Below are 57671 nucleotides of genomic sequence, written 5' to 3'. Positions count from 1 at the left end.
CGCCGTCGCCGCCAGACGCCCGCGGGTGGAGGTCCGGCGAGGGGAGGGAGGAGATATGTGAGACAACGTTGTCCTGGTGCGGAAGATGTTCGTCACTCCTGCGGCTTCCTTCTGTCCGGCCTTGGATGACGGCCGGTGGTGACGGGGGAACCGGAGGCTGGGGATCCCCGGCGAGAAGACCTGCGATACGACGTCCGTGCGGTATGCAGATAGTTTCAGCGGGACATCGGATTGTCATCACTGCGGAGATCATTGTCCGAGAGTCGGTCAGCTGTCCGACGCGGGTCGCTGTCATATGCCGGTGATCACATGGGGCTTTACCGGACGGCAACACCACGCTTACCGGTCACTTTGGCTTGTTCCTGTCATGACGTCATGACGGGTGTCCGGGACGGGGCATAGCGGACGATCCATCAGGAACTGTGTGGTGAAGGCGGGAACGGTGTGGCGAAGGCCGTCACCCCGTACCCTGCCGGTGGCCGCCTCGGACTCCCCCGGCCCGTCTTCAGAGGAGCGATCCACGTGAGTGCAGCACCCGTACGCTTCGGCCTGGTCGGCACCGGCTGGCGGTCGGAGTTCTTCGTCCGGCTGGCGCGGAAGCTGCCCGGCCGGCTCGCGGTCTCCGGTGTGGTGACCCGGTCCGCGGAACGTGCCGCCGAGGTCGAGGCCTCATGGGGAGTGCCCGCCTTCCGCGGCATCGATGAACTGCTCGCGGGCTCCGGGGCGCCGGGGTCCGCGGGGTCGCCGGAGTCCCCTGGAGTGCCGGAGTTCGTCATCCCGTCCGTGCCGTGGTCCGTCACTCCTGAGGTGACGAAGGACCTCGTACGCCGCGAGGTGCCCGTACTGGCCGAGACACCGCCCGCGGCCGACCTCGAAGGACTGCGGGACCTCTGGCGCGAGACCGGCGGCAGCGGACTGGTCCAGGTGGCGGAGCAGTATCCGCTGATGCCGGGGCACGCGGCGCGGCTGGCCCTGCTGCGGGAGGGAGTGATCGGCGAGGTGACATCGGTGCAGATGTCCTCCACCCACCTCTACCACGCGGTTTCCCTGATCCGGCACACCCTGGGGGCGGGCTTCGAGCCCGCCACGGTGACCGCGAGGTCCTTCACCGCCCCGCTCGCCGATCCGCTGTCCAGGGAGGGCTGGGCGGACGATCCGACACCCAAGGACGCCTCGACGACCATCGCGCTGCTGGACTTCGGCGGGCGGATGGGACTGTACGACTTCACGGACAACCAGTGGTGGAACCCGCTGCGCGGCCGGCGCATGGTCGTCCGCGGTTCGCTGGGTGAGATCGTCGACGACCAGGTGGTGAGGATGGCGGACCCGCGGACCCCCGTGGAGTCGCCGCTGGTCCGCCGCCGTACCGGAACGGACCTCAATCTGGAGGGCGTCGAACTGCACCACATCACCTTCGACGGGCGGGTGGTGTACCGGAACGAGTACGTCGGGGCGAACCTCTCCGAGGACGACCTGGCCGTCGTCGACCTGCTGTGCCGTACGGGTGCCTGGGTGCGCGGCGAGGCCCCGGAGCCCTATCCGCTCGCCGAGGGCTGCCAGGACCACCAGATCAGCCTGGCGATCGAGGAGGCCGCGCGCACCGGGGCCGCGGTGACCACGACGCGGGAGGCCTGGGCCGGCTGAGGGCCCACGGGCGGCCGGTCAGTGGTCGATGACGTCCCGCCAGGAGTGCCGCGGTACGAAGCCCAGCACCTCGCGGGCGCGGTCGATGCTCAGCAGGGTCTCGTACGTTCCGATCTCGCGGGTCAGCTCGACGCCGGGGAACACCTCGGCGAGCAGTTCGGCGGAGGGCCGCCGCATGATGGTGTCCGCGGCTGCGATGACGAAGCTCCGCGCGCCGGTCACCTCCGCCGTGAGCGAGAGACGGCAGGCCTCCGCCACATCCCGTGCGTCGACATACCCCCAGAGGTTCCACTTCCGCAGATGCGGATCCGGCCAGTAGCCGGGGACATGGCGGTAGTCCTCCTCGAGGTGGACATTGGAGAGCCGCAGCGCGACGAAGGGGATCCCGGACCACTCGGCGACATGCCGGGCCGTCGTCTCGGCCGTCACCTTGGAGAGCGCGTAGGTCGAGGTGGGGTACGGGTAGTGGTCCTCGTCCACCGGCGCGTAGCGGGGCGGGACGTCGAACGGAAGGCCGAGGGTGGTCTCGCTCGACGCCCACACCACCCGGGACACCTTGTTCTGCGCGGCGGCGAGGAAGACGTTGTTGTTCATCACCGTGTTGGTGTTCAGCGTGTGGGCGGCGGGGAAGAGGCCGGGCGCCGGGATATTGGCCAGATGGACCACCGCGTCGACATCCCGGAGGGCGTCGACCGCCTGTCCGTAATCCGTCAGGTCCGCCCCGAGGAGGGATGTCCCGATCCCGGCCATCCTCTCCCGGTCGGCGGGACCGGCGACGATGTCCACGGCGACGACGTCGTACCCGTGCTCCAGCAGATCCGCGACAACGACACGGCCCGTCTTCCCGTTGGCACCGGTTACAGCGACTGTGGTCATGGGAGTGCTCCCCACTCGGCGTTCTTCTTACGGCTCACGGCTGACCGCTCGTGCCTCATCCTCTCCCGCCGGTGCCGGGACGACATCACCGGCCCGTGCGAGACCCGTGTCACGGCCGAGCGGGGACGGCTACGGACGGGCGCGGACGGCTACGGGCTCCGTGGGGCGCGTACTCCTGGGTCCCGGACTCCACGGGCCGCGTACTCCATGGGCCGCGTACTCCATGGGCCGCGTACGTCATGAGCCGCGTCCGTCATGAGCCGCGGACTTCAGGTCTGGGTCCGGCGGACGCATTCGGCGACCATGGCGTGCAGACTTCCGGTGCGCCGCAGCACATCTCGCTGTACGCGTGCGCCGTTGCCCGTCCTCAGCAGCCGGCCGAGGCCGTCCTCGGCGAGCGGCAGGTCCCCGTGGTCCCGCAGAGCGTCCCGGACATGGGCCAGTAAGGAGCGTACGACCGCTTCGGCGGGGGCGGGCCTCATCGTGAGGGGGTCGACCAGCCGGTCCTCCAGCCCCGAGCGGCCCGCTCGCCAGGAGGCGAGCCGAAGCGACCCGACGCGGTGCGGCAGGGGCCGTTCCCGATCCCGCCACTCGCGCGCGGCCGTCTCGACCAGACCCCGCACCAGCGCGGCCAGCAGAACCGTGGTCGAGGCGTCGAGGCACACGTCGGCCACCCGCACCTCGACGGTGGGGTAGCGCTCCGCGAGCCGCGCGTCGAAATAGGCCATCGCCGGATCCCGCAGCACACCGGTGGCGACCATGGAGGCCACATAGTCGTGGTACGCGGCGGCGGACCCGAATATCTCCACCGGTCCTGCCGAGGGCCAACGCCCCCACACCCGGCTGCGATAACTGCTGTAGCCGCTGTCCTGCCCCCGCCAGAACGGTGAGTTGCCGGTGAGCGCGAGCAGCACCGACAGCCATGGTCTGATCCGGTCGAGGACGGCGACTCCCTCCTCGTCCGACTCCACGGACACATGGACGTGACAGCCGCAGGTCAACTGCGCGCGGGTGATCGGCCCGAACTCGCGCTCCATCCAGAGATAGCGGTCGTCCGGATTGATGGCGGACTCGAAGGGCAGGGGAGAAGTCGCCAGCGCGGCCACGGCGGCCCCCGCCTTCCCCGCGTACTCGGCCGCTTCCGCACGCCGTTCGCGTATCTCCGCCGCCAGCTCCGTCATCTCCGTCCGCGGGCAGGTCGCGAACTCCAGTTGCTGCCCGTGGAGTTCCTTCTGGAAGCCGCCATCGCCGCCCCCGGCCCGGCCGGCCGCCTCCAGCACGGCCGCCGACACGGCATAGGGCTCCCAGGTGGCCGCGTCCACCAGCAGTAACTCCTCCTCGACGCCGACGCTGCGCAACAGGGCCACCTCTCCACGCAACCGACATGTCTCGCGGCCCCCTCGGTCTCCGATCACCACCCGCGAACCCGTGATCCCGGTGTCGGGACCTCGGTGCCGGCCGCGTCGGGGGCTGCCCCGCTTCACCTACGGGGACCGGAACCGTACGGCACGGCCACCGGGCAAGGGAAGGGCGCCTTCCTGAACCCGACGGTATGCCGCGGCGCCGCCGGCTCCACGTATCGGCCGGAACCGTCCGTTCACCCGATTGCGAAGTCCGGGAGGACATAACGCCATGGGCTGAGAACACTGGACCCACCGGCGGAGAGCCCAGTCCTTCCCCTGTCTTCCCCCGCGTGGATCACACACGTCTCCGGCCGCCGGACGGGGGCTGTTCCATGACGGGCGGCCGCTTGAGGCGCCCGCCTCGGTCCGCGACGTCAGCGCTTGTCGGTCCCGGTCGTGCTGGACGGAAGAGGAGAGGTCGGATGGCTGGGTACGCGTTTCGCCGGCTGGGCATGTCCGCGGCAGCCGGATTCATCGCACTGAGCCTGGTCTCGTGCGACTCCCCAGGGCGCGGGGCGGCCTTCCCGCCGCACGCCCACCCGTCCCACGCGGGCGCCCGGAGCGGGCCGTTCACGCGGAAGATGGACGAGAGCATGCGGCTCATGGCCGAGGCCATGGCGGATTCGCGGATGACCGGCGATCCCGACCATGACTTCGCGGCGGCGATGGTGGCGCATCACCAGGGCGCCGTCGACATGGCCAAGGCGGTCCTGGAACACGGCACGGACCCTGTTCTGCGGCGGCTGGCCCAGGAGATCATCGTCACGCAGCAGCAGGAGATCGGCGTCATGAAGGGCCGGATGACGGCCATGTCCCCGGGCCGCCGGGACGCGGAGCGCGGTGCGCCCGGCCGGAATCCGGGGCCCGCCGAGCCGATACGGCGGCCCGCGGAGCCGGTACGTCCGGGTGAGCCGGTACGTCCGGGCGGGGAGGTGCCCGGCGGGGGGAGCGGAACGGATACGGGAACGGTCATCCCGATATCCGGGCAGGACCGCGTCTACACCGCCGACCAGACGTCGAACACCGTCTCCGTGATCGATCCCGCCGCCAACCGGCTCCTGGGCGTGATCCGCCTCGGCGACCCCGTGCCGGGTGCGCTCAGTCCCCTGTACCGGGGTCAACTGCTCGTCCACGGGATGGGTTTCTCACCGGATCACCGAACCATCGCCGTCGTCTCCATCGGCTCCAACTCGGTCACCCTGATCGAGACCGCGACGAACAAGGTCAAGGGCGTGGTCTACATCGGGCGTTCGCCGCACGAGACGTTCTTCACGCCCGACGGCCGCGAACTGTGGGCGACCGTACGGGGCGAGGACTACGTATCGGTGATCGACCCCGTCCGGATGAGGGAGAAGCGCCGTGTCAGGACGGCGAACGGACCGGGGATGGTGCTGTTCCGGCCGGACGGGCGGTACGCCTTCGTACCCTCCAGCTTCACCCCCGAGGTGGATGTGGTGGACACCCGGACCTACCGGGTCGTGGCCCGCGTCCCGCAGGCCAGCCCCTTCTCGCCCAACCTCGCGGTGAGCCGTGACGGAACCGAGGTGTGGTTCACACTGAAGGACTCCGGCAAGACGCAGGTGATGAGCGCCCGGCCGCCCTTCCGTATCCTCGCCACGCTCGACACCGGACCGATCACCAATCACGTCACCCTGGTCGACAACGCCAAGGGCCACTTCGGTTATGTGACCGTCGGCGGCGAGAACATGGTGAAGGTGTACCGGCGCGGCAGGACACCCGCCCTGGTGGCGACCATTCCCACCGGCGATCTGCCGCACGGCATCTGGGTCTCGGGAGACGGCACCCGGGTCTACGTCGGGCTGGAGAACCAGGACGCCGTCGCGGCCGTCGACACCCTGCGGAACCGGGTGATCGCCACGATCCCCATCGGCCAGCAGCCGCAGCAGTTGCTGTACGTTCCCCGGGCCGTCCCCTCCGGCAAGGGCACGGACCATCTGATGCCCCTCGGAGTCGCGGGCCTCGCCGGTCACCTCACGCTCACCGCGCCGGAGGGCAGCGGCGGACGCGGCCACGCCACCGTCTCCGTGAACGCGCTCGGCGCTCTGGACCTCCTCCAGGTCGCCGCGACCGGTCTGGAACCCGGGAAGGACTACACGCTCTGGCTCACGGAGAACCGGACGGCGCCGTTCGGCCGCAAGGAAGCGCTCACGATGTTCACCACGAACGCGGCGGGCGCCCAGGTCAGCCAGGCGATCGGCCTGCTGCGGGAGGTACTGACCCCCACCGCGGCGGAGCGGGCGACGGTCCATGAGCGCTTCCTGATCATCACGCGCGCGGACGGCGGCGCTCCCGTGGCCATCCAGGAATCCCGCGAACCCATGCCGCCGACACCAGGTCTGGTACCGGACCCGGCACCCGCGGCGGGATAACGGAACGCGATCAGCCCCGGCCACCGCCGTTCCCGCGCCTGGATCGTCCCCCATCGCGATCATCCGGTCAGTGGCGGCCCCGGCGGTTCTACCGGTGGGCGGTCTTCGCGATCCGCCCGCCCCGGCTCTCCAGGGCCTGACAAGGGCGCTCATACGCCGGACGGCCGTACGCACACACACCGGCGGTGTCGACAGTCCCGTTCGCCGGCGGGACAGCCGTTCGCCGGCCCGACCGGCCGTTCACCGGCTGGACGGCCGCGGACCGCGGATATCGCGCGGCCCGCCCCCAAAACTGGAAGAATTAACCCGAAAGGGGTAATCGCGATAGAGAGGACATCGGGTCATGGCAACCGTTTCCACACCGGGCGGCACGGCGACCGCCGACGTCCTGCCCCTCACCGACGGGTTCCACCTGGTCGTCGACGCGCTCAAGCTCAACGACGTCGAGGTCATCTACGGAGTGGTCGGCATCCCGGTCACCGACCTGGCCCGGGTCGCGCAGGCGTCGGGTATCCGCTACATCGGCTTCCGGCACGAGAGCGACGCGGGCCACGCGGCCGCGGCGGCCGGTTTCCTGACCAAGCGGCCGGGCATCTGCCTGACGGTGTCCGCCCCGGGCTTCCTCAACGGACTGGTCGCGCTCGCGGACGCCACCACGAACTGCTTCCCGATGGTCCAGATCTCCGGGTCCAGCGAGCGGCACATCGTCGACCTCAAGCAGGGCGACTACGAGGAGCTGGACCAGCTGGCGGCGGCCACCCCGTTCGCCAAGGCCGCCTACCGGGTGGACCGGGTCGAGGACATCGGCCGCGGCGTCGCCCGTGCGATCCGCAGCGCGGTCTCCGGCCGCCCCGGCGGCGTCTACCTCGACATCCCCGCCGCTGTGCTCGGCCAGGTCGTGGACGCCGCGGCGGGCGCCGCCTCGCTGTGGCGCGTCGTCGACCCCGCACCGCGCCAGCTCCCCTCGCCCGGGGCGGTGGACCGCGCGATCGAGCTGCTGGCCGCCGCGGAACGACCGCTGGTCGTGCTCGGCAAGGGCGCCGCCTACGCACGGGCGGACGAACAGATCCGGGAGTTCATCGACACCACCGGCCTGCCGTTCCTGCCCATGTCGATGGCCAAGGGCCTGCTGCCCGACGACCACCCCCAGTCGGCCGCCGCCGCCCGCTCGCTGGCGCTGCGCCGGGCCGATGTGGTCATGCTGGTCGGCGCGCGGCTCAACTGGCTGCTCGGCCACGGCGAGGCACCGCAGTGGAACCCCGACGCGCGGTTCATCCAGGTCGACATCGAGCCCACCGAGATGGACAGCAACCGGCCCGTCGCCGCCCCGCTCGTCGGAGACGTCGGATCGGTGATGAAGGCACTCGTCGAGCGGACCAAGCCCGGTCAGATCGCGGTCGCGGCACCGTGGCACCAGGAGCTCGCGGCGCGCTCGGCGCAGAACATCGCCAAGATGTCGCAGCGTCTCCAGGCCGACCCGCATCCGATGGCGTTCTACGGAGCGTTGCGGGCGGTACGCGATGTCCTGCACCAGCACCCCCACGCCTATGTCGTCAACGAAGGCGCCAACGCGCTCGACTTCGCACGCAATGTGATCGACATGCAGCTGCCGCGCCACCGGCTCGACAGCGGCACCTGGGGCGTCATGGGGATCGGCATGGGCTACACGATCGCCGCCGCCGTCGAAAGCGGCGCCCCGGTCGTGGCCGTCGAAGGCGACAGCGCCTTCGGCTTCAGCGCCATGGAGCTGGAGACGATCTGCCGCTACCGGCTGCCCGTCGTCGTCATCGTCCTCAACAACGGCGGCGTGTACCGCGGCGACGGGATCAACACCGCCTCCGCCGACCCGTCGCCGACGACCTTGATGCTCCACGCCCACCACGACCGCCTGATCGAGGCTTTCGGCGGCAAGGGCTATCACGCGGCCACGCCCGCCGAGCTCACCACCGCCCTCACCGACGCGCTGGCCTCCGGCGGCCCGGCGCTCATCGACTGCGTGATCGACCCCACCGCCGGCACCGAGAGCGGCCACCTCACCAACCTCAACCCGCAGGGCGTCACGGCCACGGACACGGCCGCGGCTGCCCCGCCGAAGCGGTGAGCGTGCCCGGCGGGGGCCCGGCGCGGGCCCGCGTGTGCCGCCCGGTGGTGGGCAACCCGCGCGTGCGGCGCCACCACCGGAACCCGTACCGCCCACCACCGGAAAGGGACCATCATGACTGACCTGCCGCTCACCGGGATCAAGGTGATCGACTTCTCCGGCGTCCAGGCCGGCCCGGCGTGCTCCCAGATGCTCGCCTGGTTCGGGGCCGACCTGCTGAAGGTCGAACGTGTCAACGGCGGTGACGTCACCCGTCACCAGCTGCGCGACATCCCCGACGCCGACGCGCTGTACTTCACCATGCTCAACAGCAACAAGCGCTCCCTCGCGATCAACACCAGGACGCCTGAGGGCAAGGAGGTCATGGAGAAGCTGATCCGCGAGGCCGACGTACTGGTCGAGAACTTCGCGCCCGGCGCCATGGACCGCATGGGTCTGCCGTGGGAGCACATCCACGAGCTGAACCCGCGCCTGGTCTACGGTTCCGTCAAGGGCTTCAACGACGACTCGCCGTGGTCCGACATCAAGGTCTACGAGAACGTGGCGCAGAGCGCCGGCGGCGCCGCCTCCACCACCGGGTTCTGGGACGGCCCGCCGACGGTCAGCGCCGCGGCCCTCGGCGACAGCAACAGCGGGATGCACCTGCTGATCGGCATCCTCACCGCGCTCCTCGCCCGGGAGAGGACCGGAGTGGGCCAGAAGGTGTCGGTGTCGATGCAGGACGCCGTCCTCAACCTGTGCCGGGTCAAGCTGCGCGATCAGCAGCGCCTGGAGAAGGTCGGCTATCTCGAGGAGTACCCCCAGTACCCGAACGGCACGTTCACCGACGTGGTGCCGCGCGGCGGCAACGCGGGCGGCGGCGGCCAGCCCGGCTGGGTGCTCAAGTGCAAGGGCTGGCAGACCGACCCCAACGCCTATATCTACTTCACCATCCAGGAACAGGACTGGGAGCAGACATGCCGGGCGCTCGGCCGGCCCGAGTGGATCGACGACCCGGCCTACAAGACCGCCGAGGCCCGTCAGCCGCACATCTTCGACATCTTCACCGAGATCGAGAAATGGCTCGCCGACAAAACCAAGTACGAGGCGGTCGACGTCCTGCGCACGTTCGGCGTGCCCTGCGCACCGGTGCTCAGCATGAAGGAGATCGCCTACGACCCGGCCCTGCGCCGCAGTGGCACCATCGTCGAGGTCGACCAGCCGCAGCGCGGCACGTATCTGACGGTCGGCAGCCCGATCAAGTTCTCCGACTTCACCCCCACGATCACCGCTGCCCCACTGCTCGGCGAACACACCGACGAGGTCCTCACCGAGCTCGGCTACGACCCCGACGCCATCGCCAAGATGCACGCCAACCAGGTCGTCGTCCAATATTCCGACGCGGCTTAGCGATCGTGACCCATACGCGGGACGCGCCGCACACGGGACGCGCGGCGCGGTCACGCGGGTATGAAACCCGGCCACCAGGGCGGGACGTTCCCCGGGCACAGCGGGTCCGGATAGGAGTCCACGACACCGAGCCAGGTCACCAGGAACCAGATGAACCACACGGTGAAGACGAGACCCGCCACCAGTACCGCGCCTCGGTGACGTCTTCCGAAGGCGCCGTAGAGGACGACCCACGGAACCGCCGCGGCGATCCACACGAGGGGGGCGAGAAAGAGCAAAGTCATGCTGTCGGCTGCCGCGTTGACGCCGATGTCACATGAGGCCCACACCCTCCCGATGGCGGCGATGGAGACCAGCGAGGCCAGACCCCCGAAGAGGAAGCCGAACAGGATCCCTCTGGCCCAGGGGCGCGAAGTGCCCCCCGCTCCCGCTCCCGCCATCGCTCATCTCCCGTCGCCGTAGAGGCGGGAGACTACCAACGCCCCGGCGGGACTCGGCCACGCCCGGCGGTCCGGAGTCCGGACGACCGGGCCGCGGGAGGGTTGGCCGTGGGTTTCGGGGGCAGGTGCCGCATGGCAGTCAATCGAGCATTGGTGGCGACGTGACGATATCCACGCAGGCACAGGGCACGTCCGCGGCACCGGCGCTCACGGCTTCGTCCGCGCGCACCGAGCCGGTGGGTGAACTGCCGTGGATCGAGGACGCGGGCAAGGTGGCGCCCAGGGACGCGCGGTCCTTGTCGAAGGTGTTCTTCGACCGGCTCCAGGTCCTGGAAGAGGGCACGCGCGAGTACCAGTACGCCCGTAACACCCTGATCGAGATGAACCAGAGCCTGGTCCGTTTCGCCGCGAGCAGGTTCCGCAACCGCGGCGCCGGCGACATGGAGGACATCGTCCAGGTCGGCACCATCGGCCTGATCAAAGCCATCGACCGCTTCGATCTGTCACGCGAGGTCGAGTTCACCTCCTTCGCCGTCCCCTATATCGTCGGCGAGATCAAGCGGTTCTTCCGCGACACCAGCTGGGCCGTCCACGTCCCCCGCCGTCTGCAGGAACTCCGTGTCGAACTGGCCAGGACCAAAGAGGAGTTGTCGCTCGTCCTGGACCGCCGGCCCACCGTCCGTGAACTCGCCGAGCACCTCGGCCTGAGCGACGAAGAGATCATCGAGGGCCTGGTGGCCTCCAACGGCTATATGGCCGGCTCCCTCGACACCCCCGGCGGGCACGACGACGGATCCGACGACGGCCCCTCCTACGCGGAGAGCCTCGGCGACCGCGACCCCGCCATGGACCTCGTGGAGGACCTCCACGCCCTGGCCCCGCTGCTGGAAGAGCTCGACGACCGGGACCGCCGCATCCTCCGGATGCGCTTCGGCCAGGAGATGACCCAGTCCCAGATCGGTGCGGAACTGGGCGTCTCCCAGATGCATGTGTCCCGGCTCCTGACCCGCATCCTGACCACGCTCCGCACCGGCATGCTCACCGACGCCTGAGCCGGAACCCAAACCGCGGAACCTCCCCCGCCCAGGACCGCGACGACCCGCGCCCCGGCAGGGAGAGAGATGAATACGAGGGAGACACCGCTGTGCTGATGGCCCACCCCGCGATCCTGCGGAATCTTGTCGAGCAGTACGAGACGCTGAAAGCCCTGCACGCGGAGCAGGGTTCGTCCGGGACCCGGCGCCGGCTGGAGGACATCACGTACACGCTGTGTGTCTCCACCGGCACCCGCACGCCGGCGGAAGCCCTCGCCGCGGCGGAGCAGCGGCTGAACTCCTCCCTCCCCTCCCTCACCGAAGCGGTGGTGCCCCTGGCCCCGGCGACGGCGCCCGGAATCTGAGGAACGCACCCGGAGCGAGGACCGGCTGCCCCGGTCGCCGCACCGTGTCCGGCCGGCTCAGCGGGCTATGAGGTCCCGGTAGGCGGCTTCGTACCTCGTCGCCATCACCGAGGCGTCGAATCTCCGTACCGCGGCCTGCCTGCACTTGCGAGGATCGATGTCGGACACCTCCTTGAGCGCGTAGGTGAGCTGTTCAGCGGTGTCGCAGATGATGCCCGTGACGCCATGCTCGACCACTTCCGGGACGGACCCTCGCCTCAACGCCAGCACCGGCGTTCCTGAGGCCAGTGCCTCGATCATGACCAGCCCGAACGGCTCCTCCCAGAGAATCGGGAAGAGAAGGCATTTGGCTCGCGAGAGCAACTCCGTCTTCGCGTGTCCGTGCACTTCGCCCAGCCACTCGACATCCGCGTCCAGACGCGGCGCTATCTCGGTCCTGAAGTATTCCTTCTCGGGTGGCTCATTGCATTTGGCGGCCAGGCGGATCTTCATCCCCGCCGCGCGGGCGATATCGATGGCCAGATGCATCCCCTTGTCCGGGGTGCAGCGACCGAGGAAGAGCGCCCATTCCTCCTTCTGGGCCCGGTAGGTGTAGTCCGCGACCTGAACGCCGTTGGGCACGGTCGCACACCAGTTGATGTCGTCCGCTCCGCTCCGCTGTGAATCCGACAAGGCGATATAACTCGCGCTTTTCTCGAACAGCCGGTAGTAGTCGCCCGGTTCGTCCGTCAGTGGCCCATGGAGTGTCGACACGGTCGGGACGGACAGACCTCGCGCCAGCAAAGACCCTCCGAGCGAGTGGTTGTGAACGATATCGACCTCCATCCGGTCGAGCGCTCTTGCCGCCGCGGCCATGTGGAACAGTTCTTCCTGCAACCCCCCGATGCGCTCCCACTGAGGAGTGGCATACGTCTGTACGTGCTGTCCTCTCGTGCCGTTGGCGCCGGCCGATATCACGGTGACCTCGTGCCCCAGGTTCACCAGGCCGTCCGTCAGGACGGCGCACATCGCCTCGATCCCGCCATAGCCGCTCGGCGGAATCTCGAACCAGGGAGGAGCGATCATCGCGACCTTGAGCCGGCCGGAGTTCATGGAGCTCTTGGAATTCTTGGCCATGATCTGTCCAATCTTGATCAGCCGGAGCGGGCCCGGCACACCGCGTGAACCGGCGCACGACGGCACGTCCACCGTTATCGGGGTTCGATGACCGACTCGTAGACATGTTCGTACCGCTCTGCCATGAGAGCGCTGTTGAATCTGCTGACAGACGCTTCCCTGCAGTTCTCGGGGTCCAGATGGCGGGACCGTTCCACAGCCGCCGGCAGATCCGCCGGGGAGTCGCAGACGATGCCCGAGACACCGTTGTCCACGATCTCGCCCACGGACCCCCGGTTCAGCGCGACCACAGGTGTTCCGGACGCCATCGCCTCAATCATGACCATGCCGAAAGGCTCGTCCCACGCGATGGGGAATATCAGACAACGCGCTTCGGACAGCAGAGATCTCTTCCGCTCGCCGCCGACCTCCCCCAGCCACTCGACGTCGTCGCCCAGCCTGGGCCGGATCTCCGACTCGAAATACTCGATCTCGGCGGGCTCGCCGCACTTCGCCGCTATACGGATTCTCACCCCGGCCGCACGGGCGGCGTCGATCGCGGTATGCATGCCCTTATGAGGGATGCATTGCCCAAGGAAGAGTATCCAGTCCTCCTTCTCCTTCCGGAACCGGAAGGAGGCGGGATCGATTCCGTTGTGCACCGTCGCGCACCAGTTCATGTCCGGAGCGCTCATACGTTGCGAGGACGAGATGGCCACCAGCCGTACCGAATTCCCCAGCAGGGAAAAGTACTTCCGGTAATCGCCCGCCACCGGCTCGTGCGCCGTCACCACGGTGGGGACCGCCCGCTCCTCGGCCAGCAGGGGCCCCATCAGACTGTGATCGTGGATGACGTCGATTTCCATGGATCTCAGAATGTGCCGCACGGAAGCCGCGTGGACGAGATCCGGCAGGGGCTCGCCGAGCCGTCGCCACTGCGGGAATTCATAGGTCCTGAGATGCTGTGCCTTCGTACCGTTCCGGCCGCTCGACACGAGCGTCACCTGATGGCCCCGGTCGACAAGCCCGTCCACCAGGTATGAGCACATGTACTCGATTCCCCCGTATCCCTCCGGGGGTAGGTCGAACCATGGCGGAGCGATCATCGCGATACGAAGGCGTCGGGACACTGGAATGAACCCCCCATGCGTTGGTCTGCCGTTCGGGACGACCGGTCCCGTCTGCCGTCGCGCCCGCACAACCGGGCGCCGTGCGCCCCGGACCTACAGGGGAGCCCTCAATTCACGGAGCGCGGCGTCGGCGACCGCGTCGATGCCGGGCACGGTCGCCCTGAGGGACTCCGTGATCTTCACGGGCCAGGCCTCCCGGTCGAGCACGCGCTTCGCCGCGTCACCCCGGATCCGCGCCCGTTCGTCCTCCGGGAGCCCGAGCACCTGGTCGATCACGCCGGCCAGGTGCGCCGGATCGTTCGGCACATGAAGGAATCCGTCGATCCCGTCGGCCACTTGCTCCGAGAAGCCGCCGGAGTCCGCGACGACCAGAACCGCTCCGCCGTGGCGGGCCAGCAGCCGGGCCTCCATGGGGATCAGGCCCCATGGCTCGTTCTCGGCCGAGAGCGAGCAGACCCGGGTCCTCCCCCACTGCAACAGGGACGCCATCAGCTCCCGGTCGAAGGAGGTGATGAAGGTGGCGTCCACATGCGATCGCGCGGCGAGCGCGCGGACCTCGGGGAGTTCCGTATCGCTCATGATCACGGGATGCGCACGGTGCCGCGTCCGGGCCGCGGCTCTGATCAGCATGTCATGGCGCTTGTACGGCACACCGCGTCCGAAAGTGACCAACAGGTCCCGGTCCACCGGGACGCCGTACCGGGTCAGCAGCCCGGACAGCTCGGCGGACGAGCGCCGCCGATACCAAGGGTCCGTCGTGTCGACCCCGTTGCGGGTGGGCACGAATGTGTCCGGGTTCGCACCGTAGTCGGTGATCAGATGCCGCGACATGTAGTGGCTGATCGACCCGAGCCGCACTCGGGGGCTGATCTTCGCCCAGTGCACGGGCAGGGACTCCGCCATCAGCCGGTCGGGGTTCGGCAGGGGCATTTCGTGTGCGAACGCGGTCGCGTGGGACACATACACCGCGGTGATGTCGACGCCGGCCGCCTCGGCCTGCAGCGAGGTATGGACCGGGGCGAAGGCGAACACGGGCTCATGGCAGTAGGCGACGAGGGAGTCGTACCGGGAGGCGAGGTCGATCAGCCGTCCGGCCAACGCGGCCGACGCGATCTGCCAGTTACGCAGTTCTCCCAGGCCGGGGTCTCCCCACACCGCGTCGGCCGCCAGTCCGGTGGTGCCGCTGGGGACGACGGAGAAGGTACCTCCTGTTTCCCGGATACGTTCCCGGTGGTGAGTGGATGATTTCTCGTCGTAGTGAGGATGCGTGGGCAGATAGGCGGGCTCGATGAAGTGCGGGGTCAGCTCCACTCCTTGGTTCGCCAGAGCCCTCCGCACCGCGGGAAGGGCCCCGATCTGCCCGCGTATCGCCGTTCCCACACCACCGACGAATATCTGTACGCCCTCGAACGCCGCGTGTACGAGACCCACCCGCAGACGTCCACTCGGATTCTTCGTGTGCGTGTGCGTGTGCGTGCGCGTATGCGTGTGACCCGCACCGTCGTCCGGCGAGGAACTCATCCTTCACCACCTTGACCTGCTCGGGGCTGATGACCACCGCGACCGCCGGGCCCGGTCCGGAGGTTCACGCCAGAAGGATGGGAGCCAGCCGCCTGGAGAGAGCCAGACTCGTCAGAGAGGGGTTCGCGGATCCCTGCCTGGGGAAGATCGCGGGACCCACCGCGAAGAGACCGCCGATCTCGATGAACTCCTGGTTCTCGTCGAGCACATCGCCGATGGCCAGCGTGCCTCCCTCGTGTTCCTCGGTCCCCAGCGGGCTCGACCAGGTCACCGGCTGATGGTGGAGGGCAGGACGGTCCTCGGCCCTGAGCGACTCCCGGACGGACCGTAGAGTCCTGCTGGGGGCGGTGAAGCTGAAATCGAAGTCCAACGGCACCCACTTCAGATCGAATTCGGTGCACCACGCGGCCCAGAACTCCCGCAGCTCGTCGCGCTGGGCTTCGACGGTCAGGGAGTCCTGGGTGTCGAGTCCTGTCGAGACCGTCACGGGCCACGGCCACTCCTCCCGCGGCGAACAGGCGACGACGCCCTGCGCGGAACGTATCTGCTCGCCCGTCGCCCACACCTCGAGCCGCAACTCCCCGGCGTCGGTGAGATCGAGCTGGATGAACAGATTGGAGTGCGACGCGCCGCCTCCCGGCGTGAAGGCGAAGACACCCTCCCGTGCTCGTGAGACGAGCCGCTCCGGCAGGTCCTCGGCCTCGAAGGACACATTGAATCCCTGCACGATGTGATCGACAAGCCCCGTCAGACGGTCCCCGGCCGGCTCCCCGTCCTGGTGGAGGGCCTGGATCGCGAGACGGGTGCTCTCCACCGTGCCCGCGGCGAGCACGACCTTCCCCGCCGTGATCCTCTTCTCCTCGCCGCTCCCCCGGTGCCGGACGACAACACCTTCCGCCCTGCCCCCGCCGGTGAGTACGGCGACCGTTTCGAGGTCCGCCGCGATACGTACGCCTCCCTTCCCTCCCGATTTCCTCGCCGCGGGATCGGGCTCCAGCCAGTGCGAGAGCGGGGAGTACGCCTCCCAGCGCGCGGAACCGGCACCGGCGGGCCGTACCGCCCGAGGCGGGCCGGCGAAACGGAAGTGCCCAACGCGCAGGGCGTCGTCCTCCGAAGCCGACGCGGTGGTGGTGGCCACCCGCCGGCTCCACTCCGCCAGATCCGACCGCACACGTGCGTAGAGAGACGCGCCTCCCCGCCAGGAACGCACGAGATCGTCGATCACCGTACGCGGCCAGTCCGCCTCCGTCAGCGCCCAGTCCTCGACCGGCAGCAGCACACCGTGCCAGTAGAGGGACCGGCCGCCGACCCGTCGGCGCAGACCCGACCCCTGGCCGAAATGAGGCTCGGTGGCGGAGTTCCACGGTTGGACGAAGTACTCGTCGGACTGCTCGTCGGTCCAGATACGGTCCGCGGAGGGGGCGTCGTTCGCCGCGTACACATGCCGGAGATCGTCGCCCGCACCGGCTTCCACGACCAGCACGTCGCCCGCACCCGCCAGCTCAAGGTGCTTCGCCAGCTCCAGACCCGCGAGACCACCTCCGACAATGAGGATCTCCGCCCGGTCGGACAACTCGTCCCATGTCCGGGTGAGGTGGGGACCGAGGGACGTCATGTGTTCCATGTGATCGCCTTCCGGTGGAGGGGTGTTCGGCACGCGCGGGGTCCCGTGCGGTCCTGTCGGCCTCAGTGGCGGGCGGTGGGACGGCGGGACGGCTCACGGAAGGGGTTGATCACCCGGTCCCCGGAGCTGTCCCGGAAGCCGCGGCTGCGCCTCAGATCCCGTACGACGGTGACTTTGCGCATCCAGCGATCCGTACCGTCGTAACGCGCCTGGAAGGTTCCGCGGCCGTGCAGCGCGCGGTAGTTGTCTATGAGCAGCAGATCGCCCTCCGCGAGACACACGGTCGTGGCTCGCCGCGCGAGTTGTGCGGAGAGGGCGTCGAGTGCTTCTCGGGCTCGCGCGTCTCCGGGAAGTGCCTCGGTGTAGGGAACGTCCACGCGCAGATACGGTGACTCGCGCGATCCGAACAGCAAGGGACGCGGCGGTCCGGCCGCTTCCCGCACACCGTCGGCCCTGCGCAGATGTTCGGAGTCCGGCCTGATCAGGAACCGCGGCGAGAAGAGGACATCGAGATCCAGTGCGGAGAAATCGAGATCGGTACCGGTGACGATCGTATTGGGAACCTTGTCATGGTTCCTGAGACAGAGCAGGGCCAGCGCATCGCACCGTTCATCACTGAAGCAGTCCTCGATGTGGAGTTCCAGATCCGCGTCGCTGCCGTGGCCCGTCTGCTGGTCCTCATGTCCTCGTATGGGCAGGACGTCATTGAATATCTGACCGTCCTGGAGGCTGGACCAGCCAATGGCCTCGCCCAGTTGCGAAGCGGTCAGAACCAGCCAGAAATCCTGACGGAGAGTGGCGTCCCGATCGCGTTCCCTCCAGTGTCCGGGAGTCGGGCAACCGGCTCCGCCCACGGGTCCGTTACGGATGACGAGCGCCGCGACCGATTCGGCGTACCTCATCTCGCCCACCGCGTCGAGGAGTTCGGCCGGGAGTCTGGATCCGTAGTGGGTGACCCTTCGTAAGAAACCCGGATCGTCGGCTGTCGCGAACTGTTCATGCAGAGTGTCCAGCAGATCGGCACATTCACGTGACGCTTTCCCGGAGAGTGACAGCTCCCGCAAGCCATGCGGTGCCCGGACCATGTCCTCCACGCTTCGCACTACCGTCTCCTCGCTAACTCGGCCCGACATGCTTCGCATCGTTATCGGTCCCGTCGGCCTCGTTCACCATTTCCCGGAAAAGCCTCCTCCAGGGTTCTGGATCGAACGACCGCAGAACGTGTTCCTTGTCCCGCCTCAGGTCTTCCCGGACCCCGGGATCACCGCGACGGTTCTTCTCCATCAGGTCGAACAGCCTGACGGCCGCCGCCGGTATGTCCTTACCGTCCGACACCCTGACGCAACTGCTTCGCGTTCCGTAGATGTCCTCGAAGCAGGCATAGTCGGTGATGGCGCAAGGAACCTCCGCGATGGCCGCCAGGGCCGGCCCGAGCCCGACGCTCTCGACATCGGAGGTGTTCGGAGTGAACAGCACGGCACCCCCGCCGGCCCGGCACATCCGAAGCAGGTCGATCTCATCCGGACGCCATTGGCCCATGGCGTCCTGATGACTCGACAGCGGGACCCCGTCCAGAAAGACCACATCGTCCTGTACGCCCAGCTCCTGGACGAGAGAGACCACCTTCTGGGCATAGGGCGGATCCTCGTCGAGGCTGCCGAATACCAGAAGACAGGGCACGGGGGTCCGCCGCTCCTCGCAGAGCCGTTTGATCTCCGCGAACATCGACACCGATATCTCCACCCCCTTCACCTGGAACACCCTCACGGGTACCAGGATCAAGGGCCGGTCCGGGTCGATTCCGCGCTGTTCCAGAAATGCCGAGTGCCGCTCCAACGGCGGCGCCTCGGGGCCCAGTGCCGGCAGTACGTTCGGTACCGTCGTCGCACCGAGCGGTGTTGGATACTCCTTCACCTCCTCCGCCAGCGCGGGCGAGACGACCGCCCAGCGGTGACACGGATGCGTCCCCGGCAGCGGTGTGAACCGGTTCGGCCCGGGAGGGTACACACGTGCCCCCTCCTCGAAGACCGAATAGCTGGCGAAGAGATCGTGATCCCAGAACAGCACTCCGCCCGGCACACCCTCGGACCACCGACGGGCGGCTGCCCTGTGCAGGCCGAGAGTTACCGGCACCGCGTCGGAGAGAGTCATATTGACCGCGCACACCCAGTCGACATCGTGCTCCTCGAACCATCGCGTGAAGTACTCCTCGTACGGCCCCGCGAGCGATTCCACAGCCCGCCGCAAACGCGCGGACTCCTCGTCGTCCAGCGTGTCGGCCCGTGCCACCGCACCGCGGATCCAGGTCAGTTCGCGCATAAGGTCCGCCCGGCCGGCGCCCAGCGGAACGGCCGTGCTGACGGACATCCAGTCGGGGTACGTATTTTCCTCGGATCCGCGAGGAAAGAAATGCTGTTTGTCCGGTCGCCACGAGAAGCCGAGATCAGCCACCACCGGCAGTTCGAGACCCTCGTCCGCGAGCTCGGTCTCCATCACGTTCCGGAAGATGGTGAGCAGACCACTCACCGGCAGACCGTCTCCCGACACCAGAGCCAGCTTCATCGAAGACCTCTTTCCTGAAGTTGATGGCCCGAATCTCAATGCCGAAGCGGTTTACACGCATATGACGATGCGGCCGCGACGCGGTATCAGGGGCGTCGATTCCGTGGGGACGCCAGGAGTGGGACAACGTGCTCTCCACTCATTCGGAGAGCGCTTACGCCATCGTTGGACGGCATGGTCGCACTGGCAATTGAAGTTACGTTTGTGACGCGAGAAGTGTCAAGGGATGTTTGACCGCCACGCGGTTCAGGGTCAGGACGGGTGTCGCGAAATCGCCTCTCTCATCCCGGAGCGCGGCCCTCGTATCGCTCTACCGGCCGGGCGAAGCGGCCCGGATGCCGCTTGACCGGCAAGGTGAAACGCCCCGGAAAGCAGGTCGCGGCCGACAACTGGTGCGATGGCCGGATTCTTTGCCGGAAGCCGCCGGCGATGCGACGATACCGAGAGTGATCTTCATGCTCCAGCGGTGCCGAAGCACCGCCAACTCCACAGGCGGCCGCGAAAACGGAGGCGTTTGATGGCAGGAGCGTCCCGCTCCGGCGGCAGGAACGACAGACCGGCCACCCTCGCTCTGGTCGCCCAGCGCGCGGCTGTTTCACCTCAGACGGTGTCCAACGCGCTCAACTCTCCCGATCTGCTCGCCCCGCGGACCCTGGAACGGGTCCGCCGGGCCATCGACGAGCTGGACTACCGCCCTCACCCGGCCGCCCGACTGTTGCGCTCCCGCCACAGCCGGCTGATCGGATTAGGCATTCGGTCCACGCCCAGCGGGTTATCGGGCCCCTCGGCAGAAAGCTTCCTGCATGGGCTGTCGGACTCGGCAGGCCAGGCCGGATACCGCGTACTGCTCTTCCCCGTGCCGGCCGACCCGGCCAACGACCCCGAGCGCTACGCCGAGTTGATACGCGAACGTTCGGTGGACGCCTTCGTCCTGACCGACACCTACCGTGGTGACCGCCGGTCCGCCCTGCTGAGCAGGCACGGAGTCCCCTTCGTGGTGTCCGGCCGCTCCTGGCCGTCTCGTGGTGCCGGGGACTGGGTGGACGTCGACGGTGCCCGTGGCACGGCGACCGCCGTCGATCATCTCGTCGCTTCCGGACATCGCAGGATCGCGTTCCTCGGGTGGCCGCGCGGGTCCGGCGCCGGCGACGACCGGGCCCTGGGCTGGCGCGAGGCGGTACGCCGGCACGGCCTCCCCTCGCGCGGACTGCGCGGGAGCGCGGCGGACGACGTCGACGCCGCCCGCCAGGCCGCCGGACAACTCCTCGCGGCAGGTGCCTCCGCGGTGGTGGCGGCCAGCGACACCCTCGCCCTCGGCTGCTACCGGGCACTGCGCGACAGTGGCCGCGTACCGGGGAAGGACGTCGCCGTCGTCGGATTCGACGACTCCACCGCCGCCGGACTCGTCTCGCCGGGTCTGAGCAGTCTCCGGCGGCCGGCGGAGGACATGGGCCGGGAGTGCGCGCGGCTCCTGCTGGCCAGGATCAAGGATCCTCGGGCCGCCCCCGAACACGTTCTGCTGGCTCCCGAACTCATCGTACGGGAGAGCAGTGTTCCGGACGGAATTCTCCTCGCCGGTATTTGAGATCGCCGGGCTTCCGCGAAATTAGATGATCTTGTAGCGTGATTCCTCCCGAGAGACGGCCCTTGGGCCGCAGTGACGTGGAGGGCAGGCTCATCAACAGTTCACGTTCCTTTCGACCACTTCGGATAGCTGTCGTCGCACCGGTGGTGCTGGCTATTCCGCCCCGGGGTTACGGCGGAATCGAACGTGTGGTGTCATTACTGACCGAGGGACTGGTGGAGCGCGGCCACGAGGTCACATTGTTCGCCAGTGGTGACTCCCGGACCTCCGCGACCCTGGCTTCGGTATTGGACGAGGCGCCCGGCTGGAACGGGGCCGATGTGCGGGCCGATGAGATCTACCACGAGACGGCCGCTTTCCTGCGGGCCGGTGATTTCGACATCGTCAGTGACCACAGTTGGTTCGGCGCCCACTTAGCAGCCTTGGCCGCCTCGCCGACACCGGTGGTCACGACACTGCACCTGCCATGGGGTGACGACAACCGCCGGGTCCACCGTCTCGCCGGAGACCGTATCCACCGGGTCGCGATCAGCGAACACCAGCGCGGCGGAAACCCCGATGTCGAATGGGCCGCCACCATCCATAACGGCATCGACCTTCAGATCCATCCCTACCGGGCGGACAAGGAGGACTTCCTGGTCTTCCTCGGACGCACGGCGGACGAGAAGGGACCGGAACAGGCCGTCGAAGTGGCCAGGAAATCCGGCCGGCATCTCAAAATGCTCGTCAAACGCGAGGAACCGGAGGAGATCGAGCATTGGGAGCGATTCGTCGCTCCGGTGCTGAGCGGTGACGAGGAGGTGATCGAGAACCCTTCCCACGAGCAGAAGGTCGATATTCTCGGCCGGGCCGCGGGCCTGCTCTTTCCCATTCAGTGGGCCGAGCCCTTCGGCCTTGTGCTGGCCGAGGCCATGGCATGCGGAACCCCGGTGATCGGTCTGGCCAGGGGGGCGGTTCCCGAGGTCGTCGAGGACGGGGTCACCGGCTTCGTCGTGTCGTCACCGGACGAGATGGCCGACGCGGTACCGCGGTTGAAGCGGCTGTCGCCCGCGGCCTGCCGGGAACGCGGTGAGCGCCTGTTCTCCGCGCGGACGATGACCGGCCGGTACGAGAAACTCTTCATGTCGCTTTCGGGAACGTCGCGAGCGTGAGCGGCGGCCTCGGCGCTGGAGGGGAAGCCCCCTCGCACGCTCCGTCAGGACGACCCTCCGAACCCACCGTGACGGGTAAGGACTTCCGGCGTCTATGGATATCTTTCGCCATAGCGACGGCGGGTACGGGAATCTCCCTGGTCGCCTTCTCCGTCTACCTCTTCGACGACTTCGGCCCCTGGGCGGTCGGCTCCTTCATGGCCGCGGTCGCGTTCGCCCGGCTGGTACTGCTGCCCTACGGCGGGGTGCTGGCGGACAAGAAGTCCCGGGTGGGTGTCATACGTACGGGCTACGGGCTCTCCGCGCTGGGAGCGTCGGCCATCGTGCTGATTCCGGACCGGGGCATGGGCGCCATTCTGCTCTGCGCCATTCTGCAAGGGGCCGGGTACGCGCTCTTCTCACCGGCGATCCGCGCCCTGCTGCCCGATCTGGTGCCGTTGGACGGTCTGGAGAGAGCACGGGGCCGGCTCAGCGCCACGGACGGTCTGTTCGCCCTCATCGGACCGGCCGTGGGAGGTATCGCCGTCACTCAACTGGACCCGCGGGTCGCGATCGTGGCGGACGCGATGGGATTCGTCCTGGCGATGACGGTACTCCCGTCGCTTTCACCGTCATCCGCCCCGGTCCGCCCGCAGGACGCTCGCTCGGGAAGTTTCAGGGAGTCCCTGCGGGCGATCTCCCGGGTGCCCTGGGTCTCCTTCGGGATGGCTCAGGCGGCCGCCCAGATCCTTTTCGGTTTCGCCCCGAGCATTGTTCTCATCAGGATTGTCGCCGATGAGAGATACGGCTCCGGAGGACTGGGGATCCTGCTGTCGACATCCGGTGCGGCGGCGCTCGTGGGAACACTTGTCGCCGCTCGCTGGAGACCTCGCCGACCCGGTCTCGTCGCCAACCTCGGCTTCCTCAGCTATGTCGCGGTGGAGTTGTGCATCGGATTCTCCACCTCGCTGCCGGTCTTCGTGACCGCCGTGTTCCTTTCCGGAATCGGCATCAGTTTTCACGGCGTCTGGTGGTACGCGGCTCTCAGCCGGGAATTTCCCAGCAGTATGCGCGGCCGGGTCAACTCCGTGGACGAGTGGATCACCGGCGCCCTCGAACCGGTGGGCATGGCCCTCGCGGTACCCGCGGTGCATCTCATCGGAATCGAGGCGATCGGGGTGATAGGAGCCCTGGCCTTCGTGGTGGCACCCCTGGGGGTCCTCGCGGTCAGGGGGTTCCCCGGGTACGGACAGCCGGGCCGGGCCGGGAAGACCGCCCGGGTGCCCGTGACGGAACAGAACACGGCGGGACAGAACGCGGGGGAAGAGAAGGTGCGCGATCACTGACGCACCGGCATGACATCCCGTACGTCGCCCATCCGGTAGGAGGATCACATGCTGGACATTGCCGAGGAGCTGAACCGGTGGATCGGAAGTGGTCACGACTTCGCCGTGGCCACCGTGGTCGCCGTCAGCGGCAGCGCGCCCCGTCGGCCGGGTGCGGCGCTCGCGGTGAACAGCGAGGGCACGGTGATCGGATCCGTGTCCGGCGGCTGTGTGGAGGGCGCGGTGTACGAGCTGTGCCGGGAGGCCCTGGAGAGCGGCGAACCGGTCTTCGAGCGCTTCGGATACAGCGATGAGAGCGCCTTCTCGATCGGTCTGACCTGTGGCGGAGTCATCGACATCCTTGTCACCCCGGTCGGCCGGGACGCGCCTTGGCGGGGCATCCTCGCCGCCGGTCTCGCCGCCACGGCGGCCGGTGACGCGACGGCGCTGGCCCGCCTGGTCGACGGGCCGGACCGCCTGACGGGCCACGCCCTGGTCGTACGGTCCGACGGTTCGTACGAGGGCGGGCTCGGCGGACGTCCGGCACTGGATCGCGCCGCGGCGGCCGAAGCGCTGGTCATGCTGGACGCGGGCCGGACGGGAACCGTTCCGGTCGAGGCCGGCGGCGCGTGCGGCGACCGCCCCCTGACCCTGCTGGTCGAGTCCTCTCTTCCCGCGCCCCGGATGATCGTGTTCGGCGCCGTCGACTTCGCCGCCGCGCTGGTACGGATCGGAAAGTTCCTCGGTTACCACGTGACGGTGTGCGACGCCCGGCCCGTCTTCACCACCGTCGGCCGCTTTCCGGACGCGGACGACGTCGTCGTCGCGTGGCCGCACCGGTATCTGGAGTCGGTGGCGACGGAGATCGACGCGCGTACGGTGCTGTGCGTCCTGACACACGACGCCAAGTTCGATGTGCCGCTGCTGCGTCTGGCGCTGCGGCTGCCCGTCGCGTACATCGGCGCGATGGGCTCCCGCCGTACGCACGAGGACCGCGGCCGACGGCTGCGGGAGGCCGGGGTCACACCGTCCGAACTGGCACGGCTGCGCTCGCCCATAGGGCTCGATCTGGGGGCCTGCTCGCCGGAGGAGACGGCCCTGTCGATCGCCTCGGAGATCGTCGCCCGCAGAAGGGGCGGGAGCGGGGCCCCGCTGACGGACACCCGTACCCCGATCCACCACGACGGGCAGAACGGACAGAACGGGCCGGGCGTACCGGTCCGGCGCATCGGAGCGATGACGTGACCGGAAGGACGCGCGCAGCGTGATCGCGGCTCGGTGCCGCACTCATCGGTGCTGTGCTCAGCACCCAGGTGAGACCGAAATCCCCACCCGGAGGACAAGATGCGAATCCTTCATATCGCCGGGCCGTTTGTCACCATTCCCCCCAGGGACTACGGCGGCAGCGAGAGAGTGGTCTCCACACTGGAAAGCGCCCAGGTGAGGCTGGGACACCGGGTGACCACCTTCAGTGTCGGTACGAGCAGACCGAGCGGAGCGCTGGAGTGGTTCTACCCCGATGTCACTTCCGGTTGGCACTGGGCCGACGAGGTCGTGCAGACGGCGAAGGCGCTGGCCATCAGCGAGGACTTCGACATCGTGCACAACCACACCGCGCTCGGCACGTCCCTGATGCATCTCTCCAGAAGCCCGGCGGTCACCACTCTGCACAACTTCGCCGACCAGAAGGGAAGGATCGACGCGATCACGAAGTCCTTCCCCGACACCGACTATGTGGCCATCAGCGAGAACCAGCGCCGCATGGCGCACGCGCTCAATGTGCGAGGAGTCATCCACAACGCCATTCCGGACGACATGATAGAGGCGTCACCCAGAGTCGACGAGGGAGGTGACTTCCTCCTGTTCATAGGCCGGATGGCCGCCGTCAAGGGCGTCCACACCGCGATCGAGGTCGCCCGCGCCTCGAGGATTCCCCTCGTGATCGCCGGGCCGGTGCCCGAGAGGGACCGGGAGTATTTCGAGAAGACCGTCGAGCCGCATGTGGACGGCAAGGAGGTCACCTATGTGGGACCAGTGGCGGGACCGGACAAGGAGGAACTTTACCGAAAGGCCCTCGGCGTACTGATGCCGATCGCGTGGGAGGAACCCTTCGGCCTTGTCGCGGTGGAAGCACAGGCGATGGGGACCCCGGTCCTCTGTTTCGACCGGGGAGCCCTTCCCGAACTGGTGCGGCACGAGGTCACGGGTCTCATTTCCACCTCCGTGGAGGAGATGGTGCTGCACGTCGGGCGGCTCGGCGATCTGGACCGGCGGGAATGCTCCCGGTGGGCCCGGCGGCGATTCAGTCCCGAGTACATGGCCCGTCAGTACCTCGAACTGTACGAGACGATCGTCCGGTCCAGCGGTACGGGTTCGCGGGCCATGACGTAACCGCGCCGGAAACAGGGACAGTTCCCGGTCACCCCCGCGCCCCCGGGTGCCGGTTCCGGAGCGACGCGGGGGGGGAGGAGGAGGGCCGTCTCACCGGTTCACCAGCCGCAGGTAGTGCCGCGCGAACCTGCGCGCCGAGTGGGAGATGACGAACTCCTCGCTCACCACCCGCTTTCCCGCCTCGGCGATCGACCGCAGCCGGTCGGCCGGCTGACCGCCGCCCAGGATCAGTGACATGTCGGCGGTGAGCCCCCACAGGGACGATGTGTCCGCCAGGAAGCCGGTGACACCCGGCTGGATGTAGTGACTGGCGCCTCCTCGGCGCGGCGCGACGGCCAGCAGGCCCGCCTCCATGGCTTCGAGGACGGAGATGCCGAACTCCTCCTTGGCACTGCCGCACAGATAGACATGCGGCCCGGAAGCGGGGAGATGGCTGACCAGAGCGCGTTCGAGCAGCCGCACATCACGGTTCGGCAGCCGCGGCAGCCAGACGAACCGTCCGTGCGCGGCAGGCGTCGCGCGGAGCAGCTCGGCGACGCGTTCACGCATCACACTCTCGACAGCGGTGGGGTGTTCGAGGCTCCCGCCCACCAGGACGAGCGCGCTCGACTCGCAGAGCCCGCTCCGTATCCACGCGTCGACCAGCGTGTCCTGCTGTTTCAGAGGGTTCCAGCGGCCGACGTTCAGCAGCACAGGCAGCCCCCCGCTGTCCTCGGAGAGGCCCGAGAAGCCGTTCCGCTCGAAGAGTGCGCCGATCAGCCGGCGTCCGTCGGCGTCATCGTCCTTCTGTTCCCGCCATGGGGTGATGCCTTCCGGTATGGCCTCCACGGTCTTCAGCCGGCTGACGACCTGGGGGAAGAACCGCGTCGTCTCCTGCCGCTGCCAGGCGTTGGGGAGGGCGACCGCGCTGTCCGCCCAGCCGCTGAGAACATCGGCCGCGAACATCCTGTGCAGGTCCTCGCCGAATCCGTCCCGGTCGAAGCCGCCGGTGTCGGTGTGGTGGGAGTCCAGGATCATCCGGTGCGGATCGGGGGCGATCCCGAAAACGGTCCGGGAGCCCAGCTTCCTGACCGTCCGGGCCACGGTCAGTGTCACATCGGAGCCGAAGCGGAGGTGTGCCACGTCGGGCACGAGCCCCAGTGCCGGCAGCAGCGTACGCAACCACCAGCCGATCTCGCTCAACGGCTCGTCGGCGTGGGCGGTCGCCGCGCCCTCGGGAGCGACGGGGATGCCCAGGACCATATGGCCGCTGCCCAGGTCCCTGGTCCATCCCCGCGCACGCGCGAGATCGCCGCTGCCGATCTGAACCACCGTCACCACCCGCCCGACACCGTCCTGCTGGGCAAGGGCGTCACCGAGCGACGACAGGAACACGGCCAGCCCGCCGCTGTCGCCTTCTCCCGGCCGGTCCAGCGGGCCCCACATCGCGAACTGCTGCATCACGGTGGCGCCCGGTCCGTGCCGCCGGACCGCCTCGGGAAGCAACCGGACGATCTCCCGCCGGTCTTCGGGTAGGTGCCGTTCTATCGTCTCCCTGTCATGACCGCGAGCGTGGGCGGCGATCATCCAGGTCAGGATGTCCTCGAAGTCGATCAGCGACTCGGGCAGGCCGAGGAACAGCGTGTCGTGGACGCCTTGGGGGAAGAGCAGAAGGTGTCTCAGAGCCGCCTTGGTGACCGCCCCGTTCCCGTCCTTCCTGACCAGTGACACGACCGCCGGCAGCGGAAAAGGTGTCACATCGCAGTCGGTCGCGAGGTTCAGCAGGGCGGCCGTCAGATCGCTCGCCGGTCCCGCCTCGGTCATCCGAGGGCGCAGCGCTGCCCGCAACTGTGGCGCGAGCGCGTCCCCGTGCTGCGCCAGAGCCATGGTCACCAGCAGGTCCATGCGCGCGGAACGCCCCACATAATTCAGCAGTTCATCGACGGGTGCCGTTTTCCGGGTTCGCTGGAGCGCGCGGAGATACGCGAGATCTCCGGCATCCGCGTCCCGTGGGTCGGGGGCCGTGCCGACGATGTGACGGGTACCGCCGGCCTCGGCGCGGTACTCGGCGTTCAGCAGTTCTCCAAGTTCGGCGAAGTAGTTCAACGATCCCTCACGATCTCAGGACGGACGTGATTCGCGATACGTTCGCAAGACCCTAGTAGGCGATACCGCCGGTGTCACCGGACAATCGGCGTCACCGTTCGCCATTAGGCCGCACCGACGATTCGTGCCTCTCCCGGAAGGGCTGGACACGGCAACGTCGCGATGCCTAGCATTCACCGACCCGCACTCGTTCCTTCACTGCTCGCTCGCCGTTCAGGCATTCATGGCTCGGATTTCCACGACTGCCGCATCGAAATGTTCAGGACCGAACGAAAGGCAAGGGGAAACGATATGAGGCTTCATCGCGTGCTTCCGGAGATAGACAGTCCGGCGCGAGCCGCCATCGTGACCGGGGACGCGGACCGTATTCCCGTGTTCGCCGACGCGTTGGGCAAGGCTTCGCGCTCGTGGCAGCGTCGCGAGCTGGTGGTGACCGAGGTCGAGAGCGATGACGGACCCCTTCTGATCGCCTGTCACGGCCAAGGCGGCTTCAGTACCGCGATCCTCGTGGAGGAACTCATCGACAGCGGTGTCCGCGCGATCGTACGGGTCGGCTCGTGCGGCACGCTTCAGCCGGACGTCGCCAAGGACACCGTCGTGATCTCCACCGGTTCCGTACGCGACGACGGGGCCAGCGCGAGCTATCTGCCGATCGAGGTACCCGCCGTCCCGGACACCCGGCTGGTCCTCGGTCTCTGCCGCTCGCTCCACGGCCACCAGCTCGATTACACACTCGGGCTGACCCACTGCAAGGACTCCTACTACTCGGCGGATCCCTCGCGACGTGTCTTCGGCAGGGACTGGGCCGAGCGGTACAAGCTGCTGGAGGAGCTGGGAGTGGTGGCCACCGAGGCCGAGGCGGCGAGCCTCTTCGCCGTGTCGGCCGTCCGGCGGGCGCGTTCGGCGGCGCTGTTCGTGGTGGGTGCCGCGAGCGACCCGGAGAACGAACTGATGGTGCGCTGCGCGGTCGTGGCCGCGGACGCGATGCGAGCGGCCCTGGAACGGCCGGACGACTTCGGATAAGACGACCGCCCTCGACATTTCAAGGAACTCCATGCCGAATGTCCTTGTCATAAGCCCTCCGTTCTACTCACACGCCAAGCCGCTCGCGGCACTCGCCGGCGCCATGGCCGGTCTCGGGGCACGGGTAACGTTCGCGTGCATTCACGAACTCAAATTCCTGGCGGATGACCAGGCCGTCGATTTCCACCCCTTCGAAGGCGCCTCCAACCGGAATACCGGACTGGGGAGCACGACCGAGCAGCCCACCGAGGACCGGGACCGGCTGCTCTCCTTTCTGAAGGCGACCCGCCGGGGGGCGGTGGCGTCCCTGACCAGTCAGGCAAACAATCGGCGCGGTGACATGCTCCAGGATCCGGGCAGGGTCCTGGAGTCGGTGCGGGCGCTGTACGAAACCGTACGACCCGACTGGTGTCTGGTCGATCAGTTGAGTTATCCCGTCACCCTGGCGCTCCATTGCCTCGGCGTCCCTTTCGCCTCGTTCGTCGCCGGCCATCCGACCGATCTGCCACGGGACAGCCGGTCCTTCTTCGGTGTTCCCGACCAGTGGCCCGAGGAGATCTACGTCGACGAAGAGGGACTCGTCGGCCTCAAGAGGCTCGCGCGACAGGTGGACCGCGCGTTCACCGATTCGTTCAACGACGTCATCCGGTCGGTGAACCCGTCCTCGGCCCCGGTCGAGAGCGCGTTCTCCTTCAGCTCGGAATCCGCGCGAGTCTTCAACTATCCCGAGTCCGGCACGGCGTATCCATGCCAGGAGGGCAGGGACCTCTTCATCGGGCACTGCACTGCCAAAAGCGGTGAACTGCCGTCCGAATGGATCCGGAATCTGGACCGGCTCACCGGACGGCCCCGCGTACTGATCGCCTTCGGAACGTTCCAGTGGGTCCACACCGATGTGATCCGTGCCGTCCACCGGGGGATCAGACAGGCGTACCCGGACGCCGCGTTCGTCGTCTCGGCGGGAGACCGCGCGGAGGAGCTGAGTGATATCGGGGACGACGGGACGCTGCTGTGCGACTTCCTTCCCCAGCTGCCGCTGCTGCCGAGCATGGATGTCGTCGTGCACCACGGAGGGAACAATTCGTTCACGGAGTCCGTCGTGTCCTCCGTGCCGGCGATCGTTCTGCCCTTCGCGGCGGACCAGTTCGCCGTCGCGCGCGATGTGTCACTGCTCGGGCTCGGGCAGGTGCTCGACCCGAACCGCTGTACGCCGGACGATGTCGCCCGCGCGGTCACGTCCGTCCTCGGAAGCGGGATCCGCGAGCGTGTCGGCGCGATGGCCGCGCGTGTCCGCGCACGAGGTCCCGCCTGGGCCGCGGAGCGGATCCTCGTACAGATGGACACCGGGCACGCGACCGAAGGAGCCGGTCCCTCGCAGCACGGTCCCCTGAAGCACGGTCCCTCGCAGCACGGTTGACGGCGGTCCGACGCGGCATCGGTCAGCGGCTCCTCTGCCACGGGTGGGGCCCGTCCCACGGCCGGTAGTTGATCCCGATCGCGTCAAGTCTCTCCAGATAGCCGCCCATGCGCCCCGCCAGCGGGGACGAGAGGCGACGGTCCCGGCCGCTCCAGGCCGCCTCGGCGATCGCGGCCAGCCGGGGGAACGCCATGTATTCGACGTCCCTCGGGTTGCGCATGTACTCGGTCCACAGATGTCCCTGGGTGCCGAGGATCCGTCCTCGGCGCTCCACCGCCCCGCCGTCGGAGTCGGAGGCGGGGTTGGGGCCGGAGTCGGGGCCGGGGTCGGGGGCGGGGTCGGGGTCATAGGCCGCCACGTCGTCGAAGGTGGCCACGCCGTAGAACGACGGCGGTTCCGAGGTCAGTTCGGACTGCGCGTGGTCCAGATACGTGGTGCGGGTCGGGCACTGGATGACATCGTGCCCGGCGGCCAGGGCCTCCGAGGCAGTGTCCGCGGCGAAGTCCCGCCACGCCATCACCACCGTCGACTCGGGTACCCCGCCGTCCTCCAGCACCTGGTCCCATCCCACCGCGCGCCTGCCCGCCGCGCTCAGCCGGTCGATGCCGTACCGGAGGAACCAGCTCTGCAGGGCGTCGACCGAGGCGAGCCCGAGCTCCGCGGCCCGCGCCTTCGCGTAGCCCGACGTACGCCACTCGTCCCGCCGGCACTCGTCCCCGCCGATGTGCACATAGGGGGAGGGAAAGGTGTCGACCACGACATCGAGGACATCGGAAATGAACCTGAGCGCCTCGGGGTTGGGCGCCAGCACATGGGGGGAGTGCCCCCACCGGGTTCGCACCTCGACCGGCCCGGCCTGCCCGAGTTCCGGATAGGCGCCCAGAGCGGCCTGTGTGTGGCCGGGAAAGCCGAACTCCGGTACGAGCGTGATGTGACGCCTCGCCGCGTAGGCCGCCATCTCCCGCAGCTCCGCCAGGGTGTAGAAGCCGCCGTGCGGCGTCCCGTCGTGACCGGTCGGTGCGTCGACCGGGCCGAGCGGTGTCTCGCGGCGCCACGCCCCGGCGGATGTCAGTCCGGGCCAGGAAGGAACCTCCAGCCGCCATCCCTGATCGTCCGTCAGATGCAGATGGAAGACGTTCAGCCGGTGCAGCGCGGCCAGATCGATCAGCCTCAGGACGAAGTCCTTCGGCATGAAGTGCCGCGCCACGTCCAGCATGAGTCCCCGCCAGGGGAATCTCGGCGCGTCCTCGACGCGGACACACGCGAGCGCGACCGGCGGGGGCGCCACGGGTGTCGACCGGAAGGACTCGGCGGGCAGCAGCTGGCGCAGGGTCTGGACACCCCAGCCGAGCCCGGCCGTGCTCGGGGCGCGGATCTCCACCCGCTCGGGGGTGATGTCCAGTGTGTACGCCTCGGGCTCGCCCGCGTCATCCGGTGTGAGGAGCAGGACGATGTCCCCCTCGGCCCTGGCCGCCGCGGGAACGACGAGGAGCGGGAGACCCGTTCCCGGGCGGAGGAGCTCTTGCAGAAGCAGGGCCGTGTCCGCCGCCGGTCCGTCGGCGGCTATCCGTGTGCTGTGCTTCAGCGCGAACGTTCCGGCGCGCCGCTGGACTTCGCGTGGTACGGGTACCAGGTCGAGTTTGTTCATCGGCAGTTGTCCTTCCAGGCGGTGGGGCTGGTCGATGAGGCGCGCGGCACCCGCGGAAGGCCCACGATGTCCTCCGGCCGGACCGGGACCCGGGGCAGCTCCCGCCCGCACGCCGCCCGGATCGCCGCGACGATCGCCGGAGTGGACGAGATGGTGGGCGGCTCCCCCACACCGCGCAGACCGTAGGGCGCATGCGGATCGGCCAGCTCCAGCACATCCACCCGCATCGGCGGCACATCGGCGATCGTGGGGATCAGGTAGTCGGTGAACGAGGCGTTCGCGACCCTGCCACCGTCGGCGCGGACCTCCTCCATCAGCGCGAGGCCGAGGCCCTGCACGGTGCCGCCGTGGATCTGTCCCTCCACGGCCTGCGGGTTGATCGCCTTCCCGACGTCCTGGGCACAGGCCAGCTCGACGACCTTGACCAGGCCGAGTCCGGTGTCCACCTCGACCACGGCACGGTGCGCCGCGAACGCGTACTGCATATGGGCGAAGCCCTGCCCGGTCCGCGGGTCGATCGGATACGTCGGCCGGTGCCGCCATGTCACGGTCTCCTCGACGGCCTCGTCACCGAGCACGTCACCGAGGGCGAGCAGGACATTCCCGGAGTCGGAGGTGATCTTGCCTTCCTCCAGGTACAGCGCCTCTTCGCCGGTTCGCCGCCGGGCCAGCGCGAGAACCTGGTCGCGGACCTTCTCGCAGGCGGCCTTGACCGCGCCGCCGGTCACATACGTCTGCCGTGACGCCGAGCTGGGGCCGGCGCTGCCGATGGCGGTGTCCCGGGGACGCACGACGACACGGTCCACACCCAGTTCGGTACGGCAGATCTGCGCCTCCACGTTCATCACCCCCTGGCCGACCTCGGCCGCGGCGGTGTGCACGGTGACGGTGGGCTCCCCCGCGGTCATCTCCAGCCGGACCCGGGCCGTGGAGTAGTCGTCGAACCCCTCGGAGAAGGCGATGCTCTTGTACGCCACCGCGTAGCCGACACCGCGGCGCACCCCGTCCTGTCCGGTGGTGTCCGGCTCGTCGCCGGACGCGTGGGACGGTTCGGTACGGCCCGGTGGCATCGGCGCCTCCCGTACGCGGCGCAGCAGTTCCGCCACCGGCGCGGGGCTGTCCAGCAACTGCCCGGTCGGCACCTTCGCGCCCTCGTGCATGGCATTGCGGATCCGCAGCTCCACCGGGTCCATGCCCAGCGCGGCGGCGGCCTTGTCCATCTGCGACTCGCAGGCGAAGGTCACCTGCACCATGCCGAATCCGCGCATCGCGCCGCACGGCAGGTTGTTCGTGTACACCCCGTAGCAGTCCATCGCGACATTGGGGACCACGTACGGGCCGGTGCCCATCGCGCCCACGTTCGCGACGATCTCCGCGGTGGTGGACGCGTACGCGCCGCCGTCGAGCACCACCTCGCCCCGTACGTAGACGAGCGTGCCGTCGGGGCGGAACCCGTGCTCGTAGCGCATCACCGCCGGATGCCGGTGCGGATGCCCGACGAACGACTCGGCCCGTGAGTAGACCATCTTCACCGGCCGGCCGGTGCGCAGCGCGAGCATGCACACGTGTACGTGCAGGGACAGGTCCTCGCGTCCGCCGAACGCGCCGCCGACGCCGGCCAGTGTGAGCCGGACCCGCTCCGGTGGCAGTCCGAGCGCCGCGCAGATCTGCCGCTGGTCGCTGTGCAGACCCTGGGTCGCCACATACAGGTCGACCCCGCCCTCCCCGTCCGGGACGGCCAGCCCCGCCTCCGGGTCGAGGAACGCCGGATCCTGCATCGCGGTCCGGTACTCGCCGGTGACGACGACCTCGGCGGTGGCCTCCGCGTCACCGATACGAAGACGGCGGTGGCGCACCAGATTGCCCCGCTCGTGCAGTGCCGGGGCATCGGAGGCGAGCGCGGCCCGCGCGTCGGTCACCGGCTCCAGCACCTCGTAGTCGACGACGACGCGGGCGGCGGCGCGGCGGGCGGTCCCCTCGTCGTCCGCCGCCACGAGCGCGATCGCCTCTCCCTGGTAACGGACCACGTCCACGGCGAGCACAGGCTGGTCGGCCTGTTCCACACCGGTCAGATTCGTTCCCGGTACGTCGGTGTGAGTGAGTACCGCGTGCACGCCCGGGGTGGCGAGCGCGCCGGCGGTGTCGACGGACCGGATGCGGGCGTACGGGTGCGGGCTGCGCACGGTGACCCCCCACAGCATCCCGTCGAGCCGGAGGTCGGACGCGTAGGGGAACTCTCCGGTGACCTTGGGGACGCCGTCGAGCCGGCGCGCGCTCTGCCCGATGCCGCCGCCGATCGAGGTCACGGTCGCGGGGCCGGTATCCCGCGGGCTTGGCTGGGACACTCGTTCACTCCTTATGGCGCGAGGCGGCCAGCCGGACCGCGTCGAGGATCTTCTCGTATCCGGTGCAGCGGCACAGGTTCCCTGTCAGCGACTCCCGGATCTGGACATCGGTCGGATCCGGGATCCGCCGCAGCAGGTCGTCGGCCTGGACCAGCAGTCCGGGGGTGCAGAACCCGCACTGGACGGCCCCGGCCTCGATGAACGCCCGCTGGATCGGCGCGAGCCGGTCCCCGTCGGCCAGGCCCTCCACGGTGCGGACCTCGCGGCCCTGCGCCTGTCCCGCCGCGACGAGGCAGGCACAAACCGCCAGGCCGTCCACGTACACCGTGCAGGAGCCGCAGCGCCCGTCCGCGCAGGCCGTCTTCGTCCCGGTCAGCCGGAGCCGCTCCCGCAGCAGACGAAGCAGACTCTCGTCGGCCGGGACATCGTCGACCTCCCGCCGTGTGCCATTGACGATCAGCCCCACCCGCATCACTGGCCTCCCTGGTATTCCGACCATGCCCGGGCGAGGGTTCGCCGGGCCATCACCGCCAGCGCCAGGCGCCGGTACTCGGCTGTCGCGCGTATGTCGTCGCTCGGCGACGCGGCCTCCGCGACCAGTTCGCCGTACCGGTACATGAGCGACTCGCCCAGCCCGGCGCGGCTGTCCCAGAGGCCGGAGGCCTCCAGCTCACCGGTCAGGAACTCGTCCGCCACGGCCGCGGGCCGGGGTGCCGGCGCGACCGAGCCGATCCCGGACGCGGCACGGCGGCGCGCCGGATCGAGCGAGAGGGCGAAGGAGGCGACCGCCACGGCCATGGCCTGGCGACCGCCGATCTTCGAGAATCGCTGCGGGCCGGTGGCGACCGGGACGAGCACGGCGGCGATCAGCTCGTCCGCGGCCAGCGTGCCGCGCCGGTCCTCCTGGTAGAAGTCGACGGCCGGAATCCGGCGGACTCCCCGGACCGATGCCGCCTCGACCACCGCGCCGGCGGCCAGCAGGGGCGGGTGCGCGTCGCCCTCGGGTGACGCCGAGCCCAGGCTGCCGCCGACGGTGCCACGGCGGCGGATCTGCGGCGAGCCGACCGTATGTGACGCCATGGCGAGTCCGGGAAGCCGGTCGCCGAGTTCCGCCACGATCCGGGCATAGGTCACGCACGCGCCGAGCCGGACGATCCCCTCGTGCGTGTGCCATTGGGAAAGCTCCGGCACACGGGCCAGATCGAGCAGCGCGGAGGGCCGGTCCAGGTCGTGGTTCAGTCCGGCCATGACGTCGGTGCCCCCGGCGATGGGCAGCGCCCCGGGGTGCGCGGCACGGGCGGCGAGGGCGTCCTCCCACGTGGCGACACTCAGGAATTCCATTCGTCTCCTTCAGGTGACCGCGAGCCGAACCGCGCGCCGTCCCTGCTGGTACGCGACATCCATGTCGCAGTAGTTGAAGGTGCCGGCCCGTCCGCAGTGCCAGATGTCCCACTGCTGGTACATCCGCGTCAGGAGCGGGACATGCTCACGCAATCCGTCGCGCTGGAGCGGATAGGCCTCGGCGATATCGACCGAGTCGCTTTCGAGCAGCGGCCCGAACGTGCTGAACTGCGGGATCGTCAGAAGTTGCTCGACCACCTCGCCGAGCTCCTCCTCCGGCGTGGTCCGCTCGCCCCTGCCCATCGCCACTTCGACGGAGACGGCGGTCAGCCCCTGGGCGGGCAGGGCGGGGCAGAGGTTCTGAAGGACCGCCACGCGGCGGAAACCGACCGACGGTTCGGGGAAGTAGACCGCGTCCCCGACCAGTGGGGTGGTTCCCTCGAACACGAGGTTGTAGACGCGCACCGACAGCCACTTGAGCAGCGACCTGGTCCTCGCGGCGAGGTCCGTGTCGAATCCGGCCGTCATGCCCACCGCCTTGTCCAGCGGCAGGGAGGAGATCAGATGCTCGTACCGGTATGTCTCGCCACCGGCGGACACGGTCTTCCCGCCCGGGTCGATCCCGGTGACCGGCGAAGAGTGGCGGATCGGGCCGGCGCGCTCCGCCAGCAGCCCGACAAGGCCTGAGAGGTTTCCCTCGCGGGGGTAGAAGTACGTCCGTGAGGGAGGCAGTTTCCTCTCCGCGCCCTCGAGCACCTCCTTGAGGTCCACGGCCACCGGACGCTCCAGCGCCCATCGGTAGTCCATGTCCGACAGAGGCATCTGCCACTTCTTCTCCTCGTACGGGAACAGAACCTTCTCGCAGAGGTAGGGGCCGTACGAACTGAGCAGCCATTCGCGATAGTTCCGCACCTCTCCCGGCTCGCTCCTGGCGATCGATATCTCCTTCAGGACGGTCTCCCGGTCGGCGGGCGGCAACTCCACCAGGTGCCGCTGGACGGGGAACCCGATGAGACCCAGACCCGAGAGATGGACGACCTCGTGCAGCTCGTGGCGGCTCACGTCGGCCCCCAGCAACTGGACGAGTTCCTGGGAACTCTCCCGCTCGACGATCACCTTGGGCCCGTACCGGTCGAACATGCATCCGGCGATGGTGATACCGCGGCAGAGACCCCCGGCGGTCGGGGCCGCCTCCAGGATGAGGCTGTCGCGTCCCAGACGCTGGGCCTCGACGCCCGCGCCCAGGCCGGCGAGTCCGGCGCCCAGGATCAGAACCTCGACCTCACGCATGCCGCCTCACCGCCGGTCCCGTAGCCAGTCGAGGGACGCGCGGCCCAGCGCGACCATCATGTCCACGAGGTTGCGGTCGGCCTCCGGGCCCGCGGACACGGCCCTGCGGAGCAGGAAGCCGGCGTGCGACGCGAGCAGCGCGTCGATCCGGGCGGGTTCGAGATCCCGGGTCAGCGGGTGGGTCTCGGCGAGCGGCTGCGGATCCGTACCGCCGATGGACGCGCTCGACAGCAGTGTGACGACATCGCAGTGGGCGGCACCGACCCATGCGTGCGGCCAGTCGACGACGAAGACGCGTTCCTCGGTGAGCATGATGTTGAACGGATACAGGTCGCCGTGGAGGAGCGTCTCGCCGGCCAGCGCGAGCGGAGCCGTTTCCTCAAGGGCGGCGAGTTCGTCGAGACGGCCGGCCGCCCACGGCGACAGCGTGGCCAGCCTTCCGAGGACGTCGTCGTTCTTCACGGCGTCGTCCATCAGCGCCGACCAGCCTCCCAGCCGTGGCGCACCCAGGATGGCCGGGTCCACCGGCGAGGGGGTGAGCGCCCGGACAAGGTCGGTGACAGCGGTGAGTACCCTGTCGAGTTCATCGCGCCGCCATGGCTGCGCGGGGAGCCGCCCCGGGATTTCCTCGAACACCAGCGCGACCCAGGTGCCGTCGTCGTACGCGTCCAGCAGCCGCGACGCCGGCAGGTCCCCGGGAAGCCTTCGCGCGATCTCGATCTCCCTGCGATGGAAGTCCGCCGCCGCGGGCGCCGTCAGTGAACTCGCCGCCTTGACGAACGCCCGCCCTCCGTTCGCCAGGCGCACACGCGCCGCCAGCCCCTCGGAGAATCCGCCCGGCTGACCGATCGCGTCGACCACCTCGCCGCCCAGGAGCCGCTCGATCGCGGCCACCACCTCGTCGGGGATCGCCGACCAGCCGATCCTTCGGCTGCCCGTCGCCCGGGGCATACGCGGCCCCGGCTCCTCGTGATTCTCGTTCGGATCGCTTGTCATCATGGTCTTTCCCACGTCGGCGGCTGAGGATGGCGGATGTTCCGTGGACCGGCCTACTTCTTCGTGGCTCCCACCACCATCGTCTTCTTGTAGGAACGGAACTCGGCGGAGTTGACCGTTTCCCACGCGTTGTCCCTGATCTCTTCGAGCTGCCGCGCGGGAACCAGGGTCTTGGCCATGTTCGCGCGGGTCCAGTTCATCGTGTCAGGATTGAAATCCGCCGGCAGATTCCCATTGGCGCACGCCATGTCGAACAACGGGGTTCCCGGCAGCGGCATCACCAGAAAGAAATTGGCGGCGTCAAGTCCGTGTCCCATGTGCGCGCGTGCCAGCTCGACGGTCGTCTCGATCTCTTCCAGGGTCTCGTCCGGATAACCCAGCATGTAATTCCCGGTGATACGGAGACCGTAGCTCTTGCAGGCCCTGATGAGCGCGGCTATGTCGCTCCTTTCGATGTTCAGCTTGTTGCTCGCGTACTTCCTCAGCACCCGTAGGTTGCCCGATTCGAAGGGCAGCACGATCTCGGTGAAGCCGGCCTCCACCAGCGCTTCGAGGATCTCGTGATCCGGCTGCCAGCGCTTGAGCAGATGAACGACGTTGATGCCGTTCACATCGAGAATGTCGAGGCCGGCTCCACGGATCTTGCTGAGAAGGCGTATCGAGCGCTTCTTCTTGCCGAGCAGCGAGTCGTCCTCGATGAAGACCTGTTTGACACCGAGGCCCTTGAGGATCTCGAGTTCCTCCAGCACACGGTCGTCCGACTTGATCCGGTACTTGCCGATCGGTCCGGCGATACTGCCTTCTTGTTCGCCCGCGATATGGCAGTACGCGCAGTGGAACGGGCACCCCAGTGACGTCATCATGGACGCGTACCGGATCTCCGCGTCCGGGGCGAAGGCGCCGCCGTGCGGCCGGCCGATCGACCAGTAACGTTCGTTCGGAAGCAAGTCCCAGGCGGGCATGGGAAGTTCGTCGAGCTGCCACAGCACGGCGCCCGGATCCGCGGGATTGACGCGGTAGGAATCACCGTCCCGGTACGCGATCCCGGCGACCGAGCTCAGATCCGGCCGCTTCGATTCCCGTGCGAGGTCGACGATCTGGAGGATGGTGGCCTCCGCCTCCGAGAGGCAGACGACATCGAATCCGGCCCCGAAGAACTGCGGCAGCCGGGAGCGCGCGTTGACTCCGCCGGACACCAGTATCTTTTCCGGGAACGCGTCCCGGATGAGCCGGGCCGTGCGGAGCACCATGGTCTCCTGCTCGGTGAAGATGGATGTGATCCCGATGATGTCGTGGCCCGCCACCTCCTGGAGAATCCGCTGGTCGTCGACTCCGGTCCGCATCAGACCGCTCGGCAGTTCCGTCGGCGAGTTGTAGAAGACCTCGTCGAGATCGTCGGAATCGTTTCCCACACAGGCGTCGTAGACGCTCACCTCGGTACCGTGCCGCCTGAGCGCACCGCCCAGGCTCGGATAGGCGAGCGATCCGTTCGGCTTGCACATGGTGCCCCGGAGGGACTGGTTGGGCGGATAGAGAAGCAGAACGCTTACATCGCGTGGCATGGAGTTCTCCGAGTCGAGGGTTTCCGGATGGACCGCGTATCCCGGACAGGTCAGGAGGCCCGCAGAGTGCGGCCCGCCACTTCACCGGTGAACTCTCCCGCTTCCATGAACACACGGCCGTTCACCAGCGTCAGCTCATATCCACGTGACTTCTGGATCCACATCCCGTCCCCGCCGGGAAGAATGTCCTTGTACTCCGGGACGATCAGATCGAGGGCGTCGAGATCGATGATGTTGACATCGGCGTACGAACCGGCCCGGAGAACACCGCGGTCCTCCTGGCCGAAGAGCGTGGCGGGATCCCGCGTCAGCCGCTTGACGCCCTCCGCGAGGGACAGCACCCGCCGGTCCCTGACCCAGTGCTTGAGTACATAGCTGGGCAGGCTGGAGTCGCAGATACCACCGACATGAGCGCCCGCGTCGCCCAGGCCGAGAATCGAGTTGGGGTCGGTGATGCTCCGCTCGATACCGTCGACGAGCTGGTTCAGGAACTCGCGTACCCAGACAGCGCGTCCCCGGGTGCCACGGCAGTACCGGATGAACGTTTCAGCCGGTGTCTCGCCGGCGGTCTTCGCCTGCGCTTCCAGGCTGTCGTGCACGCCGTACTCGTAGTTCGCCGAATCGCTGCCGAGGTAGTACAGCCCCCGGGCCGTCGGTGTGCTGTCGCCGCCGGGGGTCGACTCGATCAGCCTCTGCCGGACATCGGCGTTCTCCAGCGCGGCCAGCCTCTCGTCGAAACGGAGTTCCCTGAGCCTGTCCCACGCCTCACCTTCGAACGGAACGTTCTGGCCGAGACCGATGAGTTCACCCACCCGCCTCGCGGCCACCTGCGGCCGCAACGAGGCGCCGGTGGCCACCTCGTCGGCGGTGCGGTCGAGGATCGCGCGGTAGATCTCCGCGCGGTCCTTGTGGTTGAAGAGACTGAATGTGACGGTCCGCCCGGTCGACCGGCTCAACGCGGTCATCAGACCCATCTCGTGCTCGAAGCGGGACCGCCACTGCCCGTAGTCCTCCTTGTCCCACAGCCGGGCGGACACCTCGATGACACCGCGTGACCTGGCACGCAGCGGCTCGCACAGATGGAGCAGTTCCTCCTTCCCGGCGAAGCTTCCCGGCACCGGCCGGCCGTCCGGCAGCGTGTGACGCAAGGTCCTCGTCGTCGAGAAACCCAGGGCCCCTCCGCGGAGCGCGTTGTCGACCAGTTCCCTCATCAGGTCCAGCTCGGCCCGTGTGGGAGCGCGCTCGGGATCCAGGGATTCCTCGATGCCCATGGCGTACGCCCGCACAGCGGAATGTCCGACCATGCCGCCCACATTGATGGCCTTCGGCATCCGGTCGACGGATTCGAGGTACTCGTCGTAGCCCTCCCAGTCCCAGGGCAGCGCCGACAGGATGATGCGGGCCGACACCTCCTCGACCGCCTCCATCATGTCGGCCAGCTTGCTCTCACCTCCGGGACGGCAGGGCGCGAAGGTGATGCCGCAATTGCCCATGACGGCGGACGTGACGCCATGCCAGCCGAGCGGAGTGGCGGTCGGATCCCAGGCGATCTGCGCGTCGATATGAGTGTGCGGATCGAAGAACCCCGGTGTCACGAGCCGGCCGTCGGCGTCGATCACTCGCGACGCCGACGTTCCGAGACCGCTTCCGACCGCCACGACGCGGCTTCCCCTGATACCGAGATCCGCGGCAAACGGTTCAGCACCGGTCCCATCGACAACAGTGCCGCCTCGAACAATGACATCGTATTCGGGCATGGGTTTCCCTTCCGTCCGTGTCGCTCAAGGCTGTCCCCGCGATCCCCGATGGATCGGCGTGCCGTGTCGAACGAGGCCGTCGCGCACCCGCCGGGAATTACGGGACGGCCCTCAAGGGGTTGTCTCCGACTCCGGAAGAAGTGTTCGCCCGTACCTGGTGAAGGAATTACGGCGGGAGTATGGGCGCGGCAAGCGCTGATTCAGATTAGGGTCCGCTCCTGGGCAAGACAACCCGTCGAAGTTGTTCACGGGCCGTCAGGAGAGGTGATTCCGGCAGTTCGTGACGTCCGCTCGGGGATGGTGAGCGGAGCGGACACCGCATGGACGTACTCGGTCTGGCCCGACCTGGCCGGTCGCGGGTGTTCAACTGCTTGTCCTCCGCAGTTGAACACCCCCGCCCAGGCCCGGCGGGGCGCTCCGTGCACTTCTTCGCCTCCCCGCGGAATCCCCTATACCAGAAACAAGCGCCTGCGTCTGGACCAGTTGACACCTCCACGGTCCTGTCGCACTCTCCGTTGGTCCACATCCGGGAAACCGAGCCGCCGGTGAGAGCACCGCGAGGAGACATGGTGAAGCTGAACAGACTCGGACGCTCCGGGCTCTTCGTCTCGCAGATTTCTCTGGGAACGATGAATTTCGGATCGTCGGGTCCCGGTGCCTGCACCACCGAGGAGGCGAGCCGTATCGTCGGACGTTTTCTGGAGGCCGGCGGAAATCTTATCGACACCGCGGACATCTACACCGCGGGCGAGTCGGAGAAGATCCTCGGCCACGTCCTGAAGGGCCGGCGCGACTCCGTACTTCTCGCGACAAAGGGCGGCCTCGGCGCCGGCACCGACCCCAACGCGCGCGGCCTGTCCCGCCGCCATCTGACCAGGGCCCTGGAGGCGAGCCTCCGCCGGCTCGGCACGGACCATGTGGATCTCTACCAGTGCCATGTCTGGGACGCCCACACACCCGTCGACGAGACCATGGCGACCCTGGAATCCTTCGTGCGTGCGGGAAAGGTACGCTATCTCGGCTGCTCGAACTTCACGGCCGCACAGATCGTCCAGGCCCAGTGGGCGGCCGATCGTGCCCGGTCGACACCGTTCGTCGCCCTCCAGGCCCAGTACTCGCTGGTCGCGCGGAGCGTCGAGGCGGAGATCCTTCCGGTCTGCCGGGACCTGGGCCTCGGCACACTGGCCTGGTCGCCCCTCGGAGGAGGCCTGCTCGCCGGGCGGTACCGCCGCGGAACAGCACCCGATGCCGACTCCCGGGTGTCGAGGACGAAGGAGTCGTCACGCGCGGCCGCCGCGTGGGCGAAGGCCGTCCTCGACCCGGTCAACCTGGATATCGCGGAAGCGCTGCGGACCATCGCCGGCGAACTGGGCGTCGATTCCGCGACCGTCGCACTGAGCTGGCTCCTCACGAACTCATCGGTGACATCCGTCGTCATCGGTCCGCGCCATGTGGACCAGTTGACCGGAAATCTACGCGCCTCGGAATTTAAACTGCCCCCGGCCGTCATCGCGAGGCTGAACGATATCTCCGCCGCAACCACGGTCAAACCCGTGACGGGAAGGGGTCTTCTGACCACCGGCCGGTAGACAGGAGCGAATCGACCGGCCCTACGCGGTCCCAAGCCTTTTGTACGACATCTCCGCGACCCGGTGGAGTCGGTCGCCGGAACCGGTTCCCGCAAAGGTTGCCCGCTATCTCGCCTCTGTGATCTCCTCATGCCCATCGACGTCTTGCGGAGGTGCCATGAGGGACAGTCACGCCCCGGAGCGACGACACGGCGACAGTTGTATCGACGTGGAGGACTTGGTGGTCACCTACCGGGTACGGGTCCGTGAAAACGCGATGGCTATGCGCCGGGCACGAAGGCGGAAGAGCACGGTCGAAGCGGTACGGGGCGTGAGTTTCTCCGTCGGCCGCGGCGAGATCGTGGGATTCCTGGGGCCCAACGGCGCGGGAAAGACATCGGTGCTCAAATGTCTCTCCGGTCTGCTTCATCCGACCGCGGGGCGTGTGAAAGTCCTCGGCCATACTCCGCACAGACGGTCCGCCGACTTCCTCCGCGACATCACACTGAGCATGGGCCAGCGCAATCAACTGCTGTGGGACCTGCCTCCTGTCGACACGTTTCTGGCCAACAAGGCCATCTACCGGATTCCGGACGCGCGGTATCGCAGAACTCTGGACGATCTGATCGAACTGCTCGGTCTGGGACCGCTGCTGAGCAAACCGGTGCGCCAGCTCAGCCTCGGCGAGAGGACACGGTGCGAGCTGGCCGCCGCGCTGCTCCACGAGCCGCGGGTGCTGTTCCTCGACGAGCCCACACTCGGACTCGATGTCGAGGGCCAGCAGGCACTCCGGACGTTCGTCGCCCAGTACCGGCGGAAGCGGCACGCCACCGTGCTGCTGACCAGCCACGACATGTCCGATATCGTCGATGTGAGCGACCGGGTGCTCCTGATCGACGGGGGCCGGGTCCGCTACGACGGCGATCTGGCGAAGCTGGTCGCGAAGGCCGCCCCGGATGTACTGATCCGCTGCCGCACTCCCCACACCGTACCGCCGCCGCTTCCGGGCTGTTCGGCGGTCTGGTGGGAGGGCGAGGTGCTGTGTGTCAGAGCGCCGCGGGAGCTCGCCGCCCACGCCGCGTCGACACTGCTGAGCAGCCTGGAGGTGTCCGACCTGACCGTTACTCCTCCGGCTGTCGAGGATGTACTGCGGGAGATGATCGTCGGCGAGATGCACGGGAAGGGCTCCGCATCCACTCTCCTGGCCGGCGATACGAATGCGTGAAGTGATCCGTTTGTACGGGGGGCTCCTCCCGGTGTCCTGGCGCGACGGCGTCGCCTATCGGGGACGGGTGTGGCTGGACATCTTCAGGATGTTCTTCCCGCTGCTCATGATGTGGGTATGGCTCACGATCGCCCAGCAGCAAGGGGGTTCGGTCAACGGCCTGGATTCCAATTTCTTCGTACGGTACTACGTGACGGCCGCGGTTGTCGCCCAAGTCAGCGTGACCTCTATTTCCATGGTGTGGGACGACGCCATTCGGCTGGGAACGCTGTCCTCGATGCTTCTCCGTCCTGCGGATCCGGTGCATCATCTGCTGTGCAAGGAGCTCTGCCGCAGGGCCCTCGCGGCGAGCGCGGGAATCCCCATGCTCATCATCGTCCTGCTTGTCACGGGCGGTTATCCGGGGAATCCGCTGAAATTCCTTCTGGGGATCGCCGCACTACTGATCGGCTTCATGTTGAACTTCTTCATGGCAACCGCGATCGGCATGCTGGCCTTCTGGCTGACCCAGGTCCAGCGCATCACCCTCCTGTGGACAGGCATCGGATCCTTCCTGGCAGGCGGAGTCGCTCCGCTGCGACTGCTCCCCCACTGGTTTCAGGACCTGGCCGCCGTACTTCCCTTCAAGGCCACGCTCGGCACCCCGGTCGAACTGCTCACCGGCGATGCCGCCGTCCTGGCCGGCCTGCGCGGACTCGGCGCGGGACTTGTCTGGACCGCCGTCGCCCTGCTGATCTATCGAGTGCTGTGGCGGCGCGGGCTGCGGCAGTACTCGGCGGTCGGTGCCTGAAATGGCCGGTCCCGAACCGGTCTTCAGGTCGAGGATCCGCCGGCTGGGCGACTATGTCCGCGCGTTTCGGGTGTTCCACCGGGACAGCACGGCTGCCGAGATGTCGTACTCCGGCAATCTGGCAGCCGGTGTCGTACTCAGCCTCTTCTGGATGATCTGGGCCATTGTCGGATTGCGCCTGTTCTTCATCCACGTGCCCTCGCTGCACGGCTGGAACTTCGACGAGGCGCTTCTCGTCCTCGCGCTGTTCTTCACCGTGAACGGCGTACGGCAGGCGCTTTTCCAGCCCAATATGAAGCGTATGACCCAGTACATCCAACAGGGCACCTTGGACCTGTTCCTGGTCAAGCCGATCAGTACCCAGTTCCTCGTCAGCTTCCGCTACATCAACGCCGTCTCCTGGACCGATTGCGGCTGGGGAATCCTGCTGGCCGTGTACGCGCTCGTCCGTGTCGGGTACGTTCCCTCCCTCCAAGACGTCGTCCAGTTCATCTGCCTGCTGGCAGCCGCCGTTGTCCTGCTGTACTGCCTCAGCTTCGGCCTGCAGACCCTGACCTTGTGGACGGTTCAGTCCAAGGGACTCGACGATCTCGTCCACGCGATCCTGGAGATCTCGCGCTACCCCACGTACTTCTACGGCAGCACGGTCGGCTTCCTGTTCAAGACCGTGGTGCCGGTCGCGTTCCTGACCACGGTGCCCTCCGAAGCCCTCCTCGGACACCAGGGATGGGCCACGGTGCTCGCCGCTGCCGCCCTCGCGGCGGTCTCGGTCGCGATCACCCGGGGGATGTGGGTGCTCGCACTGCGGAGCTACCAGGGCGTCAGCGGTTGAGGCCGCCCCCGGCTCCGGCCCCGGCTCCGGGGGCACGGATCCGGTCACTCGGCAGAACGAAGGAATCGCCGCAGCCCCTGGGCGCTTCCCCGCCACACGCTCGGGGTGAGCCGACGGTGTCCGGTGGCTTGATTTACGCACTGTTACGGAAGAGACAGTTGTGTTCAAGTGAGAATGTGCAGGATCTCCTTGAGCCCGCGTCCGGTTGGGCGTCGGTCCAGGTTTCGCGATGCACGAAAACGCCCGTACTGCCCAAGACCGTATGAGAGAGGCGTGAGTCACATATGGGTCACAACGATCAAATTCCGGTTCCGGCGCTCAGACTGGCCGAAGGCTCCTCGATCATCCGTCCGCTCGACCATGGCTCGGCGGACGGACGCGGCGACGGCGGCAGTACGGAGGAAAGCAGACGGCGTCGACTATGTTGACGCGCCATGGCCGCCCTGACGCACCCGGGCCATGAATCCATCTGTTCCGCACGACGCCCGAGGACCGCTTCCGATTCACCCGTAGGCACTTCCGGCCGGTCCGTCGGTTTCACCGGACCGGCTACGGGTGGGTAGCAGGACCCCATCGGGCTGCCCGAACGTGCCGGGAATTCGGTCGATTCATCTCGGTCCGGCGTGCCGCGATGTCCGCGGCCGGCCGACACGCCGACGGCATGGAATCACGTCGTCCCTCACACAGGACTTCACGACCGAACTCCCGCGTCCGTCCGGGCGATGACCGCCCCGAAGCCGCGATCACCGACGCGGCCGACATGTCCGCACACATGTGGCAAAGCCCAAGAATCCCACACATCACCTCCACTCCCTGTTTCTTCCGCGTGGCCCTGCTCACCGTTTCGATGGTCTTTCCGGCCCACCGTGGGCAGCCGGCGGCACTGGCAAGGCGGCGGAAGAGGCATGCCATGTCTCCATAGCACCGGGCAAAAGTACGAGATAGTCCACACTGTTCCTTGCGTAAGGGGTACTGGTGAGCGCTGTCGATCGAACAGAAAAAGTCGCGTTTGACGATCCGGCCGACTTGATGGCTCTCTACACGAAGGAAATCCAGAAATCACTCGTCGAGCTGGTTCCCATCGCCTCCCTGCTGGAAGCGGATTCTCCTCGCGGATTAGGCGAGAACAGCAGACACGTACAGATACTGGCCGAGACGGAGTCTCCGCTGCCGCCGATCATCGTGCACCGCGGCACGATGAGAGTCATTGACGGTATGCATCGCGTCCGCGCGGCCCAGCTCCGAGGAGAGGACCATATTCCCGCCCACTTCTACGAGGGGCGCGATGAGGATGTCTTTCTTCTTTCCGTCGCGGTGAACATGGCGCATGGCCTTCCGCTGTCGCTGACGGATCGCACGGCCGCCGCGGAGAGAATCTTCGGATTCCATCCGCAATGGTCCGACCGGGCGGTCGCGCTCGTCGCCGGTATCTCGGCGAAGAAGGCGTCGGAGATACGCGACCGACTTGCCGGGAGCGCGAAAGCGGTCCCCTGCAGAGTGGGGCGTGACGGCCGGTCCAGGCCGCTCAACGGCGCGAAGGGCCGCGAACGGGCAAGCGCGCTGATCAAGCAGGATCCCGAGGCGTCTCTCCGCCAGATCGCGAAGGCGGCCGGTATCTCACCGGCGACAGCGGCGGATGTACGGGACCGCCTGCGGCGCGGTGTCGCGCCTGTCCCCCAGAAACAACGGGAGACCAAGGAGAAGAGCCGGCGTTCGGGTTCCACCGTGTTGCACAACGATCCCGCCTACGGCGAGAAGGCCAAGTCGGTCGCCCAGTTGATCTCGATATCCGACAGACTCCGCAAGGATCCGTCGCTGCGCTTCAACGATGTGGGGCGGACCGTTCTTCGTATGCTGGACGCGTGTGCCGTCGCCGCCCGTGACAAACATCGGATCGTCGAAGCGCTGCCGCCCCACTGTCGCGGCCCGATAGCCGAACTCGTTCATGGCTACGCGGAGATCTGGCGGTCACTGGGAGAGGAACTGGAGCACGCCAAGTACCAGGACACACATCACCCGGAGTCGCCGGCGGACAACCCGCGAGCGATGTGAGGAGAAAAGATGACAGCGGGACCGTTCTATATAGTCCTGGCGTGCGACGAAGCCTATCTACGACCGACCGCGGTCACCATCCGATCAATCACCGCACAGCCATGGAGTTCACCGCCGACGATCATGGTGATGCATTCAGGGCTGCCGGACAACCGCGTAGCCATGTTGCGGAATTGGGTGGGTCAGGTCGAAATGGTGCGGGTGCCGCCCATCAAAGGATCGGGGCGTGCGGTGGGCGCGCGGGGCGCTCGGCATGTGTCGGAGGCCATGTATCTGAAGATCGCCGTGCCGGACCACTCTCCCGTCGACGCCGAGAAGGTTCTCTACCTCGATTCGGACACCCTGGTGACCGGTCCCGTGGAGGAGCTGTTCGCGACGGATCTCGCCGGAAAGTGCCTCGGTGCCGTGCAGGATCGTTTCGTCAACGGAACGCATCTTCCTGAGATCGAGAGATCGGATACCGGTTACTTCAACTCCGGCGTGCTGCTCTTCGATGTCGAGGCCGCCAGAAGACATGAGTTGGGGGAACGGACCCTCGCCTACGCTGAGCGGAAGTACGGCACATTGCCGTACCCGGATCAAGACGCGCTCAATGTCGCCGCCGCCGACTGCTGGACCCCCCTGGAAAGCCGCTGGAACCGAATGCTCGGGGAAGGTATAAAGGCCCGTGGTAGCGCGGAACAGCACAACGAGATGTCGGGCGCCCGCATCATCCATCTGCCCGGTCCGACCAAGCCCTGGTCCGACGATTTTCCGGCCGGCCCGATTCTGGACGAGTACATGAAGCACTCCGCCTCGATTCCCGACCCGAAGCGCTGACGGCAGGGGTCATCGCGCGCTCAAGCGCCGACCCACCCGGCTCGGCAGTTACAACTCCATGGATCCCGCGAGGTCTCCGATCTCTTGAAGCCGCCTCTCGGTGAGATCACGCACATCCCAGATGAGCTCGGCTACGCCGGCAACGGATGGTTTCGCATGTAAGGACACAGCGGGCAGAGCGATGCCGGTCAATGCCGCCAGGTCATCGGAGGGGACATCGAGAACGGCGCAGAAGTCCGCGAGAAGGTCAGCGGTCAGGGGGATGGTGCCACGCCCTACTTCTCCGTAGGTGGCAGCTGACCAGTAGCGGTCCGTGACCAAAAGGAACGTCTTGGCCATGGCTGTCCAGCCAAGGTTGCGGTTGCGGACCAGGCGCACGAGCACAGCGCCAGGACCGTCCGGGTACTGCTCGTACGCCAGCGGTCCGCGAACGGGCCGCGCACGCTCCTCCCTCGGCATTGACGCCACGAACCGGCGCAGGACGTTCCTTTGTTCCGGCGGCAGGGCAACGGCGCGCCGGACCAGATGGGGAACGTGCCATCCGGCCTTGGGATCAGCAGGAACAAGATCGTCGGGTACGTCGGCACCTGCGATCACGAAGAGGTCTGATGTGTGCAGCCCAAGGGCGGGCGCGAGCCGCCGCAGCAGGCATGGGCTCGGCTCACCGCCCCTTAACACGCTCAGGAGTTCAGACTCGGCGACGTCAGCCGACCGGCCCAGCACACCGATATCCAACTGCCTGCGCTCGGCCAGCCGCTCCAGCAGCACTCCGAAGCCCCCACCTTCAGCCATCCGAGCAGAGTAGCCGTGCTGTCTCGGGAGATTGGTGCCGTCTCGGCGGACGATCCCGAGGGGGGCACAGCCGAGTACGAGGCGGCGACTCAGGGCAGTTTCACCACGGGAGGTGCTCCGACCGGTCGACGAACTGTCCCGTCCGGGCCGATCGTCGCGAGGGTCTCGATGGACTGTGGGGGGGCAGGCAGGTGGATTCGGACACGATCGTTGCCACGGCGGCGACAGTCATCGCGCTCGCGGCACTCTGGGTCAGTTACGTGCAGACCAGAGCCGTACGGTCACACAACCACCAGTCCGTAAGGCCCTTGCTGGTGATGCGACGCGTCAAGGGGCACGAAGAGCGCAAGACAGGCATCTTGCTCATCAACGCCGGACTTGGGCCGGCCATCGTGACCAACTCTGTGGTGCGGTTGGACGGAGAACACATCGGCCAGTGGAATTACCACACGCAAGAACGCGTCGCGGCATCGCTGCCCGTGCGGCCCAATGCCTACTCCCTGCGCCCGGGTGCCGTGGTCCTTGCCGGGCAGTCCGCCTTCTTGCTGCATCTTGATGAGTTCAGCGAAGACCAGCACGGCCGGTTCTGGGAACTCATCACCCGACGCCTGGTGATCGAGATTCGATACGAGTCGCTCTACGGCGGTGAGGACTTCAAGGCCGCGCCGCCCCTGTTCTGACGAGGTCAGGAAACCGGTCAGGAAACCGGGGTCTTCCGCCCAAGGCCCCTGTCCGCTGAGGGATTGCGTCCCGGAACCGGCCATCGCATGCTGAAGGTTGGGGTATCAGGAGCCGGGGGGACCTGTGGGAGAGACTTCGGTGTGGGCACAACGCAGGGTGTCGACGAGTGCCCGGACCTTACGTCTCCCCAGAGTCCTTCTCGCTCTCGTCTTCGCCGATCTGATCTGGGAGATCGTCAAAGCCAATCTCTCCGAGGAAGACCGCGGCACATGGCCCTGGCGCTTCACCCTGCTCGACGCGTCCACGTGTGCGGCCATTGTCGCCTTGTTGACCGGCATCATCGTGACCCGGGCCCAGTTGTCCCAGACTCTCCAGCCGGTGCTGAGCTGGTCGGGCAGCGTGGGCGGAAGCCGTATGATCGCGGATTCGCGGCGAACGGTCGTCCTGGTCAACGCCGGTGGGGGACGATCCGTGGTCCGTTCCGTGTCCTACCGGATGCGAGCCTCTCCTCAGTACACGGGGCGAGCGGACCTCCCATCCGGATGGATGTCCTGGCACACGGCTGTCGACGGTATCAAGGCCCTCGGCCTCGACTGGGACCAGGACTTCTTCCTTCTCCACCTCGGTTCCGGCGCGGCCATACCCATGACGGCCGGCTCCCGGGAGGGGCTGGAACTGCTCGCGTTGGGCCCCAGAGCGTTCGAGCTGTTGTCCGTACTCGATATCAGGGTTCAGGTCACCGACTCCCTGGGGGACGTATACGAACGGGACCTGCAGTGCATTCGTCCACGGCCCGCCCCCTCCCCGTCCCCCGGCTGAGTACCGCACGCGGAGCTCGTCATCCACCGGCGAGCGCCTGATCCCGCCCGGCCGCGAACTCCTGGACCAGGCGGTGCAAGCGGTAGTGGCCGGCGGCGGGCTCCTGGAGGAGATTGGCGTCGGCGAGGCTCTCCAGGAGCGTCTCGGCCTCGCGAGGTGTGATGCCGGCGAGGAGCGCGGCGGCCCGACCGTCGATGTCATGTCCTTGGCGCCGCCCGAGGAGGCACAGCATCCGTTGCTGGGGGTCGGACAGGCGTACGTACGAGAGCTGGAGGGACCGGGCGACGCCATAGGCGCCGAGGGGATCGCCCGAGGCCAGGCTTTCCGCCAGATGGCTCAGGTCCCAGCCCGGACGGGCGCGCAGCCGGGCGCCGGCGAGTGTGAGAGCCAGCGGCAGTCCCCCGCAGTGCCGGACGACCGACTTGAGCAGCTGGACCGGCTCGGCTCCTACGCGGCGCGGGCCGACGACGGCCTTGAACAGCTGGACGGCCTCGTCCTGTGCCAGGACGTCCAGGGTCAGCAGTCGCGCGTGGTCCAGACGGGCCAGCCGGCGACGGCTGGTGACGATGACCCGGCAGCCGGACCCGGCCGGCAGCAGCGGCCGGACCTGTGCCTCGTCGGCGGCGTCGTCCAGCACCAGCAGGATCCGCCGGTCCCGCGTCAGGCTGCGGAACAGCGCCGCGCGAGCGCCCTCGGTCGACGGCAGTCCGGGGCCGGGGACGCCGAGCGACCGCAGGATGAGTTCCAGGGCGGTCGCCGGCTCGACCGGGGACTCGGACCGGGCGAATCCCTGGAGGTCGACGAAGAGCTGCCCGTCCGGAAAGCGGGGAGCGAGCTGATGGGCGAGACGCACCGCGAAGGCGGTCTTGCCCACGCCCGCCATCCCGTCCACGACACAGACCCGCGCGCCGACCATCGCGTGGGTCGCGCGCCGGGTCTCGGCTGCGGGCAGGTCACGCAGTTGGCTCAGCTGCTTCCGACGGCCGACGAAGTGGCAGGTTTCCAGGGGAAGTTCGGCGGGAACGGCGCCGGTCGCCGCCGTGGCCGTGGAGCGCGGGGGCAGGTCCAGCACCGGGTCGCTGGTGAGGATCTGCCGGTGCAGGCACCGGAGTTCCGGCCCGACGGCGATACCCAGTTCGTTCCGCAGCCGTTCACTGACCTGCTGGAACGCGTCGAGCGCTTCGGCCTGCCGCCCCTGCCGGTAGAGTGCCAGCATCAGCTGCGCCCAGAAGCGCTCCCGCCACGGGCACTCCCTTACCACGTCCTGGAGTTCGGCGATCACCTCGCGGTGCGCCCCGCGTGCCAGATCCAGGTGGATGCGCTGCTCCAGCGCGCTGTGGCGGCGCTCGGCGAGGCCCGGGACGAAATCGCGGTGCAGGGAGTCGGAGGGTACGTTCGACAGGGCGGGCCCGCTCCACAGGCCCAGCGCCTCGCGCAGCAGCGCGCTCTCCCGTCCCTGGTCGCCTTCCGCGCCCACACGCTGGGCCGTCGCCAGCGTGCTGTGGAAACGCAGCAGGTCCAGCTGAGATTCGTCGGCGTTCACGAGATATCCGCCCGAAAGGGTCCGGATCGGCTCAGGCCGCTCGTCGGAGGACTGGCGCAGGACCCGGCGTAATCGCATGACGTACGAGCGGAGTGTGGTGTGCGCGCCCGTGGGAGGGTTCTCACCCCACAGGTGTGCGACCAATTCGTCAGCCGAAACCATCTGATTGGCCTGTAGGAGCATCGAGGCCAGCAAGATCCGTAACTTCGCGGCCGGTACGGGAACTTCCCTTCCGCCGTACAGCACGCGCAGCGGCCCGAGTAAATGGAACTTCGGACCTTCCGCCTGTTTTGCCATATCGCGTCCCCATCTCGCGTCCCGTCGAAGCATCGCTGTGGTCACTGCGTACAGCACGGAGCGGACATCCCGCACCAAATGGGCGTTCCGGCGGCTTCTATGGTGCCAGGCATACGCGCCACCGTCCAGCCACACAGGCGCCACAACCACCTGAGATTCTTCCTGGGTTCAGCGATCGCCGTTCGGTGCAAGTCCGTTTGCGGCCATACCAGGACCGTAATGACGACTTGGCCGGGAATCGCTGCAAGTACTTCTGGAAAATGGCGCACGAATCGAAGGGGGGCGCGCGTGTACGACTCATTCGCGCTGGTCGAGGAGATATCCGGCTGGCTCTCGAAACCGGCCGAAGAAGTGGACCGGAGATTCACGGGAAAGGAACGTGACAGAATACTGGCGGCAGTCAATGAGCTGAATGACGAAGCACTGTCCGGAGATTCGGAGAGCTTCTATCACCAGCAGCTCCTGCTGTCCCGCCTCCACCATCTGATCCTGCGCATCCCGGATGCTCCGACGGCGGAGGGCTCGCTCGCGGTCCACGAGGTGACCGGGCTGCTGGAGCGGGCGACGCTGCGCGGTGAGGACCGTCAGCTGGACGCCGCCCTGCTGGCGGACCTGCCTTCCGAGCCAGGTGAGTTCCTGTCCTGGCTCAAGGAACAGGCCCGGCAGCACCGCGTGTTCAAGCATCCGTACTACATGGATTTCATCCGCAACCACGCCACCGAGGCGGATGTCCGCACCTACATGATCCAGGAGTCCGTGGTCGACGGCCGGTTCGACGACCTGCTGGCGTTGATGCAGGTGGGGACGAGCGGCCCGGCGAAGATGGAGATCGCGGCCAACTTCTGGGACGAGATGGGGAACGGCAAGCCCGCGGAAGTCCACACCCATCTCTTCAACCAGATCTTCGACGTGTTCAAGGTCTCCGAGAAGGAGCTGGAGGAGTCGCTGACCGGCACCGCCCTCCTGAGCGGAAATCTCGCCGTGCTGCTCAGCCGGTATCGGCACCGGTACCCGGAGGCCGTCGGTTTCCTGGGCATGACCGAATGGCTGGTTCCGGACCGCTTCGTCCAGGTGGTGAGCGCGTGGGAGCGCCTCGGTCTGCCGGACGTGGGAATCGTCTATCACCGGCTGCACATCACTGTCGACGCCCAGCACGCGGCGGGCTGGTTCCACAACATCGTGAAGCCGTCGGCGCCCTCGGAATTCATGCGGCTGGGTATCGCCCGCGGGGCACTGTGGCGGCTCAACAGCTCGGCGCGCTATCTCGACGAGCGGCTGGCCGAGGTGTCGGAACGCCTTTCGGGTGAGAAGGCGGAGCACCGCGCCGTCGCGCGTTGAGCCGTCGGCCGAACCGGACCGAAATCCTTCGGTGGTTCCACCGGAATCCCGGAAGTCACGGAAGTCACGGAATCTCCGGAAGCCTCTGGAAAGACCCTCGGAAACAAGCCCCATGGAAGGAAGAGCGATCCTTATGCCACTGACTGCCCAGCGTTTTTCGGTTATCGAGATCCCGGCGGTCCAGCAGAACGTGCTGGACAGTTACGACAACTGCCCGGTCGACGAGTACATGGGCAACGGCACCCGGTACAAGCGGTTCTCGCAGTACCGCATGAGCTTCACGGAGGGCGCCGGCTGGACCTTCTCGCTCCTGCCGCACCGGGACTACACCACGTACAAGAAGTTCAACAATGTCGCCGGTGGTATCCGCCGGGGCTACCTGCCCATCGAGGTGGACTTCACGCCGCTCATCCGGGCCGGTGCCGAGGGCTTTCCCCTGGACACCCAGGACGACTGGCAGATCAATGTGCACCAGAACCGCACCCGGGCGACCGGCGACAAGTCCGGTCCGCTGACCCCGGAGGGCGTGCACCACGACGGGCACGAGTTCGTCATGATCGCTGTCCTGCGGCGCAACAACGTCGGCGGCGGCCTGACCCGGCTGTGGGAGCCCGGCGGCGCGGAGGAGCCGTTCTGGACCGGGACCCTGGAGGCCGGGCAGGCCGTGCTGCTGGACGACCGGGCCATCGCCCACGATGTCACCGACGTGCTCTCGGCCGACGGTGGTCCCGGGCATCGTGACATCGTTATCGTCGCCTTCTCCCGCTGGAGTGAGAAGTGGTACGGCGACGACCACGACGAGGCCGCCCTGAACAACGCGCCCGAGCCGTCGGCGATGTAGGCGGCGCGCGGGGCCGGACCGCTCGGCGCGGTACTCCTCAGGGCCGGACCTCGCCCGGAGGAGTACCGCGCCCGAGGCCGGACCGCCCGAAACCGGACCGCTCGGGGCCGCACAGCCTGGGGCCGCACCGCCTGGGCCGCACGCCGCACGCCTGTCACATGTCGGCGTACGGCCCGCACGGTCGGGCGACAGCCGGCCGGACACGTCACGACTCCCGGAAGCAGGTGGCACGTGCACGACTTCGTGAAGTACCAGGCCCTGGGCAACGACTACCTGGTCGTCGATCCCCTGCGGATCGACCTGCTCGGTCTGCCGTCCGCATCCCGGGCCGCGCGGCTGCTGTGCGACCGGCACTTCGGCGTGGGCGCCGACGGGGTGCTGCTGGGTCCGGTCGGCCCCGTGCGGGCCGGTGAGCCGGTCGTCCTGCGCATCTTCAACTCCGACGGCACCGTCTGCGGCAGGAGCGCCAACGGACTGCGCATCTTCGCGCTCCACCTGTCCCAATACCACCAGGGGGGAAGGGAGTTCGTCATCCGGACCCTCGCCGGTGACACCTCGGTGCGGATCGAGGACCTGGACGCGGGCATCGTGCGGGCGGACCTGGGGCGGCCCAGCTTCGAGGCCGCTGACGTTCCCGCTCCGGAGCTGACGGGACGGGTCCTCGACCGGCCGCTGGAGGTGGCCGGCCGACAGTTCCGGGTGAGCTGTCTGAACAACGGCAACCCGCACACCGTCGTCCCGCTGCCCGAGGTGTCCGCCGCGTTCGCACAGGAGTGGGGCCCCCTGATCGCGGGCCATCCGGCCTTCCCCGAGCGCACGAACGTGCAGTTCATGCGGGTTGTCGACCGCCGGACGGTGGAGATCGAGATCTGGGAGCGTGGCGCCGGCTACACCCTGGCCTCCGGAAGCAGCGCCTGCGCCTCGGTCGGCGCGGCCCACGCTCTGGGCCTGGTCGACCGCTCGGTACGGGTGCTGATGCCCGGTGGAGTCGTGGAGACGGGCATCGACGCCGAGGGCGGGATCACCCTGTCCGGCCCTGTCGAGCAGGTGGCGGCGGGAACCCTCGCACCACGGTTCCGCGCCCGTCTCGGCGTGCCCGCTGTACCCGCCGTGCCCGCCACACCCGCCGAACCGGATATACCGAACGTACCGGACGGGAAGCCCGGCGGGACGGCCGCCGGTGTCACGGCGGGGCACGGGGCCACGGGTGTCGCGGCGGGCCACGGGACCGAGGCATGACGCCCGCCGGCGCCGGAACCCCGGCGAGGTCGGTCTACTCCATAGCCCGTTGGACGTTCGTCGACTCGGCGGGCCGCTATGACATCGACCTCGGCAACAGCTACGTACCCAGCCGCGTCCTGTCCGACCTGACGGTCCCCGCCGGCCTCAGGCTCGACTACGGCACCGACCGGGGCACACCGGAGCTGCGCGGCCGGATCGCCGGACTGTACGGCGGGCGGCCCGAGTCGGTCACGGTCACGCACGGCGCGCAGGAGGCGCTGTTCCTGCTGTTCGACGTACTGCTGCGGCCCGGCGACCAGGTGATCGCGTTCAACCCCGGCTGGCAGCCGCTCCTGGACCTGCCGCCCCGGCACGGCGCGCGGGTGACGGTCCTGCCGTACGGGCCCGACCTGGCCGTCGACGCCGCCGCCGTGGCCGCCGCGGCCGATGACCGGCTGCGGCTGATCGCGCTGAACTCGCCCTGCAATCCCACCGGCCGGCGGGTCGGCGAGCGGGAAGTGCGCGCGCTGGCCGCCCTGGTGGCGGAGCGGGACGCCTATCTGCTGGTCGACGAGGAGTACGCGATCGACCTGTCGCGATCCCCGGCCGTCGGCCAGGACCGGGTGATCTCGGTCTCCGGCCTGTCCAAGACGTACGGCCTGCCGGGGCTGCGCACCGGCTGGATGTACGGCGCGCCGGAGGTGGCGGAGGCGTGCGCGGAACGGAAGTTCCTCACCTCGATCGCCAACTCCGTGCTGTGCGAGGCCCTGGCCTGCTCGGCGCTGGACCGCCACGAGGACTACGTACGGGAATACCACCGGCTGTGCGCCCCGGGCTTGCGGCTCGTGGAGGAGTGGGCGGCCCGCCATCCCGACGCCGTGCGTCTGGTGCCGCCGGACGGTACGCCCTTCGCGTGGGTGCAACTGCGCACCGGCGAGGACTCGTTGAGACTGTGCCGCCGGGCGCTGGAGGCCGGCCTGCTGCTGACCCCCGGGGAGACCATGGGCTCCGGGGAAGGCTTCCGGCTCGGCTTCGCCCGTGATGCCGACACGGTGAGGGAGGGCCTGCGGCGGCTCGACACCGTACTGCTCCCGCCCCCGGGACCGCTGCCGGACCCGGGGCCGCTGCCGGACCCGGGGCCGCTGCCGCACGCGGAACCACCGCCGGACACGGAACCACCGCCGGACGGGCCGTCGTCCGGCCCGTCCGGTGAGTGAGGGCGCTCCCCCGGTCAAGCGGGCGCTCTCCCCTTCCCTGGTCAGGGCGCTCGGGTCCCCGGTCAGGACTTCGCGGGCTGTCCGGCCTCCGCCGCCTCGGCCTCCTCGGCCCGTCGCGGCTCGCCCCCCGTGGCGGGCCGCGCCCGCCCCGCCCGCCGCGCCGGCGC

Annotated in this window: 45 protein-coding genes; 25 read left to right on the top strand and 20 right to left on the bottom strand. The window is 68.2% G+C overall.

Going from position 1 to position 57671, the window contains the following annotated elements; translation table 11 throughout:
- Positions 1-522: 522 nt before the first annotated feature.
- Positions 523-1644, top strand: coding sequence for a Gfo/Idh/MocA family protein (locus ACWGDX_RS18355; RefSeq protein ID WP_453626748.1), 1122 nt, complete (start codon positions 523-525; stop codon positions 1642-1644).
- Positions 1645-1662: 18 nt separating this feature from the next.
- Here ACWGDX_RS18355 and ACWGDX_RS18350 read toward each other — a convergent pair whose 3' ends face one another.
- Both ACWGDX_RS18350 and ACWGDX_RS18345 read right to left on the bottom strand, forming a co-directional pair.
- A complete protein-coding gene (locus ACWGDX_RS18350; protein WP_383032808.1) occupies positions 1663-2520 on the bottom strand; it encodes an NAD-dependent epimerase/dehydratase family protein in 858 nt (285 codons plus the stop codon).
- 269 nt (positions 2521-2789) lie between these two features.
- Positions 2790-3878 (bottom strand): glutamate--cysteine ligase, encoded by a 1089-nt coding sequence (locus ACWGDX_RS18345; RefSeq protein WP_453626746.1) that lies wholly within the window; start codon positions 3876-3878, stop codon positions 2790-2792.
- A gap of 467 nt (positions 3879-4345) precedes the next feature.
- Between ACWGDX_RS18345 and ACWGDX_RS18340 the strand changes: the two genes are divergently transcribed.
- The 3 genes from ACWGDX_RS18340 (at position 4346) to frc (ending at position 9803) form a co-directional block, all read left to right on the top strand.
- On the top strand, positions 4346-6313 hold the full coding sequence (locus tag ACWGDX_RS18340; RefSeq protein ID WP_453626744.1) for a DUF305 domain-containing protein: 1968 nt from the start codon (positions 4346-4348) through the stop codon (positions 6311-6313).
- Between the two features lie 343 nt (positions 6314-6656).
- Positions 6657-8414, top strand: a complete 1758-nt coding sequence (gene oxc / locus ACWGDX_RS18335; protein ID WP_453626742.1) for an oxalyl-CoA decarboxylase — start codon at positions 6657-6659, stop codon at positions 8412-8414.
- 114 nt (positions 8415-8528) lie between these two features.
- A complete protein-coding gene (gene frc / locus ACWGDX_RS18330; protein ID WP_453626740.1) occupies positions 8529-9803 on the top strand; it encodes a formyl-CoA transferase in 1275 nt (424 codons plus the stop codon).
- Between the two features lie 50 nt (positions 9804-9853).
- On the opposite strand, the gene ACWGDX_RS18325 is transcribed toward frc, so the two are convergent.
- Positions 9854-10243, bottom strand: coding sequence for a hypothetical protein (locus tag ACWGDX_RS18325; protein ID WP_453626738.1), 390 nt, complete (start codon positions 10241-10243; stop codon positions 9854-9856).
- 167 nt (positions 10244-10410) lie between these two features.
- Here ACWGDX_RS18325 and ACWGDX_RS18320 point away from each other — a divergent pair, with 167 nt between their 5' ends.
- Together ACWGDX_RS18320 and ACWGDX_RS18315 are read left to right on the top strand one after the other, a co-directional pair.
- Positions 10411-11295 (top strand): RNA polymerase sigma factor SigF, encoded by an 885-nt coding sequence (locus tag ACWGDX_RS18320; protein WP_453626810.1) that lies wholly within the window; start codon positions 10411-10413, stop codon positions 11293-11295.
- Between the two features lie 92 nt (positions 11296-11387).
- Positions 11388-11642, top strand: a complete 255-nt coding sequence (locus ACWGDX_RS18315; protein WP_453626736.1) for a DUF5133 domain-containing protein — start codon at positions 11388-11390, stop codon at positions 11640-11642.
- Positions 11643-11699: 57 nt separating this feature from the next.
- Here the strand turns inward: ACWGDX_RS18315 and ACWGDX_RS18310 are convergent, their stop codons facing one another.
- The 6 genes from ACWGDX_RS18310 to ACWGDX_RS18285 form a co-directional block, all read right to left on the bottom strand.
- On the bottom strand, positions 11700-12758 hold the full coding sequence (locus ACWGDX_RS18310; RefSeq protein ID WP_453626735.1) for a glycosyltransferase family 4 protein: 1059 nt from the start codon (positions 12756-12758) through the stop codon (positions 11700-11702).
- 74 nt (positions 12759-12832) lie between these two features.
- Complete coding sequence (locus ACWGDX_RS18305; RefSeq protein WP_453626808.1) at positions 12833-13843, bottom strand: glycosyltransferase family 4 protein; 1011 nt, start codon at positions 13841-13843, stop codon at positions 12833-12835.
- A gap of 117 nt (positions 13844-13960) precedes the next feature.
- Entirely contained in the window at positions 13961-15388 is a 1428-nt protein-coding gene (locus ACWGDX_RS18300; RefSeq protein WP_453626733.1) for a glycosyltransferase family 4 protein, read from the bottom strand.
- 64 nt (positions 15389-15452) lie between these two features.
- On the bottom strand, positions 15453-17012 hold the full coding sequence (locus ACWGDX_RS18295) for a GMC family oxidoreductase (protein ID WP_453626731.1): 1560 nt from the start codon (positions 17010-17012) through the stop codon (positions 15453-15455).
- 62 nt (positions 17013-17074) lie between these two features.
- Positions 17075-18115 (bottom strand): TauD/TfdA family dioxygenase, encoded by a 1041-nt coding sequence (locus tag ACWGDX_RS18290; RefSeq protein ID WP_453626729.1) that lies wholly within the window; start codon positions 18113-18115, stop codon positions 17075-17077.
- Between the two features lie 13 nt (positions 18116-18128).
- The gene (locus ACWGDX_RS18285) at positions 18129-19574 is read right to left on the bottom strand and encodes a hypothetical protein (RefSeq protein WP_453626728.1); all 1446 of its coding nucleotides are present in this window, start codon (positions 19572-19574) and stop codon (positions 18129-18131) included.
- A gap of 517 nt (positions 19575-20091) precedes the next feature.
- Here ACWGDX_RS18285 and ACWGDX_RS18280 point away from each other — a divergent pair.
- The 5 genes from ACWGDX_RS18280 to ACWGDX_RS18260 all read left to right on the top strand — a co-directional run bounded on the left by ACWGDX_RS18280 (position 20092) and on the right by ACWGDX_RS18260 (position 26005).
- A complete protein-coding gene (locus ACWGDX_RS18280; protein WP_453626727.1) occupies positions 20092-21159 on the top strand; it encodes a LacI family DNA-binding transcriptional regulator in 1068 nt (355 codons plus the stop codon).
- A gap of 38 nt (positions 21160-21197) precedes the next feature.
- Positions 21198-22310 (top strand): glycosyltransferase family 4 protein, encoded by a 1113-nt coding sequence (locus ACWGDX_RS18275; RefSeq protein WP_453626725.1) that lies wholly within the window; start codon positions 21198-21200, stop codon positions 22308-22310.
- Between the two features lie 68 nt (positions 22311-22378).
- A complete protein-coding gene (locus ACWGDX_RS18270) occupies positions 22379-23635 on the top strand; it encodes an MFS transporter (protein ID WP_453626723.1) in 1257 nt (418 codons plus the stop codon).
- Positions 23636-23683: 48 nt separating this feature from the next.
- Positions 23684-24859: an XdhC family protein gene (locus tag ACWGDX_RS18265; RefSeq protein WP_453626721.1), complete on the top strand. Its 1176-nt coding sequence runs from the start codon at positions 23684-23686 to the stop codon at positions 24857-24859.
- 99 nt (positions 24860-24958) lie between these two features.
- On the top strand, positions 24959-26005 hold the full coding sequence (locus tag ACWGDX_RS18260) for a glycosyltransferase family 4 protein (protein WP_453626719.1): 1047 nt from the start codon (positions 24959-24961) through the stop codon (positions 26003-26005).
- Between the two features lie 90 nt (positions 26006-26095).
- Here ACWGDX_RS18260 and ACWGDX_RS18255 read toward each other — a convergent pair whose 3' ends face one another.
- Positions 26096-28090 carry a glycosyltransferase gene (locus tag ACWGDX_RS18255; RefSeq protein WP_453626717.1) on the bottom strand — a complete coding sequence of 665 codons (1995 nt, stop codon included), beginning with the start codon at positions 28088-28090 and terminating at the stop codon, positions 26096-26098.
- A 291-nt stretch (positions 28091-28381) separates the two neighbouring features.
- Here ACWGDX_RS18255 and ACWGDX_RS18250 point away from each other — a divergent pair, with 291 nt between their 5' ends.
- Positions 28382-29113, top strand: a complete 732-nt coding sequence (locus tag ACWGDX_RS18250; RefSeq protein WP_382863721.1) for a phosphorylase family protein — start codon at positions 28382-28384, stop codon at positions 29111-29113.
- 31 nt (positions 29114-29144) lie between these two features.
- A complete protein-coding gene (locus ACWGDX_RS18245; protein WP_453626715.1) occupies positions 29145-30530 on the top strand; it encodes a nucleotide disphospho-sugar-binding domain-containing protein in 1386 nt (461 codons plus the stop codon).
- Positions 30531-30552: 22 nt separating this feature from the next.
- Here ACWGDX_RS18245 and ACWGDX_RS18240 read toward each other — a convergent pair whose 3' ends face one another.
- From ACWGDX_RS18240 to ACWGDX_RS18205, 8 genes are all read right to left on the bottom strand, one after another.
- The gene (locus ACWGDX_RS18240; protein ID WP_453626713.1) at positions 30553-32178 is read right to left on the bottom strand and encodes a beta-N-acetylhexosaminidase; all 1626 of its coding nucleotides are present in this window, start codon (positions 32176-32178) and stop codon (positions 30553-30555) included.
- A complete protein-coding gene (pucD, locus tag ACWGDX_RS18235; protein ID WP_453626711.1) occupies positions 32175-34523 on the bottom strand; it encodes a xanthine dehydrogenase subunit D in 2349 nt (782 codons plus the stop codon). Before pucD ends, ACWGDX_RS18240 begins: the two co-directional genes overlap by 4 nt.
- Before the next feature lie 4 nt (positions 34524-34527).
- Positions 34528-34995, bottom strand: coding sequence for a (2Fe-2S)-binding protein (locus ACWGDX_RS18230; protein WP_382863709.1), 468 nt, complete (start codon positions 34993-34995; stop codon positions 34528-34530).
- Positions 34995-35864, bottom strand: a complete 870-nt coding sequence (locus tag ACWGDX_RS18225) for an FAD binding domain-containing protein (protein WP_453626709.1) — start codon at positions 35862-35864, stop codon at positions 34995-34997. Before ACWGDX_RS18225 ends, ACWGDX_RS18230 begins: the two co-directional genes overlap by 1 nt.
- Before the next feature lie 9 nt (positions 35865-35873).
- A complete protein-coding gene (locus ACWGDX_RS18220; protein ID WP_453626707.1) occupies positions 35874-37154 on the bottom strand; it encodes a protoporphyrinogen/coproporphyrinogen oxidase in 1281 nt (426 codons plus the stop codon).
- A gap of 6 nt (positions 37155-37160) precedes the next feature.
- Positions 37161-38105 (bottom strand): aminoglycoside phosphotransferase family protein, encoded by a 945-nt coding sequence (locus ACWGDX_RS18215; RefSeq protein WP_453626706.1) that lies wholly within the window; start codon positions 38103-38105, stop codon positions 37161-37163.
- 98 nt (positions 38106-38203) lie between these two features.
- Complete coding sequence (locus tag ACWGDX_RS18210) at positions 38204-39712, bottom strand: B12-binding domain-containing radical SAM protein (protein ID WP_382863697.1); 1509 nt, start codon at positions 39710-39712, stop codon at positions 38204-38206.
- A 50-nt stretch (positions 39713-39762) separates the two neighbouring features.
- Positions 39763-41370: an N-acyl-D-amino-acid deacylase family protein gene (locus ACWGDX_RS18205; protein WP_453626704.1), complete on the bottom strand. Its 1608-nt coding sequence runs from the start codon at positions 41368-41370 to the stop codon at positions 39763-39765.
- 665 nt (positions 41371-42035) lie between these two features.
- Here ACWGDX_RS18205 and ACWGDX_RS18200 point away from each other — a divergent pair.
- From ACWGDX_RS18200 to ACWGDX_RS18175, 6 genes are all read left to right on the top strand, one after another.
- Complete coding sequence (locus ACWGDX_RS18200; RefSeq protein WP_453626702.1) at positions 42036-43058, top strand: aldo/keto reductase; 1023 nt, start codon at positions 42036-42038, stop codon at positions 43056-43058.
- Between the two features lie 157 nt (positions 43059-43215).
- Positions 43216-44262 (top strand): ABC transporter ATP-binding protein, encoded by a 1047-nt coding sequence (locus tag ACWGDX_RS18195; RefSeq protein ID WP_453626700.1) that lies wholly within the window; start codon positions 43216-43218, stop codon positions 44260-44262.
- Positions 44255-45052 (top strand): ABC transporter permease, encoded by a 798-nt coding sequence (locus tag ACWGDX_RS18190; RefSeq protein ID WP_453626698.1) that lies wholly within the window; start codon positions 44255-44257, stop codon positions 45050-45052. The genes ACWGDX_RS18195 and ACWGDX_RS18190 overlap by 8 nt, the downstream gene beginning before the upstream one ends.
- Before the next feature lies 1 nt (position 45053).
- Positions 45054-45884: an ABC transporter permease gene (locus ACWGDX_RS18185; protein WP_453626696.1), complete on the top strand. Its 831-nt coding sequence runs from the start codon at positions 45054-45056 to the stop codon at positions 45882-45884.
- 975 nt (positions 45885-46859) lie between these two features.
- Positions 46860-47936: a transcriptional regulator gene (locus ACWGDX_RS18180; RefSeq protein ID WP_453626695.1), complete on the top strand. Its 1077-nt coding sequence runs from the start codon at positions 46860-46862 to the stop codon at positions 47934-47936.
- A 9-nt stretch (positions 47937-47945) separates the two neighbouring features.
- The gene (locus tag ACWGDX_RS18175; protein ID WP_453626693.1) at positions 47946-48755 is read left to right on the top strand and encodes a glycosyltransferase family 8 protein; all 810 of its coding nucleotides are present in this window, start codon (positions 47946-47948) and stop codon (positions 48753-48755) included.
- A gap of 48 nt (positions 48756-48803) precedes the next feature.
- Here ACWGDX_RS18175 and ACWGDX_RS18170 read toward each other — a convergent pair whose 3' ends face one another.
- Positions 48804-49523, bottom strand: a complete 720-nt coding sequence (locus ACWGDX_RS18170) for a hypothetical protein (RefSeq protein ID WP_453626691.1) — start codon at positions 49521-49523, stop codon at positions 48804-48806.
- A 215-nt stretch (positions 49524-49738) separates the two neighbouring features.
- On the opposite strand from ACWGDX_RS18170, the gene ACWGDX_RS18165 reads away from it, so the two are divergent.
- Positions 49739-50227, top strand: coding sequence for a hypothetical protein (locus tag ACWGDX_RS18165; RefSeq protein WP_453626689.1), 489 nt, complete (start codon positions 49739-49741; stop codon positions 50225-50227).
- 124 nt (positions 50228-50351) lie between these two features.
- Positions 50352-51047, top strand: a complete 696-nt coding sequence (locus tag ACWGDX_RS18160; RefSeq protein WP_453626687.1) for a hypothetical protein — start codon at positions 50352-50354, stop codon at positions 51045-51047.
- Positions 51048-51066: 19 nt separating this feature from the next.
- On the opposite strand, the gene ACWGDX_RS18155 is transcribed toward ACWGDX_RS18160, so the two are convergent.
- A complete protein-coding gene (locus ACWGDX_RS18155) occupies positions 51067-52887 on the bottom strand; it encodes a BTAD domain-containing putative transcriptional regulator (protein ID WP_453626685.1) in 1821 nt (606 codons plus the stop codon).
- A 288-nt stretch (positions 52888-53175) separates the two neighbouring features.
- On the opposite strand from ACWGDX_RS18155, the gene ACWGDX_RS18150 reads away from it, so the two are divergent.
- From ACWGDX_RS18150 to ACWGDX_RS18135, 4 genes are all read left to right on the top strand, one after another.
- On the top strand, positions 53176-54225 hold the full coding sequence (locus ACWGDX_RS18150) for an iron-containing redox enzyme family protein (RefSeq protein ID WP_453626683.1): 1050 nt from the start codon (positions 53176-53178) through the stop codon (positions 54223-54225).
- Positions 54226-54358: 133 nt separating this feature from the next.
- Complete coding sequence (locus ACWGDX_RS18145) at positions 54359-55066, top strand: 2OG-Fe dioxygenase family protein (RefSeq protein WP_453626681.1); 708 nt, start codon at positions 54359-54361, stop codon at positions 55064-55066.
- 231 nt (positions 55067-55297) lie between these two features.
- A complete protein-coding gene (gene dapF / locus ACWGDX_RS18140) occupies positions 55298-56305 on the top strand; it encodes a diaminopimelate epimerase (RefSeq protein WP_453626679.1) in 1008 nt (335 codons plus the stop codon).
- Positions 56302-57504, top strand: a complete 1203-nt coding sequence (locus ACWGDX_RS18135) for a pyridoxal phosphate-dependent aminotransferase (RefSeq protein WP_453626677.1) — start codon at positions 56302-56304, stop codon at positions 57502-57504. Before dapF ends, ACWGDX_RS18135 begins: the two co-directional genes overlap by 4 nt.
- Positions 57505-57671 lie beyond the last annotated feature (167 nt).

Source organism: Streptomyces sp. NPDC055025, assembly GCF_053608565.1.
The sequence above is the reverse complement of the archived record's forward strand: the minus strand, read 5'-3'. Positions and strand labels throughout refer to the sequence as shown.

What these genes read in the sequence shown, in the direction of transcription:
- ACWGDX_RS18350 (WP_383032808.1), bottom strand. Translation starts at nt 2,520, where the DNA reads ATGACCACAGTCGCTGTAACCGGTGCCAACGGGAAGACGGGCCGTGTC.
- ACWGDX_RS18340 (WP_453626744.1), top strand. Translation starts at nt 4,346, where the DNA reads ATGGCTGGGTACGCGTTTCGCCGGCTGGGCATGTCCGCGGCAGCCGGA.
- oxc (WP_453626742.1), top strand. Translation starts at nt 6,657, where the DNA reads ATGGCAACCGTTTCCACACCGGGCGGCACGGCGACCGCCGACGTCCTG.
- frc (WP_453626740.1), top strand. Translation starts at nt 8,529, where the DNA reads ATGACTGACCTGCCGCTCACCGGGATCAAGGTGATCGACTTCTCCGGC.
- ACWGDX_RS18325 (WP_453626738.1), bottom strand. Translation starts at nt 10,243, where the DNA reads ATGGCGGGAGCGGGAGCGGGGGGCACTTCGCGCCCCTGGGCCAGAGGG.
- ACWGDX_RS18310 (WP_453626735.1), bottom strand. Translation starts at nt 12,758, where the DNA reads ATGGCCAAGAATTCCAAGAGCTCCATGAACTCCGGCCGGCTCAAGGTC.
- ACWGDX_RS18305 (WP_453626808.1), bottom strand. Translation starts at nt 13,843, where the DNA reads ATGATCGCTCCGCCATGGTTCGACCTACCCCCGGAGGGATACGGGGGA.
- ACWGDX_RS18300 (WP_453626733.1), bottom strand. Translation starts at nt 15,388, where the DNA reads ATGAGTTCCTCGCCGGACGACGGTGCGGGTCACACGCATACGCGCACG.
- ACWGDX_RS18295 (WP_453626731.1), bottom strand. Translation starts at nt 17,012, where the DNA reads ATGGAACACATGACGTCCCTCGGTCCCCACCTCACCCGGACATGGGAC.
- ACWGDX_RS18285 (WP_453626728.1), bottom strand. Translation starts at nt 19,574, where the DNA reads ATGAAGCTGGCTCTGGTGTCGGGAGACGGTCTGCCGGTGAGTGGTCTG.
- ACWGDX_RS18280 (WP_453626727.1), top strand. Translation starts at nt 20,092, where the DNA reads ATGGCAGGAGCGTCCCGCTCCGGCGGCAGGAACGACAGACCGGCCACC.
- ACWGDX_RS18265 (WP_453626721.1), top strand. Translation starts at nt 23,684, where the DNA reads ATGCTGGACATTGCCGAGGAGCTGAACCGGTGGATCGGAAGTGGTCAC.
- ACWGDX_RS18260 (WP_453626719.1), top strand. Translation starts at nt 24,959, where the DNA reads ATGCGAATCCTTCATATCGCCGGGCCGTTTGTCACCATTCCCCCCAGG.
- ACWGDX_RS18250 (WP_382863721.1), top strand. Translation starts at nt 28,382, where the DNA reads ATGAGGCTTCATCGCGTGCTTCCGGAGATAGACAGTCCGGCGCGAGCC.
- ACWGDX_RS18245 (WP_453626715.1), top strand. Translation starts at nt 29,145, where the DNA reads ATGCCGAATGTCCTTGTCATAAGCCCTCCGTTCTACTCACACGCCAAG.
- ACWGDX_RS18240 (WP_453626713.1), bottom strand. Translation starts at nt 32,178, where the DNA reads ATGAACAAACTCGACCTGGTACCCGTACCACGCGAAGTCCAGCGGCGC.
- ACWGDX_RS18230 (WP_382863709.1), bottom strand. Translation starts at nt 34,995, where the DNA reads ATGCGGGTGGGGCTGATCGTCAATGGCACACGGCGGGAGGTCGACGAT.
- ACWGDX_RS18225 (WP_453626709.1), bottom strand. Translation starts at nt 35,864, where the DNA reads ATGGAATTCCTGAGTGTCGCCACGTGGGAGGACGCCCTCGCCGCCCGT.
- ACWGDX_RS18220 (WP_453626707.1), bottom strand. Translation starts at nt 37,154, where the DNA reads ATGCGTGAGGTCGAGGTTCTGATCCTGGGCGCCGGACTCGCCGGCCTG.
- ACWGDX_RS18215 (WP_453626706.1), bottom strand. Translation starts at nt 38,105, where the DNA reads ATGCCCCGGGCGACGGGCAGCCGAAGGATCGGCTGGTCGGCGATCCCC.
- ACWGDX_RS18210 (WP_382863697.1), bottom strand. Translation starts at nt 39,712, where the DNA reads ATGCCACGCGATGTAAGCGTTCTGCTTCTCTATCCGCCCAACCAGTCC.
- ACWGDX_RS18200 (WP_453626702.1), top strand. Translation starts at nt 42,036, where the DNA reads ATGGTGAAGCTGAACAGACTCGGACGCTCCGGGCTCTTCGTCTCGCAG.
- ACWGDX_RS18195 (WP_453626700.1), top strand. Translation starts at nt 43,216, where the DNA reads ATGAGGGACAGTCACGCCCCGGAGCGACGACACGGCGACAGTTGTATC.
- ACWGDX_RS18190 (WP_453626698.1), top strand. Translation starts at nt 44,255, where the DNA reads ATGCGTGAAGTGATCCGTTTGTACGGGGGGCTCCTCCCGGTGTCCTGG.
- ACWGDX_RS18185 (WP_453626696.1), top strand. Translation starts at nt 45,054, where the DNA reads ATGGCCGGTCCCGAACCGGTCTTCAGGTCGAGGATCCGCCGGCTGGGC.
- ACWGDX_RS18175 (WP_453626693.1), top strand. Translation starts at nt 47,946, where the DNA reads ATGACAGCGGGACCGTTCTATATAGTCCTGGCGTGCGACGAAGCCTAT.
- ACWGDX_RS18155 (WP_453626685.1), bottom strand. Translation starts at nt 52,887, where the DNA reads ATGGCAAAACAGGCGGAAGGTCCGAAGTTCCATTTACTCGGGCCGCTG.
- ACWGDX_RS18145 (WP_453626681.1), top strand. Translation starts at nt 54,359, where the DNA reads ATGCCACTGACTGCCCAGCGTTTTTCGGTTATCGAGATCCCGGCGGTC.
- ACWGDX_RS18135 (WP_453626677.1), top strand. Translation starts at nt 56,302, where the DNA reads ATGACGCCCGCCGGCGCCGGAACCCCGGCGAGGTCGGTCTACTCCATA.